Annotated in this window: 54 protein-coding genes, 2 tRNA genes and 2 pseudogenes (2 of these 58 only partly in view); 30 read left to right on the top strand and 28 right to left on the bottom strand. The window is 60.3% G+C overall.

The genetic code is table 11. The features are described 5' to 3' along the window. The 4 genes from OHL13_RS06640 to OHL13_RS06625 all read left to right on the top strand — a co-directional run. Positions 1-694, top strand: the 3' portion of a protein-coding gene (locus OHL13_RS06640) for a CPBP family intramembrane glutamic endopeptidase (RefSeq protein WP_263409345.1). 377 nt of this gene lie to the left of the window's left edge; 694 of the gene's 1,071 nt are visible here — the last part of the coding sequence; its start codon lies beyond the left edge, outside the window; its stop codon occupies positions 692-694. Positions 695-760: 66 nt separating this feature from the next. Further along, positions 761-1,846 carry a DUF2845 domain-containing protein gene (locus OHL13_RS06635; RefSeq protein ID WP_263409344.1) on the top strand — a complete coding sequence of 362 codons (1,086 nt, stop codon included), beginning with the start codon at positions 761-763 and terminating at the stop codon, positions 1,844-1,846. A 154-nt stretch (positions 1,847-2,000) separates the two neighbouring features. Continuing rightward, entirely contained in the window at positions 2,001-2,180 is a 180-nt protein-coding gene (locus OHL13_RS06630; protein ID WP_263409343.1) for an Rcat domain-containing protein, read from the top strand. Between the two features lie 108 nt (positions 2,181-2,288). Beyond that, a complete protein-coding gene (locus tag OHL13_RS06625; RefSeq protein ID WP_263409342.1) occupies positions 2,289-2,486 on the top strand; it encodes a hypothetical protein in 198 nt (65 codons plus the stop codon). 6 nt (positions 2,487-2,492) lie between these two features. Here the strand turns inward: OHL13_RS06625 and pyrF are convergent, their stop codons facing one another. Then, a complete protein-coding gene (pyrF, locus tag OHL13_RS06620) occupies positions 2,493-3,209 on the bottom strand; it encodes an orotidine-5'-phosphate decarboxylase (protein WP_263409341.1) in 717 nt (238 codons plus the stop codon). A gap of 10 nt (positions 3,210-3,219) precedes the next feature. After that, the gene (locus OHL13_RS18615) at positions 3,220-3,765 is read right to left on the bottom strand and encodes a septal ring lytic transglycosylase RlpA family protein (protein ID WP_317889909.1); all 546 of its coding nucleotides are present in this window, start codon (positions 3,763-3,765) and stop codon (positions 3,220-3,222) included. 259 nt (positions 3,766-4,024) lie between these two features. On the opposite strand from OHL13_RS18615, the gene thiD reads away from it, so the two are divergent. Genes thiD through OHL13_RS06595 form a run of 4 tightly spaced genes read left to right on the top strand, consistent with a single transcriptional unit; the run spans position 4,025 to position 7,648 of the window. Next, complete coding sequence (thiD, locus tag OHL13_RS06610; RefSeq protein ID WP_263411621.1) at positions 4,025-4,819, top strand: bifunctional hydroxymethylpyrimidine kinase/phosphomethylpyrimidine kinase; 795 nt, start codon at positions 4,025-4,027, stop codon at positions 4,817-4,819. Positions 4,820-4,833: 14 nt separating this feature from the next. Continuing rightward, a complete protein-coding gene (gene thiS / locus OHL13_RS06605; RefSeq protein WP_263409340.1) occupies positions 4,834-5,097 on the top strand; it encodes a sulfur carrier protein ThiS in 264 nt (87 codons plus the stop codon). Then, positions 5,094-6,509 (top strand): lipopolysaccharide biosynthesis protein, encoded by a 1,416-nt coding sequence (locus tag OHL13_RS06600; RefSeq protein WP_263409339.1) that lies wholly within the window; start codon positions 5,094-5,096, stop codon positions 6,507-6,509. Before thiS ends, OHL13_RS06600 begins: the two co-directional genes overlap by 4 nt. Continuing rightward, positions 6,506-7,648, top strand: a complete 1,143-nt coding sequence (locus OHL13_RS06595; protein WP_263409338.1) for a hypothetical protein — start codon at positions 6,506-6,508, stop codon at positions 7,646-7,648. Before OHL13_RS06600 ends, OHL13_RS06595 begins: the two co-directional genes overlap by 4 nt. 483 nt (positions 7,649-8,131) lie before the next feature. On the opposite strand, the pseudogene OHL13_RS06590 reads toward OHL13_RS06595, so the two are convergent. Together OHL13_RS06590 and OHL13_RS06585 are read right to left on the bottom strand one after the other, a co-directional pair. Then, positions 8,132-8,308: pseudogene (locus tag OHL13_RS06590) on the bottom strand (ISNCY family transposase); the annotation flags it as partial. Positions 8,309-8,396: 88 nt separating this feature from the next. Continuing rightward, positions 8,397-9,734: a sensor histidine kinase gene (locus OHL13_RS06585; RefSeq protein WP_263409337.1), complete on the bottom strand. Its 1,338-nt coding sequence runs from the start codon at positions 9,732-9,734 to the stop codon at positions 8,397-8,399. An 86-nt stretch (positions 9,735-9,820) separates the two neighbouring features. Between OHL13_RS06585 and ribA the strand changes: the two genes are divergently transcribed. Further along, positions 9,821-10,465, top strand: coding sequence for a GTP cyclohydrolase II (gene ribA / locus OHL13_RS06580; RefSeq protein WP_263409336.1), 645 nt, complete (start codon positions 9,821-9,823; stop codon positions 10,463-10,465). A 60-nt stretch (positions 10,466-10,525) separates the two neighbouring features. Here the strand turns inward: ribA and OHL13_RS06575 are convergent, their stop codons facing one another. The 6 genes from OHL13_RS06575 to OHL13_RS06550 all read right to left on the bottom strand — a co-directional run bounded on the left by OHL13_RS06575 (position 10,526) and on the right by OHL13_RS06550 (position 15,936). After that, positions 10,526-11,950 carry a hypothetical protein gene (locus tag OHL13_RS06575; protein ID WP_263409335.1) on the bottom strand — a complete coding sequence of 475 codons (1,425 nt, stop codon included), beginning with the start codon at positions 11,948-11,950 and terminating at the stop codon, positions 10,526-10,528. A gap of 172 nt (positions 11,951-12,122) precedes the next feature. Beyond that, positions 12,123-12,614 (bottom strand): DinB family protein, encoded by a 492-nt coding sequence (locus OHL13_RS06570; RefSeq protein ID WP_263409334.1) that lies wholly within the window; start codon positions 12,612-12,614, stop codon positions 12,123-12,125. Positions 12,615-12,778: 164 nt separating this feature from the next. Then, positions 12,779-13,735, bottom strand: a complete 957-nt coding sequence (locus OHL13_RS06565) for a glycine betaine ABC transporter substrate-binding protein (RefSeq protein WP_263409333.1) — start codon at positions 13,733-13,735, stop codon at positions 12,779-12,781. Next, complete coding sequence (locus tag OHL13_RS06560; RefSeq protein WP_263409332.1) at positions 13,732-14,364, bottom strand: ABC transporter permease; 633 nt, start codon at positions 14,362-14,364, stop codon at positions 13,732-13,734. Before OHL13_RS06560 ends, OHL13_RS06565 begins: the two co-directional genes overlap by 4 nt. Next, positions 14,361-15,128, bottom strand: coding sequence for an ATP-binding cassette domain-containing protein (locus OHL13_RS06555; RefSeq protein ID WP_263409331.1), 768 nt, complete (start codon positions 15,126-15,128; stop codon positions 14,361-14,363). Before OHL13_RS06555 ends, OHL13_RS06560 begins: the two co-directional genes overlap by 4 nt. Positions 15,129-15,150: 22 nt before the next feature. Further along, on the bottom strand, positions 15,151-15,936 hold the full coding sequence (locus tag OHL13_RS06550; protein ID WP_263409330.1) for an AAA family ATPase: 786 nt from the start codon (positions 15,934-15,936) through the stop codon (positions 15,151-15,153). 256 nt (positions 15,937-16,192) lie between these two features. Between OHL13_RS06550 and gap the strand changes: the two genes are divergently transcribed. From gap to tpiA, 4 genes are all read left to right on the top strand, one after another. Then, positions 16,193-17,197: a type I glyceraldehyde-3-phosphate dehydrogenase gene (gap, locus tag OHL13_RS06545; protein WP_263409329.1), complete on the top strand. Its 1,005-nt coding sequence runs from the start codon at positions 16,193-16,195 to the stop codon at positions 17,195-17,197. Positions 17,198-17,263: 66 nt separating this feature from the next. Next, the gene (locus OHL13_RS06540) at positions 17,264-18,478 is read left to right on the top strand and encodes a phosphoglycerate kinase (protein WP_263409328.1); all 1,215 of its coding nucleotides are present in this window, start codon (positions 17,264-17,266) and stop codon (positions 18,476-18,478) included. Between the two features lie 4 nt (positions 18,479-18,482). Beyond that, positions 18,483-18,707, top strand: coding sequence for a hypothetical protein (locus OHL13_RS06535; protein ID WP_263409327.1), 225 nt, complete (start codon positions 18,483-18,485; stop codon positions 18,705-18,707). Positions 18,708-18,728: 21 nt separating this feature from the next. Continuing rightward, positions 18,729-19,475: a triose-phosphate isomerase gene (tpiA, locus tag OHL13_RS06530; RefSeq protein WP_263409326.1), complete on the top strand. Its 747-nt coding sequence runs from the start codon at positions 18,729-18,731 to the stop codon at positions 19,473-19,475. Between the two features lie 145 nt (positions 19,476-19,620). Here the strand turns inward: tpiA and OHL13_RS06525 are convergent, their stop codons facing one another. From OHL13_RS06525 to OHL13_RS06480, 10 genes are all read right to left on the bottom strand, one after another. Further along, on the bottom strand, positions 19,621-20,184 hold the full coding sequence (locus OHL13_RS06525; RefSeq protein ID WP_263409325.1) for a peptidoglycan recognition protein family protein: 564 nt from the start codon (positions 20,182-20,184) through the stop codon (positions 19,621-19,623). A 13-nt stretch (positions 20,185-20,197) separates the two neighbouring features. Beyond that, entirely contained in the window at positions 20,198-21,193 is a 996-nt protein-coding gene (locus tag OHL13_RS06520) for a S1/P1 nuclease (RefSeq protein ID WP_263409324.1), read from the bottom strand. Positions 21,194-21,294: 101 nt separating this feature from the next. Further along, entirely contained in the window at positions 21,295-22,119 is an 825-nt protein-coding gene (locus OHL13_RS06515; RefSeq protein WP_263409323.1) for a fumarylacetoacetate hydrolase family protein, read from the bottom strand. Positions 22,120-22,128: 9 nt separating this feature from the next. Then, positions 22,129-24,090, bottom strand: a complete 1,962-nt coding sequence (locus tag OHL13_RS06510; RefSeq protein WP_263409322.1) for a YjhG/YagF family D-xylonate dehydratase — start codon at positions 24,088-24,090, stop codon at positions 22,129-22,131. A 102-nt stretch (positions 24,091-24,192) separates the two neighbouring features. Beyond that, positions 24,193-24,591 carry a (R)-mandelonitrile lyase gene (locus OHL13_RS06505; RefSeq protein ID WP_263409321.1) on the bottom strand — a complete coding sequence of 133 codons (399 nt, stop codon included), beginning with the start codon at positions 24,589-24,591 and terminating at the stop codon, positions 24,193-24,195. 60 nt (positions 24,592-24,651) lie between these two features. Continuing rightward, positions 24,652-25,647: an aldo/keto reductase gene (locus OHL13_RS06500; protein WP_263409320.1), complete on the bottom strand. Its 996-nt coding sequence runs from the start codon at positions 25,645-25,647 to the stop codon at positions 24,652-24,654. 95 nt (positions 25,648-25,742) lie between these two features. Next, positions 25,743-26,750 carry an AraC family transcriptional regulator gene (locus OHL13_RS06495; RefSeq protein ID WP_263409319.1) on the bottom strand — a complete coding sequence of 336 codons (1,008 nt, stop codon included), beginning with the start codon at positions 26,748-26,750 and terminating at the stop codon, positions 25,743-25,745. 254 nt (positions 26,751-27,004) lie between these two features. Further along, positions 27,005-27,079 (bottom strand) — tRNA-Asn (locus OHL13_RS06490). An 89-nt stretch (positions 27,080-27,168) separates the two neighbouring features. Continuing rightward, positions 27,169-27,912: a CAP domain-containing protein gene (locus OHL13_RS06485; RefSeq protein WP_263409318.1), complete on the bottom strand. Its 744-nt coding sequence runs from the start codon at positions 27,910-27,912 to the stop codon at positions 27,169-27,171. Between the two features lie 64 nt (positions 27,913-27,976). Continuing rightward, positions 27,977-28,732, bottom strand: coding sequence for a WecB/TagA/CpsF family glycosyltransferase (locus OHL13_RS06480; RefSeq protein ID WP_263409317.1), 756 nt, complete (start codon positions 28,730-28,732; stop codon positions 27,977-27,979). 177 nt (positions 28,733-28,909) lie between these two features. On the opposite strand from OHL13_RS06480, the pseudogene OHL13_RS18610 reads away from it, so the two are divergent. The 3 genes and pseudogenes from OHL13_RS18610 to OHL13_RS06470 form a co-directional block, all read left to right on the top strand. Beyond that, a pseudogene (locus tag OHL13_RS18610) lies at positions 28,910-29,026 on the top strand (ABC transporter permease); the annotation flags it as partial. A 57-nt stretch (positions 29,027-29,083) separates the two neighbouring features. Then, entirely contained in the window at positions 29,084-29,743 is a 660-nt protein-coding gene (locus OHL13_RS06475) for an ABC transporter permease (protein WP_317889941.1), read from the top strand. Between the two features lie 15 nt (positions 29,744-29,758). Then, complete coding sequence (locus OHL13_RS06470; RefSeq protein ID WP_317889908.1) at positions 29,759-30,208, top strand: metallophosphoesterase family protein; 450 nt, start codon at positions 29,759-29,761, stop codon at positions 30,206-30,208. Here OHL13_RS06470 and OHL13_RS06465 read toward each other — a convergent pair. Together OHL13_RS06465 and OHL13_RS06460 are read right to left on the bottom strand one after the other, a co-directional pair. Then, entirely contained in the window at positions 30,205-31,137 is a 933-nt protein-coding gene (locus tag OHL13_RS06465; protein WP_263409314.1) for an ABC transporter permease, read from the bottom strand. The two genes, OHL13_RS06470 and OHL13_RS06465, sit on opposite strands and share 4 nt — an antisense overlap. Continuing rightward, a complete protein-coding gene (locus OHL13_RS06460; protein ID WP_263409313.1) occupies positions 31,134-32,528 on the bottom strand; it encodes a hemolysin family protein in 1,395 nt (464 codons plus the stop codon). Before OHL13_RS06460 ends, OHL13_RS06465 begins: the two co-directional genes overlap by 4 nt. A 92-nt stretch (positions 32,529-32,620) precedes the next feature. On the opposite strand from OHL13_RS06460, the gene OHL13_RS06455 reads away from it, so the two are divergent. The 4 genes from OHL13_RS06455 (at position 32,621) to OHL13_RS06440 (ending at position 34,740) form a co-directional block, all read left to right on the top strand. Continuing rightward, positions 32,621-32,705 (top strand) — tRNA-Leu (locus tag OHL13_RS06455). A gap of 76 nt (positions 32,706-32,781) precedes the next feature. Then, positions 32,782-33,072, top strand: a complete 291-nt coding sequence (gene secG / locus OHL13_RS06450) for a preprotein translocase subunit SecG (protein ID WP_263409312.1) — start codon at positions 32,782-32,784, stop codon at positions 33,070-33,072. Positions 33,073-33,148: 76 nt separating this feature from the next. Then, the gene (locus tag OHL13_RS06445) at positions 33,149-34,108 is read left to right on the top strand and encodes a glycoside hydrolase family 43 protein (protein ID WP_263409311.1); all 960 of its coding nucleotides are present in this window, start codon (positions 33,149-33,151) and stop codon (positions 34,106-34,108) included. Next, positions 34,105-34,740, top strand: a complete 636-nt coding sequence (locus OHL13_RS06440; protein ID WP_263409310.1) for an MBL fold metallo-hydrolase — start codon at positions 34,105-34,107, stop codon at positions 34,738-34,740. The genes OHL13_RS06445 and OHL13_RS06440 overlap by 4 nt, the downstream gene beginning before the upstream one ends. A 66-nt stretch (positions 34,741-34,806) precedes the next feature. Here the strand turns inward: OHL13_RS06440 and OHL13_RS06435 are convergent, their stop codons facing one another. Continuing rightward, positions 34,807-35,961, bottom strand: a complete 1,155-nt coding sequence (locus tag OHL13_RS06435) for a pyridoxal phosphate-dependent aminotransferase (RefSeq protein WP_263409309.1) — start codon at positions 35,959-35,961, stop codon at positions 34,807-34,809. A 44-nt stretch (positions 35,962-36,005) separates the two neighbouring features. On the opposite strand from OHL13_RS06435, the gene OHL13_RS06430 reads away from it, so the two are divergent. Further along, positions 36,006-36,659 carry an HAD family hydrolase gene (locus tag OHL13_RS06430; RefSeq protein ID WP_263409308.1) on the top strand — a complete coding sequence of 218 codons (654 nt, stop codon included), beginning with the start codon at positions 36,006-36,008 and terminating at the stop codon, positions 36,657-36,659. 138 nt (positions 36,660-36,797) lie between these two features. Then, positions 36,798-42,638, top strand: coding sequence for a choice-of-anchor D domain-containing protein (locus tag OHL13_RS06425; protein WP_263409307.1), 5,841 nt, complete (start codon positions 36,798-36,800; stop codon positions 42,636-42,638). Here OHL13_RS06425 and ribB read toward each other — a convergent pair. Together ribB and OHL13_RS06415 are read right to left on the bottom strand one after the other, a co-directional pair. Beyond that, positions 42,635-43,804: a 3,4-dihydroxy-2-butanone-4-phosphate synthase gene (gene ribB, locus OHL13_RS06420; protein WP_263409306.1), complete on the bottom strand. Its 1,170-nt coding sequence runs from the start codon at positions 43,802-43,804 to the stop codon at positions 42,635-42,637. The two genes, OHL13_RS06425 and ribB, sit on opposite strands and share 4 nt — an antisense overlap. Before the next feature lie 139 nt (positions 43,805-43,943). Beyond that, the gene (locus OHL13_RS06415; protein ID WP_020710367.1) at positions 43,944-44,171 is read right to left on the bottom strand and encodes a hypothetical protein; all 228 of its coding nucleotides are present in this window, start codon (positions 44,169-44,171) and stop codon (positions 43,944-43,946) included. A 275-nt stretch (positions 44,172-44,446) separates the two neighbouring features. On the opposite strand from OHL13_RS06415, the gene OHL13_RS06410 reads away from it, so the two are divergent. From OHL13_RS06410 to OHL13_RS06385, 6 genes are all read left to right on the top strand, one after another. Next, the gene (locus OHL13_RS06410) at positions 44,447-46,477 is read left to right on the top strand and encodes a RecQ family ATP-dependent DNA helicase (protein ID WP_263409305.1); all 2,031 of its coding nucleotides are present in this window, start codon (positions 44,447-44,449) and stop codon (positions 46,475-46,477) included. A 133-nt stretch (positions 46,478-46,610) separates the two neighbouring features. Further along, a complete protein-coding gene (locus OHL13_RS06405) occupies positions 46,611-46,775 on the top strand; it encodes a hypothetical protein (protein ID WP_263409304.1) in 165 nt (54 codons plus the stop codon). Positions 46,776-46,905: 130 nt separating this feature from the next. Continuing rightward, complete coding sequence (locus tag OHL13_RS06400) at positions 46,906-47,037, top strand: hypothetical protein (protein WP_263409303.1); 132 nt, start codon at positions 46,906-46,908, stop codon at positions 47,035-47,037. Positions 47,038-47,180: 143 nt separating this feature from the next. Continuing rightward, the gene (gene pdxS, locus OHL13_RS06395; protein ID WP_263409302.1) at positions 47,181-48,140 is read left to right on the top strand and encodes a pyridoxal 5'-phosphate synthase lyase subunit PdxS; all 960 of its coding nucleotides are present in this window, start codon (positions 47,181-47,183) and stop codon (positions 48,138-48,140) included. Between the two features lie 76 nt (positions 48,141-48,216). Then, a complete protein-coding gene (gene pdxT, locus OHL13_RS06390) occupies positions 48,217-48,834 on the top strand; it encodes a pyridoxal 5'-phosphate synthase glutaminase subunit PdxT (protein WP_263409301.1) in 618 nt (205 codons plus the stop codon). A 59-nt stretch (positions 48,835-48,893) separates the two neighbouring features. Further along, a complete protein-coding gene (locus OHL13_RS06385; RefSeq protein ID WP_263409300.1) occupies positions 48,894-49,664 on the top strand; it encodes a cytochrome c oxidase subunit 3 in 771 nt (256 codons plus the stop codon). A gap of 61 nt (positions 49,665-49,725) precedes the next feature. On the opposite strand, the gene OHL13_RS06380 is transcribed toward OHL13_RS06385, so the two are convergent. Then, on the bottom strand, positions 49,726-51,162 hold the full coding sequence (locus OHL13_RS06380) for a sigma-54-dependent transcriptional regulator (protein ID WP_263409299.1): 1,437 nt from the start codon (positions 51,160-51,162) through the stop codon (positions 49,726-49,728). Continuing rightward, positions 51,155-54,034, bottom strand: coding sequence for an ATP-binding protein (locus OHL13_RS06375; protein ID WP_263409298.1), 2,880 nt, complete (start codon positions 54,032-54,034; stop codon positions 51,155-51,157). Before OHL13_RS06375 ends, OHL13_RS06380 begins: the two co-directional genes overlap by 8 nt. 254 nt (positions 54,035-54,288) lie before the next feature. Here OHL13_RS06375 and OHL13_RS06370 point away from each other — a divergent pair, with 254 nt between their 5' ends. After that, entirely contained in the window at positions 54,289-55,212 is a 924-nt protein-coding gene (locus OHL13_RS06370) for an alpha/beta fold hydrolase (RefSeq protein WP_263409297.1), read from the top strand. Here OHL13_RS06370 and OHL13_RS06365 read toward each other — a convergent pair. Then, the gene (locus tag OHL13_RS06365; RefSeq protein WP_263409296.1) at positions 55,209-55,898 is read right to left on the bottom strand and encodes an alpha/beta hydrolase; all 690 of its coding nucleotides are present in this window, start codon (positions 55,896-55,898) and stop codon (positions 55,209-55,211) included. The genes OHL13_RS06370 and OHL13_RS06365 overlap by 4 nt on opposite strands. A gap of 49 nt (positions 55,899-55,947) precedes the next feature. Here OHL13_RS06365 and OHL13_RS06360 point away from each other — a divergent pair, with 49 nt between their 5' ends. After that, a protein-coding gene (locus OHL13_RS06360) for a M20/M25/M40 family metallo-hydrolase (protein WP_263409295.1) crosses the window boundary here: on the top strand, positions 55,948-56,071 show its 5' portion. It continues 911 nt past the right edge of the window; the window shows 124 of its 1,035 coding nt (coding positions 1-124); the start codon lies at positions 55,948-55,950; its stop codon lies off the right edge, out of view.

Raw genomic sequence — 56,071 nt, 5'->3', positions numbered from 1 at the left:
TCTCACCTTCTGGTTCAGTAGCCGCTCCATCACGCTTACGCTGATCAATCTGCTCATGTTGGCGATTGCGTCGCTTGCCGAGGAGATCGCTTTCCGTGGCTATGCCTTCCAGCGTCTGCGCGATGCGGTAGGGCCCACCTGGGCGACGCTTCTGTTTGCAGCCATCTTCGGCTACCTGCACCTCAGGAATCCGTACGGTGGTTGGCCGGCGGTCTTCGTCACCATGCTGGCCGGCGTCATGCTGTCCGTCGCCTACCTGCAAACGCGCAGTCTTTGGATGGCGTGGGGGCTCCACTTCGGTTGGAACGCCGCCATGGGCATCCTGTTTGGCCTTCCGGTCAGCGGACTCGAGTTCTCGACCATTGTGCAGGCGCATCCGTCACTTCCTGTCTGGCTGACGGGCGGCCTTTATGGTCCGGAGGCTTCCGTCTTCGCTCCGTTTGTGGTGATTGGTGGCATCTTCCTGGTGATGCGCGTCAGCCATGACCTGCACTGGAAGTACGGTTTCGACCCGATTGTTCCGGGTGGCTACGCCATGGAAGCAGCGCCTCCGCCGCAGCACGCCGCCATGGAAGCCGAGGCTGCAGCGAAGCAGGCAGCCCTGATCCAGATCATGCCGGTGGCTGCTCCACCTCCACCTCCGGTGATCCCAAAGCCGGGTACCGGACCGGATTTTTCATCTGAAGAAAAATGACAACTCCTTGACTTGCCAAGCCGCGCCGGAAGGCGCAAGATGCTGGTATCTTGAGGTGACTTTCCCATGGTTTCGCGGGCTCGGTACTGGCTGGTAGCAGGTTCGCTTGCCGCCTTGTGCCTTCCGGCGGCCTTTGGACAGGTCTTTGTTGTCGGCAAGAATACCGCTACCGACGGCCTGGTGACGGAGTTCCACCCCACCCGCGTCGAGCTTCCGGCACAACCCCTTACAGAACGCGGCCGTCGTGACCTGTTACGCATGCTGGAGGCAGAGCAGGGCTTTGCCCATCGCGCTCTTCCCATGGGCGGCCAGGGGCTGACACTACGCGCCAACGGCACGCTCTCTCCTGACTCGGACACTATCCGTGATGCTCTCTACAAGAAGGGCGTCTCCGCGCAGGCCGGGGACCGCGTCATGGTCACTAACCTGCAGTTTGAAAAGGACCGCATCATCGTGGATCTGGATGGCGGTCCCTACAAAAAGCATCGCTGGCTTTCGCATATCCAGCTCAACAACAACAACGTTGTCGCTCCGGAGGAGCAGCCGACCGGCGCGCGGGTGGTTCTGGTCTTTGAGCGCTTTATCCCGGATCTGACCGCCTCCGAGGTCAAGAGCCTGCTGGAGCCGGTTATCGACTTCGGCGTGAAGACCAGTGAGGAAGCCTACGCCAACACCCTGCCGGAGCCGCTGAAGCTGGCCGTGGCCGACCACCGTGTTCTGGTGGGGATGAACCATCGCATGGTGCTGGCGGCGCTAGGACAGCCGGTAATGAAGGTGCGGGAGAAGGTGGATGACTCCACCGGCGACAAATATGAGGAGTGGATCTATGGCCGTACGCCGCAGACCATTCGTTTTGTGCGGTTCGTCGGTGATCGAGTTGTCCTGCTGAAGATCGCCGAGCTGGGCAAGCCGATTGAGGTCCGCGACAAGGACGAGATGGCTGGCTACGTGAACCCGGACTCCGTCCGCGAGATCGCCATGGGCGACAAGCGTCCAGGGGAAGAGGATGACGGCAAGCAGGCCCCTCCGCCGACCCTGCGAAGGTCCAGTGAAGGCCCGGCACCGGGGGCGCCAGGCCGGGTGCAGCTTCCGGACACGAAGAACGACAAGGCAGACAAGCCCGAGCAACAGTTTGTCTCCAATTTGAGGTAAGATAGTAACGATCGCTCGCCCGAGCGGGTTCCTTTTCCAACGCACAATGCGGGATGGGGCAGGATGAGAGGCAGAACGCGGATCTGTGCGTCTGCAAGGGGCGAACGATGAGAGATCTTTCTTCGCGGCCAGGCCCGAAGACGAAGGAGCTACCATGGCAAAGATTGCCAAGACTGCAGATCGTAAGAAGGTGATGGACACCTCCAAGAGCACGGATTGCCCCAAGTGCTCCAAGCCGACGCGTATTGTTAAGCGCGTTAAGGACCGTGAGCGCAACGTTCCGGGCGGTATGTTCATCTCCTGCTCGGTGTGCGATTTCTACGAGCGTCTCTAAACCAACGGTTTAGCTTTACTCAAAAAACCCGGCCTCGGCCGGGTTTTTTCGTTTCCCCTGCTACAAAGAAGGAGATCAGGAGGAAAGCAAATGCGTTTGGAAAAGAACGTGGCAGAGAAAACGAAGATGGGCGGTGTTGCCGTGGGTGCGCTGGCGGTTGGCGCATTCGCCCTGGGATCGCTGGCTGTCGGTGCGATTGCCGTAGGAGCAATTGCCATCGGCCGCATGCGCATTCTTGAAGCTCGCCTGGACAGGCTCTCCGTTGGCACGTTGACCGTGGATCGCCTGGACATCCGGTCGCAGTAATCGTCTCTAAGCTCCGGCGATCTCATCAAGGATGCCGCGTGTTGCTGCCGCAGGGTCAGCCGCCTGTGTGATCGGGCGGCCTACCACCAGCTTGCTGGCACCCATGTGGATTGCAGCGGCGGGTGTCACCACGCGCTTCTGATCGCCCACTGCCGCTGCGGCGGGGCGAATTCCCGGAACCACCAGGAGGGGGTCGGAGCCAATCGCTTCGCGGAGCAGGCCAATCTCCTCGCCCGAGCAGACCAGCCCATCGATGCCCGCCTCTATGGCCATCTTGCCCAGCAGGGCCACCTGCTCCGCCGGTGCATGGTGAATCCCCGTTGCGGCCAGTTGCGCGCGGTCCATACTGGTCAGCACCGTGACCGCAAGCAGCTTGGGGGCTCCCGTAATCTTTGCCGCGGCGTTGGCGGCAGCCTCCAGCATGGCAGGACCTCCGCACGCGTGAACCGTCAGCAAACCGATGCCCAGACCGGAGACCGAGCGCACGGCTCCGGCGACGGTATTGGGAATATCGTGCAGCTTCAGATCGAGGAAGATGTTCAGCTTGCGTTCCAGGAGGGAATCGACGACCGGACGGCCTTCGGCCAGGTAGAGTTCCAGGCCGACCTTGACCCAGGAAACCAGGCCGTTAAGCTCCTCGACCGCCTGCAGCGCTCCAGACTGTGTTGGATAGTCCAGGGCAACGATCAGGCGGTCGAGGGATGATGCAGTTTGAGAGCTCACGCTCTCTATTCTATCGAGCCAGCAACGGCTGTACGGAAGCAGTTTGCGCGACAAGAGCACGCACCTGCGCCGGATTGCTACCGTTCACGGGATCGATACGGACTTTCCCCAGACCACCAATCCCCAGCTTGCGGGCGGCGGCGTAGGAAAGATCCACGATGCGGTCTTCCAGCATGGGACCACGATCGTTGACTCGGACGAAAATCGACTTCTTCGTCTTGAGGTTAGTGACACGGGCCCAGCTCCCCAGGGGGAGTGTGCGGTGGGCACAGGTCAGACTGTTCATGTCGAAGGTCTCACCATTTGCGGTGGGCTTACCCTGAAAATCAGAACCATACCAGGAGGCTTTTCCAATCTGGTACCAGGGCTTCTTCGACGTGAACTTACGAGTGTTACCGCCGTCCGGCATCTTGCTCAAATCGCGCGGAAGATCGGTAGGCACGTCAGCCGGAGCGGCAGACGTTGCACTTGCAGTAAACCCGAGAGCCAGAGCTACAGCACCTGTTACCAGGCGGGGGATGTAGTTCAGCAATCGGGAAGACGTTTCTAGTTGCATTCGTTCTAGCTCCACTGTTATTTTCGAGTTTCTGGAATAGCTAAGTCAAACAAAGACAGGGGTTTATCCCTAAAATTGGACTTGCCAAGCAGGCCTCGCCGTGGTATAGAGGAGCGGGGGTCGCAGGGATTCCTGCGGTCTTTTGGCGTGAAAATGGCACAATTCAAGCTTCTTAAGGGATGCTGATTTTGCCGTATCGCGTTGGCTCGCAGGTCATTTCCACAGATATTTTTACCCCTTTAAATCCGGAGAATCAGCCCTGAATCACCCTGAAACGCTGCTCAGCATCGCCGGATACGATCCTTCGTCAGGTGCCGGCATCACGGCGGACCTTGCCGTCTTTGCCGCGCATGGCTACTTCGGAACCAGCGCTATCTCGGCCCTGACAGTCCAGGCGACCACTGGCGTGCGGTCGGTTCATGCCGTGGAGCCGGCGGTTTTGACGGATACCTTGCGGACACTTCATGAAGACCTTCCTCCCGCGGGTGTCAAGATCGGCATGCTGGGTTCATCGGCAGCGGTGGAGGTGGTCGTGAGCTATGTCTCGACCCTCGATTGCCCGGTTGTTCTCGATACAGTGCTGCGTTCCAGCTCCGGTAAAGATCTGCTGGAGCCTGAAGCTCTGGAACTTTTCCGGCAGAAGCTGCTGCCGTGCGTCAGCTGGGTAACTCCTAACATTGACGAGCTGGCGCTACTGACCGGCATTGAGGCCGGGACACAGCAGCAGGTCGCCAAGGCCGCCCGGACACTTGGGCGACGGTACGGTGTAGGAGTCATCGCCACCGGTGGGCATCTGGATCCGCCGAACGACTACGTGCTGGCGGCTGGGCAGACGGAAGGGGACTGGCTTGCTGGAGAACATATTCCCACCCGTGCGACGCACGGGACCGGCTGCGCCTTCTCCAGCGCGTTTCTCTGTGGCCTGGTGGAAGGGAAGCCGCCGCTGGTTGCTGCTGCCTCAGCCAAGGAATATGTGCGTCAAGGTATGCTTCGCGCGACAAAGCGGGGTAATGGTAAAGGTCCTTTGAACTTGCTTTGGCCGCTGGGCTGCTAGGCTGTTGTAAAGATATGGCACTTACATTGGAACTGAACGGGCAGCGCCGCGAGTTCGGCGCGCTGGACGAAGGTGTGGCATTGGACCAGGTGGTAGCCGAACTGGGCCTGAAGCTGGATCGCGTTGCCGTGGAACTGAACGGAGATATCGTTCGCCGTACGGCCTGGGCTGAGACATCGCTCAAGGACGGAGATAAGTTGGAAGTGGTTCATTTTGTTGGGGGCGGCTCCAACCCGATCCATGTTCGCAGTTCTGATACAGGTGGCCGGAGCCGATGAGCACGATTGATTCTTCCACCAAGCGCCGTCTGATGCTGGGCTTCGTCTCCAGCTGGGTGTCGAAGCTGGCTTCTACGGTCATCCAGCTCGTCCAGGTTCCTGTTTTTCTGAAGTTCTGGTCGGTGCCGCTCTACGGTGAATGGCTCATCATCAATGCCATTCCTTCCTATCTGAGTTTCTCGAACATCGGCTTCGGCTCCGTCGCCGGTAACGAGATGACGATGAGCGTCGCGCGTGAGGATCGCGAGAGCGCGCTGCGTGTCTTCCAGAGCTGCTGGTGGTTGATCGTCATGCTGCTGGGAACCGTGATGGTAGCCGTCTCCAGCATTCTGTATCTGATTCCGGATGTCTCCAGCCATCTGCATCTGCATTCCATCTCGGACAACGACGCGCGCTGGATCCTGTTCTATCTCGGGGCATCGGTGCTGCTGGGGCAGCTGGAACAGTTGCTGCAGTCGGCCTATCAGTGCGTTGGCCGTTATCCGTACGGTTCCTTCCTGAAGAGCTGTTTCTCGCTGTTTGCTTTCGCTGTCACCATTGGAGCCGTGGCTCTGCACCAGGGCGCCCGGGTTACCGCGCTTTGCTATGCGCTGGCCAACATTACCGGAACGCTGACGCTGGCCATGATGGTGCGGCGGGATATCCCATGGATCCGTTTTGGATGGCACTTTGCCAGCTTTGTCGAGATCAAGCGTCTCTTTGGTCCGGCTGTCGCGTACATGGGGTTCCCGATCGGAAATGCTCTGAACCTGCAGGGAACCCTGATGGCTGTACAGTATGCGCTTGGCCCGACCGATGTCGTGATCTTCGGTACCGCACGTACCGTCAGCCGCGTCGCGCTGCAGATGGTACAGATGGTGAACAACACCTTCGCTCCGGAGCTTTCCATTGCCTTTGGATCCGACAATGAGGGGCTGATGCGTAAGCTTCACCGCCGCTCGGTACAGCTTGCCATCATCATCTCGCTGGTTGTGATTGCGTGCATGCTGTCGCTGGGGCCGTGGTTCCTGACCCATTGGACCGGTGGCCATGTGCCACCCAGCCGTCCTTTGCTGACCATTCTGCTCCTGGTGGTCCTGCTGTTTTCGCTCTGGTCCACCAGTTCCACCGTGGTGACTGCCATCAACAAGCACCAGGGACTGGCCGCATGGTACATCTTTGGCACCAGCCTGACGGTTGTGGTGACCTTCTTTGCCGCCAAGCACTATGGGCTGTACGGAGCGGCGGGTTCGCTGATCATCAGCGAGCTGATCATGAACTTCTATGTCATTCCGAACTCGTTGCGTATCTCCAATGACACGTTTGGAGCCTTTGCAGCCAGCATGCTGGAGTTTCCGGATGCCTTGCGGCCGCAAAAGCTGCTTGCCAGGGTTCGTCGTTCCAAACCGGCAGGAGGGAAGATCGCCGAATGAAGCCAGCCATCCTGGTCGTTGAACCGCAGATGGAAGAGCACTTTCACGCGCCGTTCAACGCGGCCTTTCTGCATAGCGTCGCCTGTGCTTACGCGGAAGTGCCGGTTTCCTTCCGAGGTTTTGCCGCGCATGTAGAGACGGTGCAGGGGATTCTGCGACGCAGTTCTCCGGAAACTGCTGACCGGATTAGCTGGGAGACCCTGGCTCCGCTCAAGAGCAAGTCCATTGCGAGCCGTTGGATGCACAACCGGGCCGTCATCCGGCAGGCGTTGCACACCGGGCGTCACCTGCTGTTTACCTCCATCAGCCGGCTCCAGTTATTGCAGCTCAAGTCGTTGATGGGAGCATCGGACCGCGTCTGCGTGACACTGCACGGCGATATTGATTCGCTGGAGCGTCCGTCGAGAGACAGATTTCCGAAGAGCCTGTACAGCATGCACCGGGTCGTAAAGATGCGGAATCCCGCAGGGCTGCGCTACCTGTTTCTCAGCAAGTCGATCTACAACCACGTCCCGGCGGAGTTCCGCCAGGCGATGACACCAGCCGGCATTGTCGACCATCCGTATCACTTTGCACCGGCGATTACGGGAGAAGCTCCTCGCGAGCTGATCTTCGGCGTCTTTGGCAATAGCGGCGACGGCCGTCTGCTGGAGCAGGTCGCCCGTCAGGTCAAGCAGCAGAATCCTGCGGTGCGCTTCCGCCTGGTTGGCTTCGTTCAGGACGAGGAGACAGTGCAGCGGCTGGCTCCGTTTGTCGAGGATGTCACCTCAAAGCCGATTCCGCGAAGCCTGTTTATCGAGCGGGCCACCTCGCTGACCCACACCCTGTGGCTGGCGCCGCCGGACAGCTACCGTCTGCGAGCCAGCGGAGCGTTCTTTGACGTGCTGGCGTATGCGAAACCCCTGGTCTATACGGCCAACCCGTACGTCGATCCGTACTTTGCCGGCGCGCCTGAAATGGGAGTTCGTTGCGGTTCCGTCGATGAGGTGCCGGCGGCGATCCTGGAACTGGCAGGAACATTTACCGCAGAGAGCTATCGACGCTCGCAGCAGGCGATCCTGGAGCTGAGGAAGCGGTTCACGCCGGAGCAACTGGCGAAGCGTTTACCCAACGAGCTTGGATGGGGAGATCTGAAGTAAGCAAAAGAAAAGAAGGGGTTTCCTTCTCCATCTTCTGTTGCCGCAAAGTTGAAATGACTCAGCGGGAACAAAAGGGAAACGGCTTTATGTTTTCCTCGCTAGTTTCTGATAACGCCGTTTCAAGGGAGCGACGGTATAGCTGCCGACAAGCCGACTGTTGGTACTGTCCCAAGATAGAATCTGCATTGTGTCCGCTGCTGCTTTATTGCGAAGTAATCCGCTCATCACCTTTGGGTGTGGCTCGCTCGCTGCTGCCCTAGTTTGTTTCGGGCTGCTGTCTTGGTCATCAGCCATGGAACAAGCTCGTTCACCAGGAGAGAAGGACCTTGGCGTAGCCGTTCTTGCGATGATGTTTGGGATACCTGCTCTTCTTCTTGCAGCGGTGGGCGTGCTGTTGCTCCTTACAGGCATATGCGTGTGGATAGTTCGGAAACTACTATCCTGAAAGCACACATAGCGTCACTTGTCCGCAAAGAGAATGCTCAACGTCTCTCGGGAGACCTTGAGGTCGTGCTTGGAGAGCAGCATCTCAGCCGCAAGGGATGGACCGAAGTCAGCATAGTTCGCCCGCACAAGCTCTACGGCGTACTCGCGAATGCCTTCAATCAATCTGTTGTTCGACGCTCGGCCGCGAGCCTTATGGATAACGCTGGCTCCGCCGCTCGCTCAATGCGCTGCAACTCGGTTCCACTCTACAGAATATGTGTTATCGGACATAAGGTGTAAGCCGCAACCGCTCTTCCAATCCTTAGTTTTCGGCCAGGACGGCTGCTTCATGGGCGTGCATGGCCGGCATTCTAAGGGTGACCCGGGTTCCCCGGCCTGGCCTGCTGATGGTCTCCATAGAAGCTGAATCGCCGTACAGGACCTCCAGTCGCTCGCGGACATTCTTCATTCCGATGCCGGTTCCCGGACGCACCAGGCCGCTGACCGGAGATGGCGCGTTATTCTCGGGCGCCATGCCGATGCCGTCGTCTTCGACCTCGATCAGCAACTGTTCGCCTTCCAGACGGCTGCGGAGCGTGACCGTGCCTCCGGTGATCCGTGGCTCAAGTCCGTGCTTGATGCTGTTCTCGATGAGCGGCTGCAGGATCATGCTGGGTACGACGAGGTGTTCGGTGTCCGGGTGGATCTCCTTGGCAACATGCAGTTTCTCGCCGAAGCGGACGACCTCAATGCGCAGGTAGTCATCGGTAAAGGCCAGTTCCTCAGAAAACGGAACGAAGGCTTCGCGATCCTTGAGCAGAACGCGAAGGATATTGGCCAGTTTAACCACCATTTCGCGTGCTAATTCGGGCTTAAAACGCACCAAAGATGCGATGGAATTGAGCGTATTGAACAGAAAATGGGGGTTAATCTGCCTCTGAAGGGCGTCCAGACGAGCCTCCAGCAGCAGCCGCGTCTGCTCCTCAAGCTTGCGTTCGATACGGACTGCGTTCCAGATTTTGAGTGGGATGCCGACGACCACAGGCGAACAGGCACAGATGGCCAGTTCCAGGAGCCAGGAGTTCGAGTGCAACGAGAAGAATCGTCTGGGAAAGATTGAAGCTAAGCCATTTGCGCCAAGCTCTGAGGCGGCGATCAGCAGTAAAAGCAGCAGTTGCCGGTCGAGATGGGGCTTACTGAGGTTTCTCCGGACCCAGCGATACAGGCTGAGGTCGATCAGCGGCGTGAAGGACCAGACATCTTCCAGGCTGGCGAAGGAGCGGAAGGCTCCTGCAAAGGCGCCGACCAGCACATTGACCGGAGGAGCCAGCCATTCGTGATGCAGAAGGGCCGGCAGCGACAACAGGGCGCCTCCCAGCATGGCCGGACCTGATCCGAGAACAAGACCGAGCAGGATGACGGCCTCAAAGCTGATGTCGGCGGCCAGAAAGTTGGGGACGATGCTCCGCAGCCAAACGCCAAGCATGAGCGGTGCGCAGATCAGGCTCAGCAAAAGGATGGTTTGCCGGCGCGTGCGATGCTGGGCCAGCAGCAGGTCTTTGAAGACCGAGGAGCGCGAGAGTGAGCTGGAAACAGCCGCGGCGACGCCCAGCTTTACCAGCAGCGTAATGAGGATCAGCTTGGGGTCAGTGGAGTGCATCGCTCTTCCCTTTCTATTGTGGCACCGAAGGGATGAAGCGAACCGCCGCCGGCTGTCATCTAAAGCTCGGAACTATAATTAAAACAATGCCCTTTGAACGTGTCAGTAAAGTAGCCGAAGCCGACCTGCCCACTCGTTGGGGGCAGTTCCGGATTCACGGCTTTGAGGGCGTGGTAGCCAACCCTGAGCCCTGCAATGAGGCGCTGCCCGCGCCGTCGAAGCGGATTGAGGGAGCTGTAGCGCTTGTCCATGGGGATATCTTCTCTGCCCCTCCGCTGGTTCGTGTGCACTCGCAATGCCTGACCGGCGATGTCTTCCATTCCCTGCGCTGTGACTGCCGCCTGCAGCTGGAACTGGCGATGAGCATGATTATCGAAGCCGGTGCCGGCATTCTGCTGTACGAACAGCAGGAGGGCCGCGGTATTGGACTAATGGCCAAACTGCGCGCCTATGCGCTGCAGGACCAGGGACTCGATACCGTAGAGGCCAATGAAGAGCTGGGGTACAAGGCGGACTGCCGCGATTTCGAACTGCCGGCCGAAGCTCTGAAGCTTCTGGGTGTCAATGCCGTACGGCTGATTACTAATAATCCGGAAAAGGTCGCGGCACTGGAGTCGGGCGGGATTACGGTGGTTGAGCGTGTGTCGGCCCAGGTGGAACCCGAGGCGACCTTTGAGAGATACCTGCAGGTGAAGCGCGAAAAGATGGGCCACCTGATCGAAAGCATCTAGAAAAGCATTCAAGCAAAGCCCTGTGCCCACCGTACTGCAGGTTGGGGCACAGGGCTTTTCTTATTTCTTAAGCAACGGCGCTGAAACCAGGAAGCTCATGTCAGATTTTTGTCCGACCGGGCTGGCGGTTGCGAAGTTATGGCATGCGATGCAGCTATACGGTCCCTGCGAGTTGAACGGAACGAAGGTCTCCTGTACGGCGGAACCGAAGAGTACCGGTGCGACGCCGATGGCTCCGTTGGACCATTGGGTGCCGATCAGTTCGTAGTACTGGAATGGAGTTCCGGTCAGCAGAGCCTGGAAGCTGGTATTGAGGGCAGGCGTGGTTGGCTTGATGTACGGCACCACCTGTACGGGAGCGTTAAGGGGCTTTCCATCCGGTCCAAGTTCGTTGGAGCTTGCGGTTGCCGTGGGTGTATTCGGCGTGCAGCTCTTGCTGCCGGCCGGCTGGCAGTTGGGGTTGTAGAAGGATTTGGTGGTGTTCTCAATCTGCTCAAAGGTTGACCAGGCCCAGACAACCTGTCCCTGCGCCTTGTGGGCGATGTGAAGCCCTACCAGACCAACCGTGACGGGATTCGGTCCAGGGCTGGGCGCACCCTTGGCGTTGTTGTAGACGATGGCCTGCTGGGTAAAGAAGTGAGAGGGATCGTCGCCCGCACCGAGCACCTTCCATGCGGCCTTCAGTTCAATGGCACCGACGCTGCTGGAGCTGGAGCCCATGGGGAAGTTGATGTTGGGCGTGGCCTTCTGACCGGGAATGGTATAGAGCTTGTTGGCCAGGATGTAGTCATACTCATCTTTGTTGAGACTGACGGTAAAGCGGGCGAAGCGGCCGTTCTGGTCGACAAGGGGCTGTCCGGTAGCCTGCAGAATGTCCTTCATCGGGCCATTCGGCGTAGCGCCAAGCAGTTGGAGCTGGGAGATCAGTTCGTGGCTCTTGGCATCGTGCGCGAGCACCAGGTGAACGTCAGGATGTTCTGCCAACAGCTTTTTCACCGCCGCGGGATAACTGTCGGCAAGCGCTGTCTGGCCCGCCTTCAGACCTCCACCGCCGCCGGAACTGCACCAGGGAGCCGGATTCTTTCCGTTATAGACCGCATCGCTGTCGATGTAGGTCAGCCAGGTGGGGTTGTTGGGATTGGTCAGGATGCTGGAGCTGGTGTCCGGCGTGCAGGTGGCGCTGTTGACTGGCCAGTTCAGTGCGACAAACGAGAGCCATCCGAAGACGTCGGCCTTCTGCTGGCCATTGCTGTTGAGAGACTGTGCGGAACCGGGAGTGTATGGGAGGGCGGCGCAGGTGCTGTCGATTGTGGTGGGAACCGGAGCCGGGCCGGCACCCTGGAAGTTAGCCGCGTTGGCGCAGGTGACGGTGGCTGCTACCGCTGCGGGGCCAGGTTTAGAGGAGGATTTGCAGGCAAGAAGAGTGAAAGCAAGGACGCAGAGCAAAAGCCATGAACGTCCACTAAAAGGATTGATGCTCAGCATAGAGAGGGTATCCTTCAGCGTTATGTTGGAGATGCATGTGCTGCCGGGGGGAATGCTACTCCAGTCCGGTTGAAGTGGCACAGAAATCTTCTTCATGCCGTAAAAAAAATCCCTGGGAATGCAGTCTCTCCACTGCGCGCTATGGTCGAGATGACAGATTCTCAAACCAGGCCTAGCGAGAAGCCAGAAGGACCTTTGCGGTGGTGATGGCCTGTCCGGTATGGCGCTGGGTGTGGTCAGCGATGTGGACGATCAGCCCGCCGAGGGTGGTTGGGATGCGGTCGCGACCGACGTGGCGGGCTTCGGCGAAGTCGCCCTGGAGTACGAGAATGCGGTCGCGGCTGGCTTCGATGGCGGTGTCGAACTCGAGGAAGATTGCAGCGGCAGTTCCCTGCGGACCGTTCTCGGAACGGAGCTCTGTGAGCTGCTCTTCGGACAGCGGCTTCCCTTCTGCGTAGGTCAGCAGGCGGTCGAGCGAGCGGGCGATGTGGCGAAGCTGGAAGGCCACGGAGGGCAAACGGTGGGGGGTGTCGTGAAGCTCTTCCTGCGAGAGCTGTCCGCACCAGCGATGAAGATCTTCATCCGCAAGATCGAGTGCGTGGATGGCTGCGCGGCGAATGGGTTCGATCCCGGTGCGGGTGTTGCGGAGCCAGGGTTCGGGCATGAGGGTAGTTTAGTGGCTTGAAGCCGGAGAAGCAGATCCTTTCAGGATGACAAAAGACAAGAAAGGCGAAGGTGGAAGCAGATGCCTTCGCTGCACTACGGAATGACAAAGAAAAATGCGGGTCCCTCCCCTGCGCTCCGCTTCGGTCGGGATGACAAACAAAACTACAGCCCTTTGCTTGCACGGAACTGGCGCACGACTTCGACGACGTCGCGGTGGTTGCCGTCTACTTCGTGGTTGAGGGTCTGCATCTCTTCGGCGGAGATTTTGCCGGCGAGCTGGTCCATTGCGGCTTGAACGCCGGGGTGCTGGTGCAGAGTGTCTTCCCGGACCAGAGGGACAAGCTCGTAGGGCGGAAAGTAGTGCTTGTCGTCGGCCAGGACGGCTAATCCCAGGGCGCGGATGGGGCCGTCAGTGGAGTTGCCGGAGACGATGTCGACCTGGTGGTTGGCGAGGGCCCGGTAGAGCAGGCCGAGGTCCATGACGCGCTCGGCTCCGTTGAAGTGCAGGTCGTAGGTCTGCTTCAGGCCTGGCAGACCGTCGGGGCGTGACTGGAACTCGTAGCCGACGCCGAGCTTCCACTGCGCGGCCATGGTTGCGGCAGCGTTCGAGAGGGTGAGAGGGTTGAGCTTTGCCGCGTCCTCTTTCCGGATGACCATGGCGAAGGTGTCTTCAAAGCCGAGCGAGGGTTCGACGCGGACCTTGTACTGCTGGTCGTAGATGCGGGTGATGGTCTGCCGTACGCGGGCTGTGTCGCGATCGAGCGGCTGCTTGAGGACGGCGGTGAGCGCCGTTCCGGTGTACTCCGGGTAGAGGTCGATTCTTCCCTGCACGAGTGCCTGATGAGCGATATAGCTTCCGGCGAGGTAGAAGCGGCGGTCGACACCTTCGTGGGTTACGGATTCAATCTGCTGGGCGAGGAGTTCGCCGAGGATGACCTGCTCAGTGAAGTTCTTGCAGCCGACGACGATGCGGCTGGAGCGCGGCGGTGCGCAGGCGGTGAGAGTGATCGCGATAAGGAAGGCGGTCGCGCGAAGCGCGATACCCCACCCTTCGCTGCGATCAGAATGACAAACAAAAAAGGCAAAAGAAGGAACGAGAAAAGCGAAGATATTTCTCATGCCCGCTTCACCGAAAGGCGTTTTTCCAGCAGGCCGAGGAGGCCGTCTGCGGCAAGCGCGAGAAGTGCCGCAGGAATGGCTCCGGCGAGAACCAGACTGTTGTCCACCGATGCGACGCCGCGGAAGATGAATTCGCCCAGGCCGCCTGCGCCGATGGCTGCGGCGATGGTGGCGACGCCAACGCAGGTAACGGTAGCTGTCCGCAGACCGGCGAGGATGACGGAGGCGGCGAGCGGCAGTTCGACCTTGAGCAGACGCTGGGTGGCTGTCATGCCAAGGGCGGTGGCGATGTCTGAGAGTGTCGGGTCAATGCCGCGGATTCCTGCGTAGGTGTTGCGCAGAATCGGCAGCAGAGCGTAGCCGGTGAGTGCGAGGATGGCTAGGCGGGCGGCGTTCTCTCCCAGCCATGGTACGGGCAGCAGCAGGCCAAAGAGGGCGAGCGACGGAATGGTCTGCAGCACGTTGGCGACACCGATGACAGGTTTCGCCAGCCTGGGATGGCGCGAGAGCGCAATGCCGAGCGGAAGTCCGATGGCCGTGGCCAGCAGCATGGCGAAGAGGGTGAGCCAGAGGTGCTCGAAGGTGAGGCGGGCTATCTCATGGCCGTGCGCGCGCAGGAAGCTGATCATTCGGTAGCTTCCTCCTGCGGGGCATGTTCGCGGCGGGCGGCGCGGATGTACTGACGTACATGCGGGTCGCTGGATGGAAGTACCTTGTTCGAAGGCAGGTCGGCGACGATGCGGCCGTGTTCCAGGAAGACGACGCGCTGAGCCAGGTAGAGGGCTTCTTCAAGGTCGTGCGTGACCAGGAGAACGGTCTTGTGCAGGCGCTGGATGAGCGAGCGCATCATCTGCTGCATCTCGACGCGCGTGACGGGATCGAGCGCGCCGAAGGGCTCGTCCATGAGCAGGATTTCAGGGTCTGCGGCCAGCGCGCGGGCCACGCCGGCGCGTTGCCGCTGACCGCCCGAGAGTTGCCAGGGATAACGCCGGGGAAAGCTGGCGCCTTCAAGGCCGACCATCGGTAGCAGTTCGGCGATACGGGCTGCGATCTCGTGCTTTGGCTTCCCTGCCATTTCCAGCGGCAGGCCCACGTTGCGCTCAATGGTCATGTGGGGAAACAGGCCGGTCTCCTGGATGACGTAGCCGATACCCCGGCGCAGAGGGATGCAATCCTGCTGGGCGACCGGGCGGCCGAGCACGCGGACCTGGCCGGCCGTAGGCGTGACCATGGCGTTGACCATGCGCAGAAGGGTGGTTTTGCCGCTGCCGGAGCGGCCGAGCAGGGCGGTGGTGCTTCCCTGTTCAATGGAAAGCTGGATGCCACTTAAAATGGAACGGCCGCCGGGGAGTGCGAGCGAGACAGCATCGAACTCAACGGCGGCTGTGGCCATGAACAGGGGCCCTTCCGGTGGATCAGGCTTCGGCTGCGGGAGCAGCTTCGGTCTCGCTGCTGCCGCTCTTGACGCGGACAACGGTGACCTTGGAGAAGCCTTCCTTGAAGCTTGGCGGACGAAGCCGCTCGGCCATCTTCTTCATCACATCATCGGCGACGGAGCGTTCGCGCTTGCTGTTGCGCTCCATGCAGATTTCCAGCGGTACATCGAAGTAGACAGCATGGACCTCGTAGCCAAAGCTCTTGGCCATCTTGATCCACTGGCGGCGCTCATGCGCTGAGAGATTGGTGGCATCCACGTAATTCCACGGCATTTTTGCGATGAGCCGTGCGCGGAGCAGAGAGCGGAGGGTAGAGAAAACCAGGCCCTGGTAGCGTTGCTCGGTGATGTCGTCAAACAGGATGCTGCGCAGCATGTCGCTGGACAGCGGAGTGACGCCGCGTCGTTTGTACCAGGTGGTTTTACCGCTTCCGGGCAGACCAATGGTCAGCACCACGTAGCCTCGCGGCTGCTTGGGTGAGACGGCGGTCGGCTCCTCGGGCGGGGTTGCGGGTGATTCGGGCTGTGTTTCTACCTCGACCTTGCCTTCGGCAACGGCTTCAGGAGAGGCTTCAAGAGCCTCAGCCACGGCAATGACGTCGTGTGGCTCAACGGAGGCAACCGGTGTCTCGGACTCGGCTGGCTGAGCTGCGGGATCGTCAGGGTAAGCGGGACGCAGAGGCGCCGGCTGATCAGCAGGAAGTTCCTGGCCGATCTTGCCGGTGGACTCCGAATTATTCGGCCCGCGGCGGGAACGTTTTTTCATTTTCTCGCGCATCCATTCGCGCATACCTCTCGCTTGTAACACAGGGGCTAGCCGCCCGCCAACTCTTGAGGGGCGAGAGGTGCTTGTCTGGGTAACGGTAGATGACCGTTTTGAGCAGTGGTTGGGCCACCCGTTATTTGCGGCGGGTTTGCCCTGCTGGTAGCATCGGGACTATAGGGGCGTTTGCCGCCAACCAGCGGCCTGGAACGCAAGTCTCTACCGCTTCAACCAAGCATTAAGAAGGAGCCAACTGCACATGGCAGTGAAGGTAGGAATCAACGGCTTCGGCCGCATCGGTCGCAATGTCTTTCGCACCGCTCTCAACAATCCTGAAATTGAATTTGTCGCCGTTAACGACCTGACCAGCCCGGCGACGCTGGCACACCTGCTGAAGTACGACTCCATCCTGGGCAACCTGCCGAACGACATTACCGCCGGCGAGGACTACATCCAGGTGGACGGCAAGAAGATCAAGGTCTTCGCTGAGCGCGATCCCGCCAAGCTGCCCTGGGCAGAGACGGGTGCGCAGATCGTCGTCGAGTCGACCGGCCACTTTACGGACGCCACGAAGGCGAAGGCCCACCTGGGCGAGACCGTGAAGAAGGTCATCATCTCGGCTCCGGCGACCAACGAGGACATCACCGTCGTTCTGGGTGTGAACCAGGACAAGTACGACGCCGCGAAGCACAACGTGCTGTCGAACGCCTCCTGCACCACGAACTGCCTGGCCCCTGTGGTCAAGGTGCTGCATGAGAACTTCGGTATCGCCAGCGGCATTATGACGACGGTTCACAGCTACACGAATGACCAGGTGATCCTGGACTTCCCGCACAAGGACCTGCGTCGCGCCCGTGCCGCCGCCATCAACCTGATCCCGAGCTCAACCGGCGCCGCCAAGGCCCTGAAGCTGGTGATCCCGGAGATGGCCGGTAAGCTGGATGGCTTCGCCATCCGCGTCCCAACCCCGAACGTTTCGGTGGTCGACCTGACCTTTGTCGCCGAGAAGCCCGCGACGATCGAGACCATCAATGCTGCCGTGAAGGCTGCCGCCGAGGGTCCGCTGAAGGGCATCCTGGGCTACACCGACGAAGAGCTGGTTTCCTCCGATTTCAAGGGCGACAGCCGCTCCTCGATCTTCGATTCGAAGCTGACCAAAGTCGTTGGCAACACGGTGAAGATCATCAGCTGGTACGACAACGAGTGGGGCTATAGCTCGCGTGTGAAGGACCTGATCCTTTTCCTCGTCGAGAAGGGCCTGTAGCGTTATCCGGACAGACACAACAGAAGACAGCCGCCGCTTTGGCGGCTGTCTTTTTGGTGAGGAGATATGAAGCTTTCGATTCGTGACCTGGACCTGAACAACAAGCACCTTTTCATCCGCGTGGACTTCAATGTGCCGCTGGCGGACGGAGGCCACTCGATTACCGACGACACGCGCATCCGCGAAACGCTGCCCACTATTGAGTACGCGATTCGTCATCATGCGAAGGTGATTCTGGCCGCACACCTAGGCCGCCCCAAGGGCAAGGTGAACCCGGAGATGAGCCTGCGTCCGGTGGTTGACCGCCTGCGCCAGCTGCTGGATCACGCGCTGGGGGAACAGGTCAACGTTGCCTTTGCCCCGGATTGCGTGGGAGAGGTTGCCGAGGAGATGGCCCGTCAGCTTGAGAGCGGACAGGTGCTGCTGCTGGAAAACCTGCGCTTCCATGCCGAGGAAGAAAAGAATGATCCTGCGTTCGCCCAAAAGCTGGCGAAGCTGGCTGATGTGTATGTGAACGATGCCTTCGGCGCGGCGCACCGTGCCCATGCTTCGACGGAAGGCATTACGCACTACGTGCAGCAGTCGGCTGCCGGCCTGCTGATGGAGAAGGAGCTGAACTACCTGGGCAAGGCTCTGGACAATCCTGACAAGCCGTTTGTGGCCATCATCGGAGGAGCGAAGGTCTCCGACAAGATCGAGGTCATCAACAGCCTGCTGGATAAGGTGGACACACTGATTATCGGCGGCGGCATGGCGTACACCTTCCTGAATGCGAAGGGCCAAAAGACCGGCAAGAGCCTGCTGGAAGCCGACAAGATCGACATTGCCAAGGCTGCGATGGAGAAGGCCGAGGCCAAGGGCGTGAAGCTGCTGCTGCCGGTGGACCACGTACTGGCGGACAAGTTCGATGCCCGGGCCAAGACGCAGATCTTTGACGGGGAGGGCGACTTCCCTGCCGACTGGATGGCGCTGGACATCGGTCCCAAGTCGATTGCACTGTTCAATGCCGCCGTGGCCGATGCCCGTACGATTGTGTGGAATGGCCCGATGGGCGTCTTTGAGATGGCAGCCTTTGCCAAGGGCACCATGGCGGTAGCACACACGGTAGCAGACAACAGCGATGCCATCAGCATCGTGGGTGGCGGCGATTCGGTGGCGGCTGTTCATGCGGCCGAGGTGACGGACAAGATCACGCATGTCTCGACCGGCGGCGGCGCCAGCCTGGAGTTCCTGGAAGGCAAGAAGCTTCCGGGTGTTGAGGCTCTGACAGACAAGGCATAACCCCATGCGAGCGTTGCTGATTACAATCATTACGGCCATTGCCGCGGCTTTGGGTGGCTGTGTGGTTGTGCTCAGCGCGCTGGTGGTGGCTTTTGTGCAAGGGCTTCACGGTGGCCACATCAACCCGATCCATGCCTCTGTCAACGGCTACGCCGTGGTCAGCACGGCCATGCTGGCGGGGATTGGCGGATACCTGATGGCGCGCCTCTTCCTTTCGCGTCGTTCGTAGGACTGGTTAGAATGGTGGCCCATGCGTAAGAAACTGATCGCTGCCAACTGGAAGATGTACAAAACTCCCTCCGAAGCACTGAACTTCGTCGAGGCGTTTCTCCCACTCGTAGCCGGGCATACGCGCGACGAGATCGCGCTCTTCCCTTCCATCACCTCGCTGCCAACGGTCATTCACCGCGTGCGCGGGAGCAATGTCGCCGCCGGTGCGCAGAGCATGCACTGGGCCGATGAAGGAGCGTATACCGGGCATACCTCGGCCACGATGCTGACTGCTGTGGGAGCAACCCATGTGCTGATTGGCCACTCGGAGAACCGGCAGTATGACAACGAGACGGACGAGCGGATCAACCTGAAAGTGAAGTCGGCCCTGTCCCATGGGTTGATTCCGTTACTCTGCGTCGGCGAGCAGAAGGATGAGCGACAGTGCGGCAAAACGGAAGACGTGCTGGTAAGCCAGCTTGCCGGGGCGCTTGCGGGCTTTCCGAAAGAACACGCTGACCGGCTGGTGATTGCCTATGAGCCAGTGTGGGCGATTGGGACAGGCCTGACCGCGACGCCGGAGACAGCTGAGGAAACACACCTGATGATCCGGACTCACCTGGAAAAGCACCTGGGCGATGTCGCCAACGAGATGCGCATCCTCTACGGTGGATCGGTAAAGCCGGACAATGCGTCTGCGTTGCTGAACCAGCCGAACATCGACGGAGCCCTGGTAGGCGGCGCCAGCCTGAAGCCGGACTCGTTCGCGGCGATTGTGAAGTATTAGGCCGTACCGCCGAAGCGTTCTGTGGAATGGAAGAAACTGCATTTTTGTTAAGTCCCAATGCAGCTCTCCACTCCGCCCTACGCGCTCCAGTTGAGACGACAGCCTCTCATTGGAAAGCAAAAGGTGGTCTAACGGAGTTTGTTGATCACCCCATGTGCCCGGGCACATGTTCTCCGGCGAAGTGGGCCGCCATGGCCTGCAGCGTGGCGTCGATCATCTCCTGCTTGCCGACGTTTTTTCCGGGACAGAGGTGTGTAGTTTTGGGATCTTCCTTGTGCAGCCGCAACGTATGCGGGTCAAGACCGCCGATCGAATGCAGGATGGCCAGGGCATACGCCGCATTGTTCTTGACTGCCGGACTGAAAGGCTCGGTCTCGTAATCGCCCACCATCTCGACTCCCCAGGAGATACCGTTCCAGGAGGGCGAATGCACCCCGGAAGTGTTGAGCGGTGTAAAAACCCAGATGAGATCGTCTGCGACAAAGAGATGCGGACCTGCTGACCAATGTTGCTGGTCGCGGTAGTAGGCCTGCAGGTTGGCCATGCGCTGCGCCCCGGGGACGCTGTGCCACTGGCTTAGCCGGGGTGCTCCCGTGTTATGCAAAACGACGAACTGCGGCTTCCAGCCCGGGAACGTGACGCTGTGGGCGTAGGTATCAAACTGCTCGATCGTGAATCCCTGTCCGATGATTCCTTTCCATGCCGGCATGTCCTGTTCTCCTCTATTGGGTCCATACGCTGTTAAGCAATGCGGCAAGCCGTGCGCCACCACGGGCAAGTTGCTCACGGATGACAGGGGTGGCTTGCTCTGAATAAGGGACGTCCACCGTTTCGTTCAGCGGCAGTAACCCCGAGGAGACTCCAAGGCAGGAATCAAGGTGCTGCGGGTGCGCGATTTGCGGGACGTTTACGCTCAGAGCTGAGTATCCGTTGGCAAGAGCCAGCCCATGGGATTCGAGTGCCCATTCTTCTGGTGTGCCGGGTGTGGAGACCAGGCTGGCAATGGGGTCTGCATATTCGCTCTCAATGCTGGAAACGAATGCTTTGAGTTTGGTATCGTTTGCGCCCCCGGTGTAGCCGGCTGACTCGCCGAGAATCAGCTTGTCCCAGGCCTCATGCAGATTCGGTGTGTAACTGCCGGTGCCAACGCCATTTTTCCTGGTCTCAGATGGCTTGAGATTGTGGTGGGCTGCTGTGTACTTGACGGGGAGACAGTTGCCGCCGCGGTCTCCGTTGTCGACGATGTGCAGAGGCTGGTGTGCGTCTCCCACCAGGTGGATCAGGAAGATGAGAGCTTCCTTCTGCGTCTTCTTGCCAGCAGCTCCAGGCGGAGGCTGTTTGAGGATCGCCAACTGTTCTTCGATTGCCTTGACCACGCATCCGGAGTCGCAAAACTCTGCCTCCGTTGCGGTGGCCTGCGTTCGCGGAATATCCCAGAAATGCCACTCAGCCGTGCTGCTGAAGGCGCTGGTGGTACGGGCATCGTCGGCCCATGTGGAATAGGTCGACATCTGCCCGGTTGCGGTGGGAGAGCAGCTTCGTTTCAGCGTGTAAGGATACGTTCGCAATAGAGCGGCCACATGGGCGCGCGTCGATGGCTGAAGTTGGTGCAGTGCGATAAGGGCCACGGTCTGATGTCCGGTACATCCCCAGGCATACGAGATACGTGGAAGGCAGACGACAAGAAACAGGAAAAGAGACAGACGTATGCTGCGCATTACTCCTCCTCGGGCAACACATCGACGTCAGCAGAATGTTTGAAAACTGGAAACACCGTAGCACAGGTTTGCGCAGCGACCCATTAAAAATCCTATTAAGGTCAGGCTACGGTGTTCTCCAGAGTGCCAATGCCAGCAATCGAGATCCGGATGCGGTCTCCGATGGCGAGCGTAAAGATGTCCGGAGGAACGACGCCGGTGCCGGTCATGAGGAATACGCCATCCGGGAAGCTCGATTCGCGGAAGAGATATCCGGCAAGCTCAGTGAACTCGCGCTTGATTTCTGCGAGAGTGGTTTCTCCGGTGAAGGCAATCTCGCCCTTGCGCAGAATCTGGATGGAGATGGTGGTGGTCTTCGGCAAAGGCTCGCTGGCGAGAAGAACGCATGGGCCAAGGGCACAGGCTCCATCGTAGTTCTTGGCCTGCGGCAGGTAGAGCGGGTTCTGGCCCTCGATGTCGCGCGAGCTCATGTCATTGCCGATGGTGTAGCCGGCGATGTTGCCCGAGGGAGAAAGGAGCAGGGTCAGCTCCGGTTCCGGCACAGACCAGCTTGCGTCGCGGCGGATGCGGACGTTTCCGCCGGAGCCGATGACGCGCCTGCCTGCGGACTTGAAGAAGAGCTCGGGGCGTTCTGCATAGTAGACGCGGTCGTAGAAGTCGCCACCGCCGGCGTCCTTTGACTCTTCCATGCGCGCGCTGCGGCTGCGGTAGTAGGTAACGCCGGAGGCCCAGACCTCCTGGCTCTCGACAGGCGCAAGCAGGGTAAGCCCCTCGAGCGAGGCGCGTGCTGTGCCACTGATGGCTGCTGTAGCGCGGGCGAGGAGAACGTCCGAGGAAATCAGTTCGTCCCAGCTACGGGCTTCGACGGGATAGAAGGCGTTTCCGGATTCGACAAAGATACCGCTCGAGGTGCGATAGAGTTTCATGGCCTTCTCCTATGACTTCTGTAGCTGTTGCACGATGGCGTCGACGTCGTAGACGCAGCCGCCCCAGATGCCTCCGCTGGTCTGGACCAGGGCGGCCCACAGGCGTGTGTCTGACGGAAGATCAGGATGTGGACGAAGGTCGGCACGCGGAGTGCGGGCAGCAAGGCGACGGGCACCTTCTTCCGGGCTGAATCGTTCCTCGTCTTCCCCCACAAGGTTTACCGTGCCGTGAAGCTGGGCGCGGTCGATAACGATCTCGATGGTGTCCCCATCGCGTAGTTTGCCAACAGGTCCGCCTGCAAGAGCCTCGGGGGAGATGTGTCCAATACACGCTCCGGTGGAGACACCGCTGAAGCGTGCGTCGGTGATGACGGCGACGTGCCTGCAATAGGGCAAATTCTTGAGCGCCGAGGTGATCTGGTAGATCTCCTGCATACCAGCGCCTGCCGGGCCACCGCAGATAAGGGCCATGACGTCGCCGGAGCCAATGCTTCCCTGCTTGATGGCGGCGATGGCATCTGCTTCGGTAAGAAAGACGCGTGCGGGGCCGGTGTGGCGATAGATGCCGTCGGCATCCATGAGGGACGGATCAATCGAGGTGCTCTTGATCACGCTGCCTTCGGGTGTGAGATTGCCTGAGGGAAAGCAGACGGTCGAGGTGAGCCCAGCTGCGCGTGCGCGGTCGGGCGACAGGATGACCTCGTCAGGGTCAACGCCGTCCAGCTCACGCAAACGATCCTTCAGGATGCGTCGACGTTCGCTTTGCTCCCACCATGCAAGGTTTTCGCCGAGCGTAGCTCCGCTGACGGTCATTACATTCAGGTCAAGCAGACCGGCGTCGCGCAGGTGCAGCATGACCTCCGGCACTCCGCCCGCAAGAAAGACCTGCACCGTGGCGAAGTTACGGGGGCCGTTCGGCAAGGCGTCTACGATACGCGGCACGCTGCGGTTGATGCGTGTCCAGTCCTCGACGGTGGGCCGCTTGAGGCCGGCGGTGTGGGCAACGGCCGGGATATGGAGCAGAAGGTTGGTGGAACCTCCGATGGCTGCGTGCACCACCATCGCGTTGCGGATGGCGGCGTCGGTCAGCACATCGCGTGTGCCGGTTCCCTGCCGGGTCATGCGAAGGATGGCGCGTGCGCTGCGAGCGGCGGCGTCCAGCCAGATATCCTGCCCGGACGGTGCGAGCGCGGTGTGCGGAAGACTCAAGCCCATGGCTTCGGCTACGGCCTGAGCCGTGGCGGCGGTGCCAAGGAACTGGCAGCCTCCGCCGGGAGAAGCACAGGCGCGGCAGCCTATCTCGGCGGCATATTCCAGGCTGATCTGGTGTTGGGAGTAGCGAGCGCCGATGGTCTGCACCTTGCCTGCGTCTTCTCCTGCGTCGGGCAGCAGCGTGACTCCCCCAGGAATGAGAACGCTGGGATACTCGCCGGAGGAAGCCAGGGCCATCATCATGGCGGGCAGGCCTTTGTCACAGGTAGCCACGCCGAGCACGCCGCGGCGCGTGGGCAGCGAACGCATGAGACGGCGCAGGACGACTGCGGCATCGTTGCGATACGGCAGAGAGTCCATCATGCCGGCAGTGCCCTGTGTGCGGCCGTCACACGGATCGGTGCAGGCTCCGGCAAATGGTGTCGCATGCTGGTTGCGCAGCTCACGGGCGGCCTCGGTGACCAGCAGGCCGACCTCCCAGTGGCCGGTATGGAAGCCAAGCGCAATGGGAGTGCCGTCAGCGGCGCGGACGCCGCCGTGGGTACTCAGGATCAGGTATTCAGGATCATTGAGGCGAGATGGTTCCCAGCCCATGCCAGCGTTCTGCGAGAGGCCGAAGAGATTGCCCGAGGGCTGATGGGTCAGCATCTCCGGCGTAATAGGCAGGGCGCCTTCGGGTCCGCGTGCATGGGTCTTTACGTTTTGAAACAGGGACCGATCGCTGTTGAGAATGGCGTCTGTCCCGAGGTCATCCGGCATGCTGCTTGAGTACGTCCCGTGTGAAGTCGACGATAAATTTCGACGCACAAAGAAATGTACAGCAAGCCCGCTTACTCTGGCGATAGCGGGCTTGTTGTACAGCTACTTGCCGAGGTATTGCTCGTCGCTTACCTTCTCCATCCAGTCCACGGCCTTGCCATCCAGTTTCTCCTGGATGGCGATATGCGTCATTGCCGTGGTGGCTGCGGCGCCGTGCCAGTGCTTCTCTCCAGGGGCAAACCAGACCACATCCCCCGGGCGGATTTCTTCGATGGTGCCGCCTTCGCGCTGAGCCCATCCGCATCCGGCGGTGACAATCAGTGTCTGCCCAAGCGGGTGGGTATGCCACGCGGTACGAGCGCCTGGCTCAAAGGTCACGATGGCGCCGCTGACACGTGCCGGTTCCGTTCCCTGAAAAGGCTGGTCAAGGCGTACGGTCCCGGTAAACCAGTCGGAAGGGCCCTGGCCTGATGGTTGTGACCCAACCCGTTTGATTTCCATGGTGCTGCTCCTTTTGGCGTTGCGAAGACGCCGCCTGGACGGCGCCTTCCTGTGCATGATTTAGCGACCGGTCATCTTTTCAAGGTGCTCAGGGTAGCGATCGCCCTGTACCGGAATTTCTGATGCAGCCTTGTCTACGGACTTGAGCTCTTCCGCCGTCAGTGTGATGTTAGCCGCACCGGCATTCTCTTCCAGGCGCGAAAGTTTGGTTGTACCGGGGATAGGGACGATCCATGGCTTCTGTGCCAGCAGCCAGGCAAGGGCGATCTGTGCGGGCGTTGCTTCCTTCTGTTTTGCGATGCTTGCCAGCAGGTCAACGAATGCCTGGTTGGCCTGCATCGCTTCCGGCGTGAAGCGTGGCAACTGGCTGCGGAAGTCTCCCTTGCCCAGCTGCGTGTTGGCGTCCATCTTGCCGGTCAGGAAGCCTTTGCCGAGGGGGCTGTAGGGCACCATGCCAATGCCGAGCTCTTCGAGCGTGGGAATCACTTCTTCTTCCGGCTTGCGCCACCACAGCGAATACTCATTCTGCAGAGCGGCAACAGGCTGCACGGCATGGGCGCGGCGAATGGTCTGCACGCCTGCTTCTGACAGGCCGAAGTGCTTGACCTTGCCCTGCTGGATCAGGTCTTTAACTGCTCCGGCAACCTCTTCAATCGGCACATCGGGATCGACGCGGTGCTGGTAGAAGAGATCGATGGCATCAATGTTCAAGCGCTTCAAGGAGGCTTCCGCCACCTGCTTAATGTGCTCCGGATGGCTGTTCAGGCCAAGCCAACCGGGGCTGCCGTCGGGCTTCATTTCAAAGCCGAACTTGGTGGCAATGACGACCTTGTCGCGGATGGGAGAAAGCGCCTTGCCGACGAGGGTCTCGTTGGTGAAGGGACCATAGACCTCTGCAGTATCAAAGAAGTTGATTCCCATGTCGACGGCCTTGTGCATGAGGGAGATCATCTCGTTTTCGTCATGGACGACGCCGTAGGAAAAGCTCATGCCCATGCAGCCCAGGCCAAGGGCTGAGACTTCCAGATTGCTGTTGCCAAGCTTGCGTTTCTGCATCGTGTCTCCTGCTTGTGTGGGGAACGGGCAGGAGGAATTCCTGCTCCGGGCTCCGGTTTGCTGTAGTTGCTTCTGTGAACGAGGGTGCGCGGGCGTTACTGCACCATGTTGCCGCGTCGCGTCTCCCGCCATTGGCCGGGGGGCATGCCCTCCCAGGAACGAAAGGCGCGGACGAAGGAGTTTGCGTCCTCATACCCCAGCAGGTATGCGGCCTCGTTCAACTCAAGAACCGAGTTGCCGAGGTAGTAGCGCGCCATTTGATGGCGAGCTTCTTCCAGGACGCGCTGGAAGCTTGAACCTGTCTCCTGCAGACGCCGCTGCAGGGTGCGTGTGCTCATGTGGAGGTCACGGGCAATGTTTTCGATCGTTGGACGATTCCCTGTCAGGCGCTGCTGGATGGCTCCACGCACCAGCTCAGTGAAGCTGTTCTGCTGGGATGCAAGTTTCAGCTCTTCGTCGAACTGTGGCGCCAGCATTTCCAGCAATTCGGAGTTGCGCGTGACAAATGGACTGTGCGCATCCTGTTCGCGAAAGACGATGGTGTTCTGCGACGCCCCAGTGATAACCGGGCAGGAGAAATGCCGTTCCAGCAGCTTCACATGGTCGCGCGGTTGCATGAGTTCGATACGCAGCGGCGTGATGACCTGCCCTGTGCCGCGGTGAGCAATGGTCTTCAACCATGCAAAGCAGTATTCAATCAGCACGGGTGGTTCCGCATCGACCGCCATCAACCAGCGGAAGCGGATACTCCATTCACCGTCTTCAATGGTGGAGAGCATCTCTTCCGGAACGGTGAGCTGTTTGTAGCGAGCCATATGCCGTACCGCGGCGCCGAAGTTTTCCGTGGAGAGAGCCGCAATACCGCTGGGATGGAAACGCTCCATGCGATCTTCCGTTCCCAGCTTCAGGCCAATTGCCGGATCGTTGGTGGCCTCACCGATGGCGCGCCACAAAGCAAACAGACCGTCGGTCGAGACAAGAATGCGAGTCTGCTGGAACAGGTCATGCGGCAGACCTGCCCGGCGCAACACAGCAGGTACAGAAACGCCCAGTTCTTCAAGCTTGAGGGCTAACCGGCCAGCGACGCGGAAGTGCTTATTCATCAGGTCTCCTCGTATCACTACGTCCATCTCCTACCTTAGGGAGAAAGCCGCGCGGCTGCCATGCAGGATACGCCAATCTCTATACGGCATGCGCCAACATGGGATGGGTCTTCAGTCCGGGTTGAATCGAGAATTGGATACGTTGCTGGCCAGGAAAGCAGAGCGAGTCTAAGAGCGGCCCCGTGCCGCATTGCGCAGCAGCGGTTAAACGAAAAAACCACTCTTTTGGAGTGGCCTCGGTGTGACATGAATTATGGCTCCGCAGGTAGGACTCGAACCTACAACCCTTCGGTTAACAGCCGAATGCTCTGCCATTGAGCTACTGCGGAGTGTCGCGCGGCGTTGCTGTTTCCAGCCCGTCAAGCGCCTAAGTCAGAATACGAAAAATGTTGTGGATTGGCAAATCCGGTGGAACCAACTAGTACATCAGTACAGCGATCCGGTAGGTGGTGAAACTTCCCTGCGATGGCGCCGGACATGCTCCTACCTCGGCGCTGTTGTAGCGGCGCTGGCGCAGGCGGGATTTCAACTGGTCCGGGATGCTGTCGAGGTCGGTTGCGGTCCACCGCATCACGAACAGAGGATGGGAGCCACCGGCAACTCCGGAGTCGAGGACGCAGTTATCGCGGGCTGCCTGACTGGAGGTCGCGTTGAGGCGGAGAGAGCGCAGACTGGCGATGACGGCCTGCTCCTGCTGCGGGAAGGAGAGTGTGGGAACATCGCGGCTGAAGTCCTGAACGGCATAGAGTTCCCTGCCCCTGGCGACGACGGCAATGCCGACAGAGGTCACACGCGGGTCGAGAATGTTTTCGCGATGGTGCGGTGAATGCATCCATCCGTCATGAACCCTGACGGCCGTGGGGGCCATGGCGACATTCTCAGCGACGACGGAGACGTGCCCGCCGGCTGAGGCAACCCGCTCGGATAGGTCAGGTTCACCCTCAAACTGGTGTGTGATAGCTCCGGCGGCAGCCATTTGACCGGCATGGTATCGGGCGGCGGAATAAAGATGCTGGTCCCAGTGCAAAGGCGACAGACCGGCCTGCGTTCTCTCCTGATTCAGCGCCTGGAACAGGTAGCGCTCCGCCAGAGAGGACTGGGCATGGACTGTGCGCCCAGCGATGACGAACAGGAGAGATGTCAGCAAAAAGCGAAACCGCATAGCTGATTCGACCCGGGTAGGAGCGAAAAGTAGCTATGCGGTTTCGCGAAGAGAACGGCTACAGCTAAGCCTGCTGGGCGGAGTTCTGCTCCAGGGGCGGCAATGCGCTGCGGTATTTAGCCAGCAGACCAAAGAGTGAGGTCGCGCTGATGTACCGCGGGAAGTAAAGCTTGGGCTTGTCCAGAACACGGAAAAGCCAACCCAGATAGAACTGGTCAGCCCATTCCGGAATGTGGACCTGGTCACCGCTCAGAAATGCGATAGCGGCGCCGATGCAGTGGATTCCCGGCACGTAGCTGAGCTGCTGGCGAAGATAGTGCCCAAGCCGCTCCTGGTTGCCGCCACCGATAGTGACCACAATATGTTTGGGCCGCAGACGTTCCAGGCGCTCAAGGAGGTCCTGGTCGTTGATTACCGCGCCGTACATCGGAGCGTTGTAAACATAGTCGTCGGGAACGTTGATCCCTTCGCTGCGGAGCCAGTTCAGATTGCGATCAGCGCTTTTGCTGCCGGCCATGATCCAGAGAGTGTTGCCTGTGTTACGGACCTCTGGTTCGTCCAGCAGAAGGCGCAAATACTTCAGGCCTGAGACACGACGCAGATTGTCGCGTTCAAGCAGGTTCCACACCAGCACCATGAAAGCACTGTCTGTAATCACGAGGTCAGCGTGCAGAAGAGCCTCGCGATACGCTCCATGGGTACCAATGTCCTTGAGGGCTGGTGCCGCCGGGACCACCAGCAATCCGCCGTTCAGCATGCGCTGGACAGCTTCCTCAGCCGTGCCGGTAAAAAAAGGCACACCAAGAATCGTCTTCGTCATTGAATCGTTGTGCTCGCTCACGCGGTTCTCGACCAAAGCAGAGGATTTTTCTTCTTTTTGTTGTATTGAACCGGTCTTTGCCGGCTGGGAGATTCCCTTCATTGTAACCATAGAGTCCCTTCTCCCGGCATACCATCCTTGTCCAGGCCTATTCCGGATCGGTTACTATCAAGCTTCATGCGGTCCCCTCTCGGCATAGCCTGTTTGGTGTTACTAACGGTTTTTGGACTGGCCGCAATCTTTGCCCCTCTACTGGCACCATATGATCCTCTTCAACTCAATCTGGATGCCCGGCTGTTGCCCCCGGGGGCGCATCACTGGCTCGGTACAGACGAGTTGGGACGCGATATTTTGTCCCGCTGTATCTTTGGTGCTCGCATCTCTCTATCTGTTGCCACCAGCGTTGTGATTCTTTCGCTCGGTGTCGGCATCGCCATTGGTTCTCTGGCTGGTTTTTACGGTGGATGGTTGGATACCGTACTGAACGTCTATCTGATCAACGCCTTTATGGCCATTCCGGGAATTCTGCTGGCAATTGCCTTCGTTGCCTTCTCGGGGCCGGGATTCGGCAACCTGGTGGCGGCGCTTTCCCTTACCATGTGGACCGGTTTTGCCCGGCTGGTCCGCGCGCAGGTTGCCGCTGCTGCGCAGATGGAATACGTGGAAGCGGCTCGCACCCTTGGAGCGAGCGATCTGCGCATTATTGTCCGGCACATCCTGCCCAATATTCTGCAACCGGTGCTGGTACAGGCTGCCCTTGGCCTAGCAACAGCCGTTCTGTCAGAAGCAACGCTCAGCTTTCTCGGTCTGGGCGCACCGCCTCCGGCGCCGAGCTGGGGCAACATGCTGAACGACGCCAGGTCACACCTTTTCGATTCCCCACATATGGTTCTGTTCCCTGCACTTGCGGTGATGATCTGCGTTGTTGCCTTTAATTTCCTGGGCGACGTTCTGCGCGATGCCGCCGATCCGCGCCGCAAAGCGACCGTGGCTCTTCCGGCAGAGGCTTGACGGATGGCCTTCCGGGTGGGTGTACTGTCCGACACGCACGGATTACTGCGGCCAGAGGTGCTGCCCGCGCTGAATGGGGTGGAACATATTCTGCACGCGGGCGATGTAGGCAATCCTGAGGTACTGGACGCCCTGCGGACGATTGCTCCGGTGACGGCGATCCGCGGCAATACGGATACGCATGGCCCCTGTGCCCTGCTGCCGGAGACAGAGATGGTGGAATTGGCGGGGCGATTTTTCTACATGGTGCACGATATCGCACAGCTCGACATCAAGCCTACGTCGGCCGGAGTTCACTGCGTGGTCTATGGCCACTCCCACAAGCCTGCGGCGGAGGAGCGCGATGGCGTGCTCTATCTGAATCCGGGAGCCTGCGGTCCGCGCCGCTTCAACCTGCCCCTAACGGTGTCCCTGGTTGAGATTGAGGGCGACCGCATCACGCACCAGCTTGTGCCGCTGCTTTAGGCCGACCGCATCCGCGGATTCACCAGCCGGTAAGCCACGTCCGTCAGCAGATTAACCGCCACGTACGTGACGCCGATCGCAAGGATGCATCCCTGCACCAGCGGATAGTCGCGGTTGGAGATCGCGGAGATGGTCAGCCGTCCCAGTCCTGGCCAGCTGAAGATGGTTTCGGTGACGATGGCGCCCGCCAGCAAGGAGCCAAACTGCAGACCAATCACCGTCAGAACGGGCACCAGGGCGTTGCGGAAGGCATGCCAGACGACGGTCCGTTCGGGTAGCCCCTTGGCGCGATCAGTCCGCAGGTAGTCCTTACCCAGCTCTTCGAGCACCGAGGTTCGCACCATGCGTGTCAGCGTCGCCGCCAGACCGCTGCCCAGCGTCACCGCCGGCAGAATGAGATGGGTGAACAGGCTCCATCCGCTACCAGCGCCAGAGACCGGAAGCCAGCCCAGCCAGATCGCAAAGACAAGAATCAGCACCGGGCCGAGCGCGAAGTTCGGCAGGGACAGGCCAAAGAGGCTGACGATGCCGATGGTGCGGTCGACCCGGGTTCCATTGCGATAGGCCGACCAGATACCCGCAGGCACCGAAAACAGGATGCCGAGAAACATGGCGGCCAGGGTCAGTTCCAATGTGTAGGGGTACCGCTGGCCGATCAGCGCCATCACGCCCTCGCGCAGGCGCACGCTGCGGCCAAGATCGCCGTGCGCAACTCCCTTCAGGAAGACCCAGTACTGCGTGTGCATGGGAAGGTCAAAGCCATAGGCATGGCGCAGCGTGGAGATATCCGCAGCGGTTGCGCCTTCGCCCAGCATCTGCACGATGGGGTCGCCCGGTACCAGCCGGATGAGCAGAAATACAACCGTGACGATAAGCCACAGTACCGGCAGCGTAATCGCCAGCCGCTTGAGAATGTTGCCGAACTTCACGAAGCTTTTGCCTCTGTTTTGCTGTCTTGCGGAGCGACCGGTTCCACGCCCACGCGGTTGATCTTCTGCCGGGTCATTTCCAGCACGGTGAAGCGGCGGCCGTCGAACTCCACCGACTCGCCAACATGCGGAATATGCCCAAGCTGCGTCAGAAGGAAGCCGGCGACGGTCTGCTCGCCTTCTTCGCGAGGCAGGCTCCAGCGCATCTGTGTCTCCAGGTCGCGCAGGTTGACGCTGCCATCCAGAATCCATCCGGTGCCGCTCTCCAGGACAGCGCGGTTGGCTATGTCAAACTCATCGTCCAGCTCCCCGACAAGCTGTTCCAGGGCATCTTCCACGGTGACCAGGCCGACCGTGGTTCCAAATTCGTCGACGACGATGGCCATCTGGCGTTTGCGCTGCTGCAGCTCTTCAATCAGGTCGGCGACTGGCTTGGTCTCGGGAACGACCAGTACGTCTTTCATGATCTGCCCGAGCTTCAGTTGAATCTCACCCCCTGCGTCGTACGGCCGCATGCGGCTGCGGAAGTGCATCAGGCGCGAAACGTCTTTGGAGTACACCACGCCGATGATGTGTTCTTTGCCGGTCTTCGGATCGTGGATTGGAATGCGGGAGTGTTGCTCTTCAATGATGCGGGCGCTGGCGGCTTCAAGCGGCATATCGGCGGGCAGAGAAAAAATCTTGCCGCGTGGCGTCATGATGTCGCGCACCAGAACATGATTCAGCTCAATGGCGCGATGGATCACAAGCTCCTGCATAGGCGGCAGCAGACCCATGCGGCGAGCTCCGGTGGCGATCATCTTCAGCTCTTCCGGTGAGTGGACGGCGCCTTCCCCGCTGAGCGGAGCGCGGAAGAGCTTCAATACGACGCGAGCCGAGCTGTTCATCACATTGACCGCGGGCCGCGTCAGCCGCATGAAGACATCCATCGGACCAGCAACCGCAAGCGCGATTCTCTCCGCGCGCTGCAGTGCCAGTGCCTTCGGTACAAGCTCGCCCAGCAGGACTTCGAAGTAGGTGATGATGGCGAAGGCGACCACGATTGCCGCGCCATGTGCGTAGATGAGCACATGTTTCTCAAAGCCGGGGATGACATGCAGCCACTCTGCTTTGTGCAGCAGCATCAACAGAAACTCGGCGACGACCGGTTCGCCGATCCAGCCGAGAGCAAGTGAGGCGAGAGTGACCCCCAGCTGTACCGCGGGAAGAAAGTCATCAATCGAGCGCTTGAGCGCAAGCGCCGTTTCAGCGCCTGGACGAGCCATGGCGATCAACTGCCGCAGCCGCGTTTCGCGCACGCTGACCAACGCGAATTCGGCGGCCACAAAGAAGCTGTTCGCCAGAATAAATACCGCCACCGTGACGCCGCGAAGAAGTATCCACTCCACCATTCAGCCTGAGGATAGCATCGCTTCTCCGATGCACCGCCGGTGATGCTATACTCAACTTCGGATTGATCGTCACGCTTTAAAGCAGTACCCAAGCGGAGGTGGCGAAACTGGCAGACGCACTACCTTGAGGTGGTAGCGCCGCAAGGCATAGGGGTTCAAATCCCCTCCTCCGCACCAATCCAATACATTCCGGGCAGGACAGGTCGTAAAGACCGGTACAGAATCCGCCCCAACCTGAGGTTCCCAAGCAGCAATGATTTACGTACTTGTTGTTCTTCACATCATCGTGTGCCTCTTTCTGATCGGCGTCGTCCTGCTGCAGCAGGGTAAAAGCGCTGACCTTGCCGGCGCCTTTGGCGGACAGGGTTCTCAGACCGCGTTCGGACCTCGCGGCGCGGCCAGCCTTCTGACCCGTTTCACCACCTGGTCGGCCATCCTGTTCATGCTCACCTCCATCGGCCTCACGGTCCTGATGGCGCGTTCGAGCTCCACCTCGGTCTTCTCGGGTGAGAAAGCTCCAGTTTCGGCCCCCGCAAGCAAGTAACAACCAGCCTTTTCAGCAACGGCGCAGACCTTTGGGTCTGCGCCGTTTTGCTTTTGCGGAGTGAGACAATTTCTTCATGGCACCTGTTCGATTTGCTGCTGCCCTGCTCCTCCTGTTTACCTCCGCCTGCCTGGCGCAAAGTGGTCCGTGGCTTTTTGCCGGCTTTAAAAACAATGGCCAGGATGGCGTTTATTACGCGGTCAGCGAAGATGGCTGGAACTGGTCCCTGCTCAATGGCGGCAAGCCCGTCGTGCGTCCCACGCAGGCGGGCGAGTTGATGCGTGATCCGTTCCTGCAGCGCGACCCGGATGGTGGCTTCCGCATGGTGTGGACATGGAGCTGGCGGAAGCCGCTGGTCGCAGGTTATTCGCAATCCAAAGATCTGCTGCATTGGGCACCGCATCGCCAGCTCGAGGTCATGGCCAATGAACCCGATGCGCTGAATGTGTGGGCACCCACTCTCTATTGGAATGAGAGCAAGCGGCACTGGCTGCTCTTCTGGTCCAGCACCATTCCCGGGCGTTATCCGAAGGAGCAGGACGACAAGAACGGCCTGAACCACCGCATCTACTCCACCACGACGCGCGATTTCAAGAGGTTCACTCCTGCCAAGCTCTTCTTTGACCCCGGTTACAACGTCATCGACGCCGTCCTGATTCCCTCTGACGGCAGCAAGGCACGCGGCAGCTACCGGCTGGTTTTCAAGGACGAGCGTACCGATCCCCTGCAGAAGCATATTCTGATGGCTAGCGGTGCCTCCCTTGAGGGGCCGTGGACCGAGGTCAGCGAGCCGTTTACCGAGACCTGGTCAGAAGGTCCGGCTGGCTTCGCATTCGACCGTGGGTGGCTTATCTACTATGACCACTACCGTTCGCCAGGACAGCACTATGGCGCGGTCTTTTCCCGCGACCTGGAGCACTGGCGCGATGTACAGGGTATGATCAGCTTCCCCGAGGGGTTGCGCCACGGCTCCTTTCTGAAGATCACCCGCAAGGAACTGGATCGGCTTAAGGCTTACCAGGAAGGCGCCCAATGATCCGTGAAACCTTTCCCGTCCCACCGCTGGGCTGCAACTGCACCATCCTGGGCGATGGGGGTGAGGCCGTGGTGGTGGACCCCGGTGGCAGCATTCCGAAGATCATGGGCACCCTCGAGAAATACGGCCTCAGGCTCAAGCAGATCCTGATTACGCACGCACACTTTGACCACATTGCCGCCGCCGGACTTCTAAAGGAGTTGACCGGTGCACCGGTGATCTACAACCAGCTGGACCTGCCGCTGGCCGCCATGCTGGCTGAGCAGCCCAGCTGGGTGGGTCTCAAACTGCCTTTGCCGGAAAAAGCTCCTGCACCCGATGCGGATGCCTATGACGGTTCCAAGCTGCACATCGGCTCCGTTGAAGGTACGGTGATGCATACCCCGGGGCACACGCCTGGCAGCCTGGTGCTGCACCTTCCATCTGAAAAGCTGCTGATCGCCGGAGACACCCTGTTTGCCGGTTCGATTGGCCGGACCGACTTCCCCGGAGGCGACCACCGCGCCATTCTGCGGTCGATTCACAACACCCTGATGCCTCTGCCGGAAGACACGTTAGTCATCGCCGGACATGGAGAAAGTACCACTATCGGGGCTGAGTTGGAATCAAATCCATTCATGCAAGATATCTAATACCTGTTAGATAGGCGGAAATACTGAAAGTTATGCTTTACCGGCACCCGGTTTGCTGTTAACTGCCTAGATCCTCGTCAGGCTGGCTATCCCGGCTTCGAATTCCTGTGCGGATGGCAGCAGGCTGATCACCAGCCATCCTTTTGGCGGAAAGCCGTAGAAGCTGCCGGGGTGGGTCAGCACGCCTGCCTGTTGCAGAAGGCGGACGGCCAGTGCGGTGTCGTCTTCGATAGCCGGAAGCCGTAGAACGGCAACCCAGCCCGCCTCCACCGGCAGCCGGGAGAGCTGGGGGAATGCGCCGAGATGTTGATCGAGCTGCGACAGGTTATGACGCACACGTTCCGCTATCTGGGTCTGAAGCTTCCCTGCCAGTTGCAGCCATACCGGCAGGGCGTGCTGGGTAGGAGCGTTCATGGAGAGGAAGGTGTCGGCGATGACCTCGAGTCTTGCCAGCGCCTGCTGCCGGAGATCGTTCGGGCCAAGAGCCAGCAGCCAGGCGGATTTCATCTGCGGCAGGCCGGCGATCTTGCTCATTCCGCTCAGAACAAAGGTCAGCGCAGGATGCTCGCCGTTGGCAAAGCTCGCTCCCCGCTTCTCTACCGGGTAATCGAGAAAGACCTCATCGACGATGAGGGCCAGACTATGCCGGGCGCAGATCTGTTCCAGAGCGAGGCGTTGCTGGTCGCCCGTGAAATGGCCGGTCGGGTTGTTGGGATGCACGACCATCACGGCCCGGGTCCGCGGACCGATGCTGGTCTCAAGTGCGGCCAGATCGATATGCCATCCGTGATCGTGGAAGAGCGGATACGGCAGCAGGCGTACGTTGTCGAGGCCGGCAAGAAAGTCAAAGAGCGGGTAACTGGGCTGCGGCACCAGCACCTCGTCACCGGGGTCGCAGAGAAGGCGGAACAGGTAGCTGTAGGCCTCGCTGGTGCTGGTGGTCAGGATCAGGTCTGCCGGGTCTGCTGTTATGCCATGTCCGGCGTAGTAGCCAGAGGCAGCGGCCCGAGCTGAGGCAATACCGCGTGCATCCGGGTCATAGCGCATGGCCCCGGGCTGGGAGAGCGCGCCCAGAATCGTCTCCGCGTCGTAGGAAAAGCCGCACTCAGTGGGGTTGGAGCGTGTCAGGTCCGCCACGATGGAGCCTTCAGCGCGTGCTCGCCGCAGCGCTGCGGCATAGGCGGACTCGGACAGATCCCACGAGGTTCGTTCGGAAAACATGCACTTTCATCGTACCCGGCGGCTGGCCTGATACCCTGTGGCGGATGGCTAACACACCCCTTTGCGCCGTGCTGTTCGACTATGGACAGGTTCTCTCCCGCACCCCCGACCTTGAGCAGTGGGAGCGCATGAAGCAGGTGCTCGGACTGGATGAGATCAATTTCCAGGAAGGCTACTGGCAGTACCGCCATGCCTATGATCGCGGCGACCTGGATGCCGTGCCGTATTGGCGGCAGATCGCGTCGGACAACAGGATCGCGCTGACTGAGACGTCTCTCCAGCAGTTGATCGATGCGGATGTTGCCATGTGGGCGCAATTGAATCAGCCCATGGTGCAGTGGCTTCTGCGACTGCGTGAGGCGGGCGTGAAGACCGGCCTCCTCTCCAACATTGGCGATGCCATGGCGGAGGGACTCCGCGCGAAGTTTGAATGGATGGCCGGTTTCGATTATGCCGTCTACTCACACGAGCACAACCTAGCCAAGCCCGAGCACGCGATCTACCGGATTGCGGCCGAGGGGCTGGGATGTGCGCCGGAAGCTATTCTTTTCCTGGACGATAAGGCGGAGAACATTGAGGCTGCACGAGCCGTCGGCATGCGGGGAATCCAATACGACCTGAAAGACCATGCGGCGTTTGAACAGCAGATGATGGCTGAAGGTCTGGACGATCTGCTGGCGGTAGGGGCGGTGAAGTAACCGTACCGATTCCCGTTCCGGGAATGCTATAGTGCCTTTCGATCCACCGGCACACAATTCACGGCTCAGGTTCGCATTGAGCGCATGTGGTAATAGGGGCAGGCTGCACAACGAGATTCACCGCAGCCAACGACCAACATGACGAAGCGGCTCTTCCCCCTGCTTGCCTGGGGCTTCCTGATTTTCTCTCTGGCGACGCTGCCTGCCTTTCTGGCGGCGCAACAGCTTACGTTGACGGGTCTGCTTACGCAGTCCGGCAAGGGGCAGTTCAATGCCGTTCGCACGGATGTCTCCGGCAACCTCTACCTGCTGCTGGATCAGAAAGACGGCGTGCGTGTGCTGAAGCTGGACTCTGCGGCTTCGCAGGTGCTGGCGCAGGTGCAGATTGGCGGAGCGGGGGATGCCGGGCTGGGGATGGCGCTGGATCCGGCGGGCAATGTTTATGTGACCGGTACCAGTACCGGGACACTGAGCGGCACATCCGGTGCCGCCTTCCCCACACGCGCGGATGCTTCGACCAACTCGTTTGTCGCAAAGTTCAGCAGCTCACTCGTGACGCAGTGGGTCAGCTTCCTGGGGGGAGGCCGCATGGCGGCGGCGGCCGTTGCCGCGACCCCGGACGCGGTCTTTGTTACGGGCAGCGTCTTTGCGCAGACCGTGCCTGTAACCATCAATGGCATTCAGCAGCAGCCGGCCCCGGCCAGCAATACGAACGGGTTTGCCGAACGGCTTTCAAGCGACGGCAGCACACTGGTGTATGCCACCTACCTGACGGGAGCCAACGGCAACACGGTGCCGGTTGCCATTGCCGCGGACAGTGCCGGCAACGCATACATCGGCGGCAGTACCTCGGCCACTGGATACCCCACGGTGAGTGCCCTGGTTCCGCAGATCCTGCTGGCCTCTACGACCAACACTTCCGGCTTTCTTTCGAAGCTGACACCAGCCGGAGATGGCTTTGTCTTTTCGACCTTTATACCCGGAGCGGGGCTTACCTCGCTGGAGGTCAACGGCAGCACGTTGCTGGTAGCGGGTGGAGTGGATGCGGGGCGTTTTCCGGTGATGACCGTGAATGCTCCGATGGCGAACCTCAACTATCAGGCGGTCCTCCAGATGCCGCTGGACGGCAGCAGTGTGAGCCAGTCCACCCTACTTGCGCCCGGAGATCGTTCCTTCGCCACGCAAGGCGGAGGCGGCCTATGGGCTGCGGGAACGCTGAGTGTGCCGCTGTTTCCCTTCCCCCCGCTGGGAGAGATGGGGCAGAGTTTTCTGTTTCACCTGGCAAACAACGGCAGTGTCGATCGCACCTTCCGTCTTGGAGGGCTCCCGGCGACCGCGGTGACCCTGGCGAAGGCTCCGGTTACCGTCGCGGCGATTGCGCAGGATGCCGGGAGCAATGCGCTTGTGGCCGGAGTGTTTTCTCCTGCAACCAGCGGTAGCCTGGTCGGTACGCAACGCTATGATCTGCCGCTCGTCCATGCACCTGGGACAGGACTGCCTTCTGCAGTGCGTGATGCGGCTCCCTCGGTCAGTTGTGGCGGCAGTGCATGCACAGGGTCGGCGGGTGTGTTGATGGCTGCTACGACCGCCACGCAGCCCCAGCTTGCCTGGTCGGCGGACAACCTGCCGAACCTGACGCTGCGCAACCTGGGCTCGGCGGATGCGAATGCGCTGGTGCTCACAGCCTCCGGCTTTACGCTGGCCAGCAACTGCGGAACGACGCTGTCCGCAGGAGAGAGCTGCGCGGTCTGGCTAAGTGGCCCTGGCCCAGGCAGCGCCACGGCGAGTTCAAACAATGCAGGAACAGCGAGTGTTTCCCTGCCAGCCAATACAGCGAGTGTTTCCCTGCCAGCCAATACATTGAGCGGAAACCCGATCGCCGTCTCCACGCGGGAACTGGACTTCGGTATTGTTACGCCTGCGTCCCCTGTTGACCGCACCTTCACGATTAGCAATCTCGGCGGCAGTTCCATCACGGCCAGTTCTGCCCTGCAGATTGTGAGCAGCAGCTCTCCCTACCAGTTTGCGGAACAGGCAAGCACCTGCCCGGTGCAGGGTTCGGCTGCGACGAAGGTGCTGGCAGCGGGAAGTTCCTGCAGCATCACGCTGCGCTTCACGGCATCGGCCAACTCCGGCAATGACGGAGCGACGCAGAACGCGTGGAGCATCGGCGGCAATGAGATCCTGCTGACGGCCTACTCGCAGGCGGCGGCGCTTGCGGTCTCCTCGACGCAGATCGACTTCGGGATGCGGTATGTCGGTGGACTGACGTTGCCGCGCTACCTGTACCTGTCGAACAGTTCAACGGCGACGCAGCAGCATCTTCCAGTAGCGCTCCCTTCGGGGTCTCCGTTCCAGTTGACGGACCGCTGTCCCACGCAGCTTTTGCCGGGCACCGTTTGCCAGATGGAGATTCGCTACAGTGCTGCCGTCTCACCTTCGGCGGACTCGGTTACCCTGTCGCTCGACAATGCTCTCTCGGTCCTGGTGACGGGCACGACGCGGCCGCAGCCCTCGGTTACGGGAGCCATAGCGAATCCCGACCTGCAGCTCACGCCATCGGCGGTCACTTTTCCGGACCCGGTGGTGGTGACGGCGCTCTCCTCAGGATCGCAACAGGTGACCGTGACGAATACGGGTGCCAGCGCGTTTGCGCTGCAGGTGGCGCTGAGCGGCGACTTCCGTTCAACGACCGATTGCGGTGCGAGCCTTGCCGGGGGTGCAAGCTGTTCTGTGAGCCTGAGCTTTGCTCCCACCCAGCCGGGTGTGCGCACAGGTCTGCTCTCGGTCACCGCGGGTAACTTTGCGCCCTCCTATGTGACGCTGAGCGGGACAGCGACCGCGGTCCTGCCGGCCAACAATGGCGTACTGGAGTTCGGCTCCGTGCCGGTGGGCCAGCCAACAGTGCAGTGGTTCAAGATGGCGCAGTCGCTCACAACCTTGCAGGCGGCTACGACTGGTGACTTTGCCGCTATCGTGGTGGAGGATACCGGCTACGGTCACGGAACGCCCTCGCGGACGCAGTTTCAGCAGAACACCGGTGGAAGCTGCTTGAACTGCTGGGTTGGCATACAGTTCCAGCCGGCCTCCACGGGCAGCCGCTCCGGATCTCTGTCTCTGTCCAGCCCAACGGCCGGTGGAGGCACCCAAACCGTCACGTTGGCTGGCAATGGAATTCCCCTGACAGGCGCAGTGCTGACGCCGGTCGCACGGGACTTCGGCCCGGTGAGCGTTGGCAGCACCAGTGAGTCCGCGACCTTTGTCCTGACGAACGCGGGAGACGGTGCCGCCAATGGTGCGATCAGCGTCAGCAGCCCTTCGGTCAGTGGAAACTTCGCCCTGAACGCGGCAACGCCAACCGGCGGCGCAGTCTGCAATGGCGCGCTGGCGTATGGCGAAAGCTGCCTGGTGGCGGTGAACTTCAGCCCGGCATCTGAGGGACTGCGCAGCGGCGCGCTCGTCATCATGACAAGCGCTGGGAGCGCCAGCTCTACGCTCACCGGCTTTGGAGCGCAGGCGACCGGCATTGCCCTGACTCCTGATGCGCTGGTTTTTGAGAACGTTGCCGGAACCACCGCGACCCAACAGGTGGTGACGCTGCGCAATACTTCAGGCGCGACCGCTACCTTTGGAGCGCCAACGGTCAGCTCGTCGCAGTTCACTGTGACCTCAACCTGCAGCGCGCTTCTCCCCGGAGCAACCTGCACGCTTTCCGTCAGCTTTACGGCGTCCAGTGCGACGACTGCCGCAACGCTGTCCCTGCCTGTCAACTTTGCCTCCGCTCTGGTGCCTTCCACAACGTTGACCATCGCTTTGAATGGCGCGTACACAAGCGACGACGCTGCGCTGCAGATCGCTCCAGGAGAGATGCTTTATCCCCCGGCCACCATCGGCCAGCTGGGTGTGCAGCGGCACTTCACTCTGAACAACCTGACAGCCAGGCCGTACACCGTGACGGTGAATCCTCCACGGCAGTTCTCCCTGGCGAACAATGGATGCAATGGTCTGGCTCCGGCGGCAAGCTGCGGCTTCGATCTTCTGTTTTTGCCGCAGACGAATGGGGACATTACGGGAACAGTCTTCGTCGAGGCAACGCCTTCGGACAACACTGCGACCCGCAATGCGCTGGGCTATGTGGAGGGATATGCTCTCGGCTCAGGGTCTTTGTTGATCGCCGGCACAGGAGCGGGAGGTGTGCTGGACTTCGGACAGCTTCCCTCAGGCCAATCGCTGGCAAAGACGTTGACCGTGAACAACACCGGCACATCTGTGGTGCATGTCCGCCGCATCCGCAGCGACTGGCCGTTTCTCTCGACCACGACTTGCGGTGCGACGCTTGCGCCCGCAGCCACCTGCGTCATTACGGTGACCTATACTCCGTTGAATCAGGTTTCTCTTACGTCGCCGATCAACTACCGGCTCGACCAGGCCACTCTGACCATTGAGAGCGATGCGCTCAGCAGCCCGGACCTGGTCGATCTCTCAGGGCAGGCGCAGGCGGTTGCGGTTACCTCTCCCGGGAACGCAGCGCCTCTGGCGACCTATGCACTCTCCACCGGATCGCTGAGTTTTCCATCTACGAAGGTTGGTGATATCTCTCCTGCGCAGTCTCTTACGCTGACGAACACCGGTACGCAGATCGTGCATTTCACTGGATTGGTCACGCCGCAGGAGTACACGGTGAGCAATGGCTGCGTGGCGGCTCTATTGCCCGGCGGCAGGTGCCGCATCGATGTCTCCTACACACCGCAGACCGCGGCAGCGATCCCTGCCGCGCTTGAGATTCAGTCCGACGCCACTGCGAGCCTTGAGTTCGTGACGCTGTTTGCCATGGGGACACCGGCCTCGATCGGCATCTCTCCTGCGGCGCTGGACTTTGGCCAGTTGAATGTCGGTTCTACCGCGAGCCTGCCGGTGCAGGTGACGAACAATGGCAGCGCAGCCGTAACGATGAATGGCATTACCGCAACCATGGCCGACTACAGCGTTGGCGGCGGTTGCCCGGCTCCGGGCAGCGTAATAGCCGCGGGTGCAAGTTGTACGGCACTGGTCAGCTTCACCCCGGCACGGACCGGTACACGTGCAGCGACGCTCAATGTTTCCACCTCGGCAACGACGCTTCCACTTCAGGTATCCCTCACTGGAACCGGCATTCAGTCGCGTCTTCTGGTTGCGCCATCCAGCCTTGCCTTTGGACTGATCACGGTAGGAGCAAGCGCGCGCCAGAATATCGTGCTGACCAACGCCGGTACAGGTACGGTGACCTCGTTTGTAGCGGCCTCCAGCAGCGCGGACTTCGCGGTGATTACTCCCTGCGCGTCCACGCTGTACCCGGGCGACACCTGCCAGATGACGGTACAGTTCACTCCTTCGTCCATCGGTACACAGACGGCCTCCCTGCGGCTGACGGGGTCTGATCCTGGTCTTCCCTTAAGCCTGCCGATGAGTGGCACGGGAGTTGTCGCGGGAAACTTTACGCTCTCGGTCAGTGGCGTCAGCAGCGGCTCCGCGACGGTGGTCAGCGGCAAGCCCGCCAGCTATACGGTAACGGTTACACCGCAGAACGGATTCACCGGCGGAGTCGCCCTGACCTGCACGCCGGTACAGGCTGGACAGTACGCCAGTTGCTCGCTGCTACCTTCCAGCGTCTCCATCACAGGTACAGCCGCACAGACTGCAATGGTGACGATCAACACCATCACTTCCGTGACATCGGCACAGGTGAGAAGCTCCAGGCTTGTCTGGTTTGCCTTTGCGCTTCCAGTGGGATTGCTGTTCTGCGGACGGCGCCGTATCGCGGGACTGTCACTCTGCCTGTTGCTTGGGATGTTTCCGCTGGGTTGCGGCAGTTCCAAGGTTGATACGAGCCTGCGCTACACACCGGCGGGAAGCTACTCCTACCAGGTGACCGCCACCTCCACTACGGGAGTGCAGTTGAGCCAGACAGTCACACTGAACCTGACAGTGACGCAACGTTAGCGCTGCGTCACCGAGGGTTGTAACGGGACCTGCTCGACGATCTCCACACCGAAGCCCTGCAATGCGGGTGCATGGGTCGGTCGGTTGGTCAGAAGGCGAATCTTGTGGATGCCCAGGTCGGAAAGGATCTGTCCGCCAAGGCCGGTCTGGCGCAGGGTGCGCTGGTGGCGTTCTGCAAATGGGTCACGGCCGGGTACGGCATTCGGTTCGCGCTGGGTGACAATGCGCGAAGGATTGACGGTGCCGTCGATCCCAAAGCCGCGGGAGCCGTTGTGCAGGTAGATCAGCGCGCCGGAACCGGCTTCGGCAATGCGCTTCAGAGCGTATTCAACCGAGTGCGAGCAGTCCGGGATGACCGCACCAAAGACATCTTCCACCAGGTTGTGCGAGTGAACGCGCACCAGTACCGGCTCATCCAGCTTCTTGACGTCGCCCAGCACCAGGGCAACGTGCGACTCGGTCGGGTCCGTCTCGCTCTCGTAGGCGATCATCTGGAACTCGCCATGTTTGGTTGAAAGTACGGTCTCGGCAACGCGATGGATGGAGCGTTCATGCCGCAGGCGGTAGCGGATCAACTCCGCCACGGTGACCATTTTCATGTCATGCGTGCGGCAGAACTCCACCAGGTCCGGAACGCGGGCCATGGTGCCGTCATCCTTCATGATCTCGCAGATGACACCGGCGGGAATACAACCGGCCATACGGGCCAGGTCGACGGAGGCCTCGGTCTGCCCGGCGCGAACCAGGACGCCGCCCTTGCGGGCGCGCAGCGGGAAGACGTGGCCGGGACGAGCGAGATCCTGCGCGGTAGAAGCGGGGTCGATCGCCACCTTGATGGTGTGGGCACGGTCGTGCGCGGAGATGCCGGTGGTGACACCTTCGCGGGCTTCAATGCTCTCAGTAAACGCGGTACCGAAACGCGAGGTGTTCTGCCGCGTCATGGGCAGCAGGCGCAGGTAGTCGGCGCGGTCCTCAGTCAACGTCAGGCAGATGAGGCCACGGCCGTACATCGCCATGAAATTGATGGCTTCGGGCGTGACATGCTCGGCGGCCAGTGTAAGGTCGCCTTCGTTCTCGCGATCCTCGTCGTCGATGACGACAACCATGCGGCCTGCCTTGATCTCCTCAATGGCGGTCGCGACGTCGGTGAATGGGCTCTCGGGCATAACGTTCTGATTCAGGATAGCGGAGAGCGGTCGCAAATGAACGGCGGAAACGGTGTCAGGGAGGGAAAGCGGACCTGGATTAAACGAAGAAGACGCCGCGCATGGGCGGCGTCTTCGGTGTGACTTCTTGCTGAATTTCTTACAGAGTCGATTCGATTTCGAAGCCCCAGGCTTCCAGCAGAGCCTCAGGGATGTACTTCGAATTCTTGTTACGGCGAGCCCACTCACGCAGGCGCGTCGAACGGACATACTGGTCCGGGGTCAGCTTGAACTCTTTCACCACTTGCTCGAACGATGTCACTGTAGGAACTACCGGTCCAATCGGCTCCGGCTTACCCCAGTTCGGATTGCCACGACGCTTTGCCATGCAGTTTTTCGTGTCCTCGTTAGGTTGTTTCGTGCTTTTGGTGCAATGTGGCCAGCATCCCGGAGAGCTTCCAGCCAACTAAGGGGAGCTAAGCCACAAGAAACTAGAGTACGCCGATTTTCGCACAAAATCAAGTGTTTCCATGATGAAGACCTGCTCCGCCGAAGGCTTGTGGACGCATGTAAGTCATTTATTTACTTCATTTATGTGCGTTTCCTGGTGAGCGTGTGGATTCTTCCACGGCGAAGTTTGTGCGAAGATGGTGGTTTCGGCCCATGCCTCAGAGCTCCTCAACCAACCTGCGCGCGCTGCTGCAAACGACCTTCGGATTCGACGCATTCCGTGAGGGGCAGGAAGAGGTATGCCGTGCCGCGGTCGAGGGCCGGGACCTGTTGCTGGTTATGCCGACGGGGTCAGGTAAGTCCCTTTGTTATCAGTTGCCTGCCGTTGCTCTCGGAGGGACGGCGCTGGTTGTCAGCCCGTTGATCGCGTTGATGGATGACCAGTCTTCGAAGCTTGAGGCTGCCGGGCTGGCCGTGGCTCGCATTCATTCCGGCCTGCCCCGCGAGGCGCAGCGCCAGGCCTGCCGAGACTACCTGGATGGCAACCTGCAATTCCTGTTTGTTGCGCCGGAGAGGTTGCGCGTGCCCGGCTTCATGGAGATGCTGGCCAAGCGTCCGCCGTCGCTGGTGGCCATTGACGAGGCCCACTGCATCTCGCAGTGGGGCCATGACTTCCGTCCGGATTACCGTCTGCTGGGCCAGTATGTGAAGGCTCTACGCCCGGCGGTCATCGTTGCCTTGACGGCCACTGCGACTCTGCAGGTGCAGGAAGACATCATTGCGCAGCTCGACCTTCACCAGCCAGCGCGGTTTGTGTACGGTTTCCGGCGCGAAAACCTGGCCATTGAGGTGGCTGAGACCCCCAAAAACGAGCGTTTTGCCACCGCAAAACGGCTTCTGGAAGCTCCGGAACGGCGTCCGGCGGTGGTCTATGCTTCGTCGCGGCGCGATGCCGAAGCCCTGGCTCAGGAGCTTGCGACCGAGTTCCCCGCCGCGCCGTACCATGCGGGGCTGGCTCCCGAGGTCCGCGAGCAGACTCAGAAGAAGTTTCTTGCCGGAGAGCTTGAGATTGTCGTCGCAACCGTTGCCTTTGGCATGGGAGTCGACAAGGCTGATGTCCGGACTGTCATCCATGTCTCTCTTCCGGGATCGGTTGAGGCCTATTACCAGGAGATTGGCCGTGCCGGGCGTGACTGGAAGCCGAGCCGGTGCGTTCTGCTGCATAGCTATGCGGACAAGCGGACACAGGATTTTCTGCTGGAGAAGTCGTACCCGCCGTCGACAGAACTGGACCGTATCTTCCGCAAGCTGAGCGATCAGCCCGTGGAGCTGGACTATCTGCGCAGTGAACTGCGTATGGACGCGGAGGTCTTCTCCTCCGCCGTCGAAAAGCTGGTGGCGCACGGCGCCTGCCTGGTGGACTTTGAAGGTTTTGCCATCCGTGGCCGCATTGCCGACTGGCGCAAGACCTATGAGCACCAGCTTTCGCAGCGCAAGGGGCAGATTGAACGCATGATCGGTTTTGCCGGAGCGCACCAGTGCCGAATGTCTGCGTTGATTGCCCACTTTGGCGATACGGTGGATGCGCGGCGTATGTGCGGCAAGTGCGACTTCTGCTCGCCTGAGAGTGCGATTGCGGTGAACTACCGCAGCGCCAGCATGGCCGAAGAGGAAGCGATGTGGACGATTCTGCGTGCGCTGAAACGGTCTGGCGGAAAATCCACGGGCAAGCTGCACAGCGAGCTGTTCCCAGGTGGCAGCCCTTCGCGGAATGAGATGGAGGATCTGCTGGGAGGACTGGCTCGTTCCGGCTGGGTGAGCCTGGAGAACGCGAGCTTTGAGAACGCCGAGGGGCGCACGATTCCCTACAAGCGCGTTTCGGTGACACGCGATGGAGAGATGCTGTCAGACGGCGATTCGCTGGGTGTGCTGATGACTGGCAACGAGGTGCCGGCTGCTCCACGCCCTGCCGCAATCTCGCGCAAGCGCAAGTCTGCTGAGGTTGAAGAGATGGTGGCGTTGAACCCGGCGCAGCTCGAACTGGAACAGCAGATCCGCAACTGGCGCACGGAAGAGGCTCGCCGCCTGAAGCAGCCGCCGTTCATGATTCTTGCGGACCGGACGCTGCGTTCGATTGTGCTGCAGCGTCCACGAACGCTTGAAGACCTGATGGAAGTTGATGGCATTGGACCCAGCAAGGCGCAACGCTTCGGTGAAGCGATTTGCGCGTTGTGCATGGCCTGATTTTCATTACCCCCTGATTTCATTACCTTAGACCCATTACCCCCGGAAACCAGCCTGTTGCAGCCTGCTCCATGGCCGATGAATGGAAAAGGCGGGGTTGTGCTCCGCACTCTGATTTCCGGAGGGATAGGCTATGCTTCGCCTGTTTTTAAAACTGATAGCCCTTGGGCTGCTGGCTGAAGGCGCGTTCGCGCAGGTCAATTCCAATACGCAAACTGTTACGCTCAACGCGACGCTGTCGATCGCGGCAACACCAACAAGTGTCAACTTCACGGAGCTGCGGCTAGTACGGCGTTGACGGATGGCGCGTCGGGCAATATTGCGAGTCCGCAGGTGTATGGGCAAGCTCAACCGGCTCTCCTGCTTCCTGCACGGCGTTTAGCCAGACGACGCCATTTGGTGGAGGTTCGGGGCTCCAAATTTACTTTATGAGCGTTCTGCTGGATATTCTTTCCGTCCGCACCGATACGCTGAATTTGAAGATTGATTTGAGCAGCACGCCGCAGCTTCCAGCCGGTTCTTATACAGGCACGCTGGTGTTACAGACTCAGTCCTTCTGAAGACACTTCCGCACCCCAAAACCTGCTAACATAAGAGTTTCCCGAGCAACCCTGATCTGCACGTCCAGTCCCAGGGCGGACCCGGAATTTTCTCCCGGCTGCGGCAAAGCATTACCGGACCAATTCAGAAGGAGCTCTACGCGATGGCACACCTGAATGGCAACAGTAACGGCAACTCGAATGGCACGGGTCTGCGCCTGAAGACCGGCCTGGCTGAGATGCTCAAGGGTGGCGTCATTATGGACGTCATGAACGTGGAGCAGGCACGCATTGCCGAAGAGGCTGGCGCTGTTTCCGTAATGGCCCTGGAGCGCGTACCGGCGATGATCCGCGCTGAGGGTGGCGTGGCCCGTATGGCGAACCCGAAGCTAATCAAAGAGATCATGGCGACGGTGTCCATTCCGGTGATGGCCAAGGCCCGCATCGGCCACTTTGCCGAGGCGCAGGTCCTGGAGTCGCTCGGTGTCGATTTTATCGACGAGTCCGAGGTTTTGACCCCGGCCGATGAAACCTACCACATCGACAAGCACGCCTTCACGACGCCGTTTGTCTGCGGCGCACGCAACCTGGGCGAAGCTCTTCGCCGCATTGCGGAAGGCGCGGCGATGATCCGTACCAAGGGTGAGCCGGGTACCGGCGACGTAGTGCATGCTGTGCAACACATGCGCCAGATCACCCGCGAGATCCGTATCCTGAGCGCTCTTCGCGAAGAAGAGTTGTTCAATGAGGCAAAGCTGCACGGAGCTCCGTATGAGCTGGTGAAGATGGTCGCTGCCGCCGGTAAGCTGCCGGTACCGAACTTCTCCGCCGGTGGCATTGCCACCCCGGCTGACGCTGCCCTGATGATGCAGCTTGGCGCAGAGACGGTCTTTGTCGGATCCGGCATCTTCATGAAGGACGGCGCGACGCCTCTGGACCTGACCCCTGGTTCCAAGCAGCGTGACGAAGCGATCTCGCGCGCCAAGGCGATTGTGCTGGCGGCGACGCACTTCAACGATCCGAAGATTGTCTCTGAGGCCAGCGAGATGCTGATCGGCAGCATGAAGGGCCTGGCTGCCGCAGGGCTTGAAGAGTCGCAGCGCATGCAGACCCGCGGCTGGTAACTTCCCTGCTGCACAACCGTTCTTCCGGAACAGCGAAGTGGACACAATCCGCTTCGCTGTTTTTTCATAGGTAGAGATGACCCAGGAACATTTGACCATTGGCGTGCTTGCCGTACAGGGAGCCTTTGACGCTCATGCTCAGGTATTGCGCTCGCTTGGCGTGAATGCCCCGCTTGTCCGCACGCCGGAGGAACTTGCCTCTCTGGACGGTCTGATTCTGCCGGGCGGCGAGTCGACCACCTTTCTGAAGCACCTGGAGCGCAACGGTTTCTTTGACGCGCTGAGCAAGTTTGTCCAGCACAAGCCGTCGTTCGGCACCTGTGCCGGAACCATTCTGCTGGCGAAGGATGTCCGTAACCCAGCGCAGAAGTCGCTGGCCGTACTGGACGCCACGGTGGAGCGCAATGCCTACGGGCGGCAGATCGACTCGACGATCATCGAGACCGAGACGACGCTGCCCGGAGGGCCGCTGGAAACGGTCTATATCCGCGCTCCACGCATTGCCGCCGTGGGCAGTGGTGTGGAGGTGCTGGCGCGCCGCGATGGCGATCCGGTACTGGTGCGCGAAGGGCGTGTGCTGGCTGCCACCTTCCACCCGGAACTTTCGTCTGACACGCGCGTGCACGCGTTGTTTGTAGACATGGTACGGGAGCACAAACTGGCGCAGGCATCTACAGAAGTTCACGCACTGTAACAAACATCTACGCGAAAAGACAGAAACGGGAGTAATCTTGTTGTTAACGAGAGGCTCCTGTGCCGGCGATCCTGACACCGAACGAAACGGAACGCAAGCGCCGTCTAGACGACGGCGACAGCGGTTCTGGCCGGCGTCCGCCCGTTGACCGTAAGCCTACAGGCGGCGGTGGTGATGGAGACAACTGGGATAACCGCCCGGCAGGCAGCCGCGGTCCACGCGAGGTTCTGACCCGTTTCCGCATGGGTATCTTCTTTGCACTGGCCGGCGACCTGATGTTCTTTGCCGTCATTGTCTGCGCCTTCTTTGTGCGGCAGACCAGCGGCCACATTGACGCCCATAACGACTATGTCGTGGACTGGGTGCCCATCGCGATTCCGCGCATCCTCTGGTATAACACCATTGCCCTGTTACTGAGTTCTGTCACCATGGAACTGGCGCGCCGTCCCATGTTCCGCGAGATTGACGCCATGGAAGAATGGCTGGGGCTGGGCAAGCCAAGCACGAAGCGAGCCATGCCATGGCTGGTGGCCACACTACTCTTCGGAATGGTGTTTGTGGTGGGACAGCTTGTTGCCTGGCAGCAGCTAAGCCAGACTCACCACAGCTTCAACTCGAACCCTTCGAGCAAGTTCTTCTACCTGATTACCGGCATTCACGGGGCCCACCTTGTTGTTGGCATTGCTGCCCTTGGCGCTGCACTGGCAGGGCTGTATGCCGTACGCAAGCTGGAGACACGCCAGATCATCGTGGACTGTACCGCGTGGTACTGGCACTCGATGGGTGTCTTCTGGATCTTCCTCTTCGGGCTGCTTGTCTTCGCGCAGTAAAACACTCTCTCCACAAGCAAAAGCAGGTCCTTCGCTACGCTCAGGATGACACGCCCAGCGATTAATCGCGGCTGCGCTTCCGCAGTTCGATGTTCAGGCGCTTGATCTTCTGGTTCAGCGTGCTGAGTGGAATCTTGAAGAAGGCCGCGGCCTCGGTCTGGTTCCAGTTGCAGCGCTCCAGGCGGTCGGTGATGATGCGGCGCTCGATCTCTTCCATGATGTCTGAGAGGCTGGACGCGGGGTCATGTTCCATCAACGCGGCGGAGTAGGTGTTGCCGGTCAACTGCGGGGGCAACTGCTCCGGCATGATCTGCGGGCCGGTGGACAGCACTACGCCGCGCTCCATGGCATTCTCCAGCTCCCGGATGTTGCCCGGCCAGCCGTGATCCAGCACCATGCGCATGGCGTCGGAGGAGAGTGTACGTTCCGGCAGGCCGTTCTCTTCAGAGAAGCGCTTGAGGAAGTGCTGAGCCAGAAGTGGAATATCTTCGCGGCGGTTGCGCAGCGGCGGCAATTCCACGGAGATCACATTCAGGCGGTAGAAGAGATCCTCGCGGAAGCGGCCTTCCTTGACGGCCTGGTGCAGGTCAACGTTGGTGGCGGCCAGGATGCGAACATCCACCGCAATCTCCTGGGTTCCGCCGAGCGGCATAAACCGGCGCTCCTGCAGAGCGCGCAGCACCTTGGCCTGTGTCTCCATCGGCATGGTGCCGATCTCGTCGAGGAAGAGCGTACCTCCGTCAGCAGCCTCGAAGAGGCCTTTCTTGGAAGCAACGGCCGAGGTAAAGGCTCCCTTCATGTGCCCGAAGAGCGTGGACTCGAGAAGGTCCGTCGGCACGGCTCCGACATTGACGGGGACAAAGGGCTTATCCTTACGCGGCGAGTGGGAGTGAATCGCCTTTGCGATCAGCTCCTTGCCGGTACCGCTCTCGCCGTAGATCAGAACGGTGGAACGGGAGACAGCCACCTGCGCGACCAGGTCCAGCAGCTTCAGCATCACGTCGCTTTTGCCCACGATGTTGGTGAACTGGTAGCGCTGCTTCATGGCGCGACGAAGCTGCAGCACCTCCTGCTCCGCGCGGCGTTTGCCGATAGCCGAGCGGATGTCGGCAAGCAGCTTCTCGTTGTCCCACGGCTTCTGAACGAAGTTCTCCGCGCCGAGCCGGATGGCTTCGACGACGTTGGCCACGGCTCCATAGGCCGTGATCATGATGACCGGAAGCTGTGGATGGGCCGCCTTGATCTTGGGCAGCAGGTCCATTCCGCTTTCGCCGGGCAGCGACAGGTCAAGCAGCAGCAGGTCAAACTCTTCGCGTGCGAGCAGATCTGTTCCGGAGGCACCCTCTTCCGCCATGGTGACGGTGAAGCCTTCCAGGGTCAGGAGTGTTTCCAGCGAGTCGCGGATGGCGGCTTCGTCGTCAATGATCAGGATGCGTCCGCCGCCGGTGGGCAGCGAGAGGCCCGCAACAGGCGGGTTCATCGTGAGACTTTCAGGCATGAATCGTTCGTCCGCTGGCCTCGGTGCCTAGCCGCGTGCTGCCAGGCAGTGCAGGAAATTCAAGGGTAAAGACCGTACCAACGCCTGGTTCACTCTCAACATCGATCTTGCCGTTGTGCTCCTGCATGATGCCGTAGGTCACGGAAAGGCCGAGGCCGGTTCCCTTCCGTTGCCCTGCAGCAGGCTGGAGCTTGGTCGTGAAGAATGGATCGTAGATCTTATGCAGATTGGCGGGGTCGATGCCACTGCCGTTATCGCTGATGCGCACGATGACATTGCCATTGACTGACAGCGTCTGAACGTTGAGGCGGCCTTCTGGGCGGTCGAAGAGAGCGTCCTTGGCATTCATCAGAAGATTCAGCGCCACCTGTTGCAGCTTGCCCTGGTTGCCACGAATGAACGGCAGATCCTCGGCCATGTCGACGTCCAGCTTTACGCGCGAGGTCTTCATCTGGTGCTCCAGCAGAGCGATCGTATCCCGCATGACGGTATTGACGTTTAACTGGGTGAACTCGGTTGTGCTGGTGCGCGAGAAGTTCAGAAGTCCGTTCGCAATCTCTGAGGCGCGGAAGGTCTGCTGCGTGATCTTTTCGAGGATCGGCGAAAGCCGCGGATCGCCACCGGCGTGTTTGGTCAGCATCTGAGCGTACGAAGAAATAACGGCCAGCGGGGTGTTCACCTCGTGCGCGATGCCAGCAGCGAGCAAGCCGATCGACGAGAGTTTTTCTGCCTGTGCGAGCTGGCCTTCCATGTTCACACGGTCGGTAATGTCGTCGACCAGCACGATGCGTCCCACGGGAACAAAGTCGCGCGTCAACAGGGGCGCAATGGCGATGTTGGCGGTGCGGATTTCTCCGGTTGGCGTAGGCAGACGGAACTTGTACAGCGTGTGCGTGGTGGCTTCGGACTTCAACCGGCCAAATTCAGTGACGAACTCTTCCGGGAAGACTTCATTGAGCGGACGGCGCAGAGCGGAGCCGCGTGAGGTCGCGTACATGACCTCCATCTCGGCGTTCCAGCTCTCGATGCGGTCTTCCAGGTCGACAGCGAAGATGCCAATGTGGATCGACTCGACGATGTTCTCGTTGAACTCCTTCAGTCGCTCGAACTCATTCACCTGGCGCTGCAGGCGCGTGTAGAGCTGTGCGTTCTGGATAGCAATGCCGATATAGCCTGCCAGGGATTCGAGAACTTCGATATCTTCCGACGAGAGAAAGTCTCCGCGCGAGGTACGTCCCAGGCCGATGACGGCGATGGTGCGTTGCGAATGCGTGGCCGGGTCGCCGACAGTACAGGCAAGGTAATAGTTCAGGTCCAGCGCGGCGGCGGTGGACTGTTGCGACTCCGGAAGATGGAGTGCGTGCTGCGGCGTCTCCAGAAACAGGTGCCGGGCTCCGCTGGAGAAGTCCAGGAAGCTGAGATCGCCGAGAACGACCTCGCTGAGACCATGCGAGGCAGCGAGATGCAGCGGGGCTCCCTGCTCGTCCGAGGTGAACAACGCGAGACGTGTGACCAGCAACGTCTGCTGCAGACGCTCCACAATGGAACGGGTCAGCAGGTTGATGTCGGTCTGCGAAGAAAGACTGCGGCCGAAGTCAATCAGCGTGCTGCGATAGTCAAACCGCCGCCGGTCAAAGAGCTTGTCAACACGCTCCTGGATGACATTCTTCAGTGGATCGAAGATCAGCGAGGTGACGACAATGGCCGCGACCAGTCCCCAGGCGCGCAGGTTGGGCAGCCGGGTATGCACCAGCTCGGCGGAGACGGCGATGACGGCAAAGTACAGGCCCACGAGGCCGGCTGTGGCCAAGGTATAGGTGACGCCGCGCTTGAAGATCAGGTCCACGTCCATCAGGCGGTAACGCACGATGGCCCAGGAGAAGGTCAGCGGCAGAAAGACCAGGGACAGGCCGGAGAGCTTGGCGACGATCGGCCAGATGTCCCAGTCCGCCATGTACGGAATGGTGTAGAGCAGCGTGAACGGAACCACCGCGATCAGAGCGCCGCGTGAGAGCCATTTGAGCTGCTGGCGTTCCAGGCCGGAGCGGGCGCGGCGATAGCGGGTATAGAAGACGATGGCGGCCGTGACGTAGAAAGCCGACAGGTAGCCGATGGAGATCTGGTCAAGCCGGTGATGCAACTGCTCCGTTGCCGACCAGACGGTGATGGCTAGGATCTGCAGGGTTCCGACGATGAAGCCGGGAAGGTACAGGGCGCCCGACAGGATACGGCGCGGCAGGCTGTTGGAACTGCGTCCGAAGCTGACGGCGAAGTGAAGGAAGAGCGCAGGCTGCAGCGCCCCGGCCAACAGATTGCCGTAGAAGACGGTCTGATCCAGAGCATCCAGTTCGCCGGTGTACTTGAAGGCGTACAGGACAAAGCTGGCCAGGCAGAAGAGATAGAAATGCAAGGAACCGGGCGCGGTCCAGCGCCGGAACAATACATAGAGACCGATGCCGAGATAGACCAGACCAATCAGCCGCATGCCCTGGTTGATGGAGCGGTCGGCAGGCTCGAAGATGACCTGTACATCGAAGCGCGACTTGCCGCCATCCCGGCGTACGGAATAGGTGCCACGCGACCAGACACCGTGACGGAAGATCTGGCGGTTTAGAGAGGCGACACGCGGGGTAGGATGTTCATCGACGGAGACCAGCAGGTCTCCCGGGCGGATGCCGGCGCGTTGTGCGGGAGAGTTCAGCGGCACGCGTTCGGCGCGAAGACCTCCCTGTGACTCGACCCACCAGACGCCGTCGGTCGGCAGCTCAAACCGTGCCTCGCGGAGGAAATTCATGATGCCGAGCACGCAGGCAGCCGCGGTCAAGAGGGCGAGCACAATCGCCGTGACGCGGACTTGGAAGGCCTTCGGCATCAAGATTCCTAACTCTTATTCTGCCTGAGTAAGCAGCACGTCACAGACCAAAGTTTTTCCACTGGCTGCCGGGCTAAGTCTTTGAAAAGGATACAGGTTGTGTTTCCAAATTACGTAGGTGTATCCAGAATACGGGAAGTTGAAGCGTGCGAGCGTGTGCTTTCACATGTTTGGATTGCCCGAGATGGCATTCGTTCGCCGGACATCCAGGCTATGGCGCGGGTGCATCCCAAAGCTGTAGAGGCGATGCGCGGATGAAGAGGAACCTGTTGGACTGGATGACGAGCGGAGTGCCTGATGAGCTGGCGATCGAGCCGGTACAGGTTACGGTGTCACCTGGTTGCAACATGCGTTTGCTGGAGGCCGGAACTGGAACTCCCGTGGTGCTGCTGCACGGCCTGCTGGGTGCGGCTGAGGTCTGGCGGTGGAATATCCCTGTTCTTGCCCGGACCCATCGGGTGCTTGCCATTGACCAGGTGCTCTGCGAGCAGCATGGATGGATTCCGGAACAGCCGGCAGAGATGGCTGCTACCGCCGAACGCCTGCTAGCCTTGTTAGAAAAAAGGGGTGTGGAGCGGACTCACCTGATAGGCCATTCCTATGGAGGGTCGCTGGCCATGGTTTTTGCGGCCCGGTATCCGGAGCGTGTCGCTTCCCTGGTCCTGATAGCTCCGCCGACTTTGGCGTCGCGTAGCCTGTGGCCGATTGTCCGGTTCTGGAGCAGCCCCCTCGGCGGCTGGTTTGCGCATCGTGTTCCGGAGCTTCCTCGGCGGCTGCAGGCGCTGGCGCTCACGCGCATGTATGGCAATGGCGAGCTGGCCAGTGAGGAGACGCTGGATCTTTACCTGCGCGCGTTGCGCAGGCCAGGAGCCATTGCACACACGCTTTCCATTGTGCGTCGCTGGCGGCAGAATATGCAGGCGGTGAACATGGCGATGCCTGCCCTGCGGCAACAGAAGGTTCTGCTGCTATGGGGAGACAGGGACCGTACGGCACCACTGGAGCTGGCAGAACAGTTGCATGCCATACTGCCGCAGGCGGAGCTGGAGGTCATTCCTGGTGCGGGTCATCTGCTTTTTGACGAAATGCCGGAAGAGACGAACCTTCTGCTGACGGACTGGTTGCGGCGCAATGCGATCGGCGAGGTCGAGGAGACCCGTTCCAGCGAGGTTGCCTAAGCCGGTTCAAGGCCGGGCACGTTGCCGGCGAGCCAGTGAATCATGGCTTCGCGCATCTGTTCCAGCTTGGAGCCGGGAGAGTCCGGCGTTGCGGCAAAAAAGTGGTCTCCCCCGGGAATCCAGATCATCTGCTTCGGTTCCGGCAAAGGCGCAATCACTTTTTCGACCTCGGCTACGGGGCCAAAGGGGTCATGATCGCCCGAGAGAAACAGGCGAGGTTTCACGCAGGCACTCAGAAAGTCGTACTGATAGACACGTCCTTCGGCTTCGATCGGCAGGCCAAGCGCCACCAGCGCCGGGACACGATCATCGTTGCAGCAGACGCGCATGCCGACATTCGATCCGAAGGAGAAGCCCGCGAACAGGACTGGTTTGCCGAAGCGCGCTGTTAGCCAGTCAAGACCGCAGCGGACATCCTCCTGCTCTCCGATGCCGTGGTCATGCGAGCCTTCGCTCAGCCCGGTGCCGCGGAAGTTGAAGCGCAGTACAGGAAGGCCGAAGTGATTGAAGGCCTTCATGGCGTGGTAGACCACCTTGTTGTGCATGGTGCCGCCGCCCAGCGGATGCGGGTGTGCAACCAGCGCCGTGTAAGGGGCGTCATCACGCCCGGTGTTCAGAATGGCCTCCAGTTTCCCAGCGGAACAGGAGAGGTCGTCAACGGCTTCAATCTTCGAGGCAAAGCTCACACACTCATCATAAAGGCCGATGCGCGAGGTTCAGTTATCCTTGAGCAGCATGGCCATCGATCCTATCCAACTGACACGGCAGCTTGTCGACATCGAATCGACGACCTATTTTGAAGGCCCAGCGGGCCATTTCCTTGCCGACTACCTGGGCAAACTGGGCTACGAGATTGAAA

The sequence above is a fragment of the Terriglobus tenax genome (assembly GCF_025685395.1).
GTDB classification, from domain to species: Bacteria; Acidobacteriota; Terriglobia; order Terriglobales; family Acidobacteriaceae; genus Terriglobus; species Terriglobus tenax.
The sequence above is the reverse complement of the archived record's forward strand: the minus strand, read 5'-3'. Positions and strand labels throughout refer to the sequence as shown.

Excerpts from the sequence above, each read along its gene's own strand:
- OHL13_RS06405 (WP_263409304.1), top strand. The coding sequence starts at position 46,611 with ATGCTTCGCCTGTTTTTAAAACTGATAGCCCTTGGGCTGCTGGCTGAA.
- secG (WP_263409312.1), top strand. The coding sequence starts at position 32,782 with ATGATTTACGTACTTGTTGTTCTTCACATCATCGTGTGCCTCTTTCTG.
- OHL13_RS06410 (WP_263409305.1), top strand. The coding sequence starts at position 44,447 with ATGCCTCAGAGCTCCTCAACCAACCTGCGCGCGCTGCTGCAAACGACC.
- OHL13_RS06585 (WP_263409337.1), bottom strand. The coding sequence starts at position 9,734 with ATGCACTCCACTGACCCCAAGCTGATCCTCATTACGCTGCTGGTAAAG.
- OHL13_RS06510 (WP_263409322.1), bottom strand. The coding sequence starts at position 24,090 with ATGCCGGATGACCTCGGGACAGACGCCATTCTCAACAGCGATCGGTCC.
- pdxS (WP_263409302.1), top strand. The coding sequence starts at position 47,181 with ATGGCACACCTGAATGGCAACAGTAACGGCAACTCGAATGGCACGGGT.
- pdxT (WP_263409301.1), top strand. The coding sequence starts at position 48,217 with ATGACCCAGGAACATTTGACCATTGGCGTGCTTGCCGTACAGGGAGCC.
- OHL13_RS06435 (WP_263409309.1), bottom strand. The coding sequence starts at position 35,961 with ATGTTTTCCGAACGAACCTCGTGGGATCTGTCCGAGTCCGCCTATGCC.
- OHL13_RS06595 (WP_263409338.1), top strand. The coding sequence starts at position 6,506 with ATGAAGCCAGCCATCCTGGTCGTTGAACCGCAGATGGAAGAGCACTTT.
- OHL13_RS06565 (WP_263409333.1), bottom strand. The coding sequence starts at position 13,735 with ATGAGAAATATCTTCGCTTTTCTCGTTCCTTCTTTTGCCTTTTTTGTT.
- OHL13_RS06380 (WP_263409299.1), bottom strand. The coding sequence starts at position 51,162 with ATGCCTGAAAGTCTCACGATGAACCCGCCTGTTGCGGGCCTCTCGCTG.
- OHL13_RS06375 (WP_263409298.1), bottom strand. The coding sequence starts at position 54,034 with ATGCCGAAGGCCTTCCAAGTCCGCGTCACGGCGATTGTGCTCGCCCTC.
- OHL13_RS06550 (WP_263409330.1), bottom strand. The coding sequence starts at position 15,936 with ATGAAAAAACGTTCCCGCCGCGGGCCGAATAATTCGGAGTCCACCGGC.
- OHL13_RS06480 (WP_263409317.1), bottom strand. The coding sequence starts at position 28,732 with ATGACGAAGACGATTCTTGGTGTGCCTTTTTTTACCGGCACGGCTGAG.
- gap (WP_263409329.1), top strand. The coding sequence starts at position 16,193 with ATGGCAGTGAAGGTAGGAATCAACGGCTTCGGCCGCATCGGTCGCAAT.
- OHL13_RS06555 (WP_263409331.1), bottom strand. The coding sequence starts at position 15,128 with ATGGCCACAGCCGCCGTTGAGTTCGATGCTGTCTCGCTCGCACTCCCC.
- OHL13_RS06415 (WP_020710367.1), bottom strand. The coding sequence starts at position 44,171 with ATGGCAAAGCGTCGTGGCAATCCGAACTGGGGTAAGCCGGAGCCGATT.
- OHL13_RS06575 (WP_263409335.1), bottom strand. The coding sequence starts at position 11,950 with ATGCTGAGCATCAATCCTTTTAGTGGACGTTCATGGCTTTTGCTCTGC.
- OHL13_RS06370 (WP_263409297.1), top strand. The coding sequence starts at position 54,289 with ATGAAGAGGAACCTGTTGGACTGGATGACGAGCGGAGTGCCTGATGAG.
- OHL13_RS06570 (WP_263409334.1), bottom strand. The coding sequence starts at position 12,614 with ATGCCCGAACCCTGGCTCCGCAACACCCGCACCGGGATCGAACCCATT.
- OHL13_RS06495 (WP_263409319.1), bottom strand. The coding sequence starts at position 26,750 with ATGAATAAGCACTTCCGCGTCGCTGGCCGGTTAGCCCTCAAGCTTGAA.
- OHL13_RS06400 (WP_263409303.1), top strand. The coding sequence starts at position 46,906 with ATGAGCGTTCTGCTGGATATTCTTTCCGTCCGCACCGATACGCTGAAT.
- OHL13_RS06635 (WP_263409344.1), top strand. The coding sequence starts at position 761 with ATGGTTTCGCGGGCTCGGTACTGGCTGGTAGCAGGTTCGCTTGCCGCC.
- OHL13_RS06430 (WP_263409308.1), top strand. The coding sequence starts at position 36,006 with ATGGCTAACACACCCCTTTGCGCCGTGCTGTTCGACTATGGACAGGTT.
- OHL13_RS06520 (WP_263409324.1), bottom strand. The coding sequence starts at position 21,193 with ATGCGCAGCATACGTCTGTCTCTTTTCCTGTTTCTTGTCGTCTGCCTT.
- OHL13_RS06485 (WP_263409318.1), bottom strand. The coding sequence starts at position 27,912 with ATGCGGTTTCGCTTTTTGCTGACATCTCTCCTGTTCGTCATCGCTGGG.
- OHL13_RS06600 (WP_263409339.1), top strand. The coding sequence starts at position 5,094 with ATGAGCACGATTGATTCTTCCACCAAGCGCCGTCTGATGCTGGGCTTC.
- OHL13_RS06515 (WP_263409323.1), bottom strand. The coding sequence starts at position 22,119 with ATGAAACTCTATCGCACCTCGAGCGGTATCTTTGTCGAATCCGGAAAC.
- OHL13_RS06630 (WP_263409343.1), top strand. The coding sequence starts at position 2,001 with ATGGCAAAGATTGCCAAGACTGCAGATCGTAAGAAGGTGATGGACACC.
- ribB (WP_263409306.1), bottom strand. The coding sequence starts at position 43,804 with ATGCCCGAGAGCCCATTCACCGACGTCGCGACCGCCATTGAGGAGATC.
- OHL13_RS06505 (WP_263409321.1), bottom strand. The coding sequence starts at position 24,591 with ATGGAAATCAAACGGGTTGGGTCACAACCATCAGGCCAGGGCCCTTCC.
- OHL13_RS06560 (WP_263409332.1), bottom strand. The coding sequence starts at position 14,364 with ATGATCAGCTTCCTGCGCGCGCACGGCCATGAGATAGCCCGCCTCACC.
- OHL13_RS18615 (WP_317889909.1), bottom strand. The coding sequence starts at position 3,765 with ATGCAACTAGAAACGTCTTCCCGATTGCTGAACTACATCCCCCGCCTG.
- thiS (WP_263409340.1), top strand. The coding sequence starts at position 4,834 with ATGGCACTTACATTGGAACTGAACGGGCAGCGCCGCGAGTTCGGCGCG.
- OHL13_RS06535 (WP_263409327.1), top strand. The coding sequence starts at position 18,483 with ATGCGAGCGTTGCTGATTACAATCATTACGGCCATTGCCGCGGCTTTG.
- OHL13_RS06425 (WP_263409307.1), top strand. The coding sequence starts at position 36,798 with ATGACGAAGCGGCTCTTCCCCCTGCTTGCCTGGGGCTTCCTGATTTTC.
- OHL13_RS06540 (WP_263409328.1), top strand. The coding sequence starts at position 17,264 with ATGAAGCTTTCGATTCGTGACCTGGACCTGAACAACAAGCACCTTTTC.
- OHL13_RS06525 (WP_263409325.1), bottom strand. The coding sequence starts at position 20,184 with ATGCCGGCATGGAAAGGAATCATCGGACAGGGATTCACGATCGAGCAG.
- OHL13_RS06460 (WP_263409313.1), bottom strand. The coding sequence starts at position 32,528 with ATGGTGGAGTGGATACTTCTTCGCGGCGTCACGGTGGCGGTATTTATT.
- ribA (WP_263409336.1), top strand. The coding sequence starts at position 9,821 with ATGCCCTTTGAACGTGTCAGTAAAGTAGCCGAAGCCGACCTGCCCACT.
- tpiA (WP_263409326.1), top strand. The coding sequence starts at position 18,729 with ATGCGTAAGAAACTGATCGCTGCCAACTGGAAGATGTACAAAACTCCC.
- OHL13_RS06445 (WP_263409311.1), top strand. The coding sequence starts at position 33,149 with ATGGCACCTGTTCGATTTGCTGCTGCCCTGCTCCTCCTGTTTACCTCC.
- OHL13_RS06440 (WP_263409310.1), top strand. The coding sequence starts at position 34,105 with ATGATCCGTGAAACCTTTCCCGTCCCACCGCTGGGCTGCAACTGCACC.
- OHL13_RS06500 (WP_263409320.1), bottom strand. The coding sequence starts at position 25,647 with ATGCAGAAACGCAAGCTTGGCAACAGCAATCTGGAAGTCTCAGCCCTT.